Origin of the sequence: Salmonella sp. NW645 (genome assembly GCF_051703725.1) — a bacterium.
Taxonomy (GTDB): Bacteria; Pseudomonadota; Gammaproteobacteria; order Enterobacterales; family Enterobacteriaceae; genus Salmonella; species Salmonella enterica.
The window spans coordinates 57672-115342 of record NZ_JAMMKR010000002.1 but is presented as its reverse complement, the minus strand read 5'-3'; the positions used below and the strand labels follow the sequence as shown (position 1 = coordinate 115342).

Here is a 57671-nt window from a genome sequence, read left to right as displayed (position 1 = left end):
GCTCAGGAGAGCGATGAGCTGATTGTCAAAGACGCCAACGGCAACCTGCTGGCGGACGGCGATAGCGTCACCATCGTGAAAGATCTGAAAGTAAAAGGCAGCTCTTCCATGCTGAAAATCGGCACCAAAGTGAAGAATATTCGTCTGGTTGAAGGCGACCATAACATCGACTGCAAAATCGATGGTTTTGGCCCGATGAAACTGAAATCCGAGTTCGTGAAAAAGAACTGATTTACCGTGTCATTGCCCGGTAGCGCCTCGCTTACCGGGCCTGAGCGGGCCTGCCACCGACAATATTGTGCCAATTTCGAACTACACTTAACGAGCATCTCTTACCTGAGGTAACCATCATGCCGTTAAGTCCCTATCTCTCTTTTGCCGGCAACTGTGCCGACGCCATCGCGTATTATCAACAAACGTTAGGCGCAGAACTGCTTTATAAACTCAGCTTCGGTGAAATGCCCCCCTCGGCGGCGGATAACGAAGAGGGCTGCCCGTCAGGAATGCGCTTTCCCGATACTGCTATCGCCCACGCCAACATGCGCATTGCCGGCAGCGATATCATGATGAGTGATGCCAGCGCGTCGGGAACGGCGCATTATTCCGGCTTTACGCTGGTGCTTGATACCCAAGATGTAGCAGAAGGGAAGCGCTGGTTTGATAACCTTGCCGCACAAGGGCAAATCGAAATGGACTGGCAGGAGACCTTCTGGGCGCAGGGGTTCGGCAAGGTCAGCGATCGTTTCGGTGTGCCGTGGATGATTAACGTGGTTAAACATCAGCCTGCCACCTAACTCCCCGGGAGGCTCGCCCTCCCCCTTGCCATCAGAGTGATCTTTGGCTGCACGTTATCCGCCGTTTAACTGCCATAGAATAAATAATGACGGTAGTTTGTTACAGTCTGGCGAAAGATGGTTGATCCTGATGAAGCATCGGGAGGACATTATGCCAGTCTGTGAATTACGCCACGCGACAACAGAGGATACCGATTCTGTTTACGCGCTTATCTGTGAGTTACTTAAAGATGAGCTTGATTATCAGGCTTTCAGGGATGGGTTCGCCGCTAATTTACTGGACCCCAACTTTCATTATCGTTTAGCGCTGCGCAACGGAGAGGTAGTCGGCATGATCAGCCTGCATATGCAGTTTCATCTCCATCATGCCAACTGGATTGGCGAAATTCAGGAGCTGGTGGTATTACCGCAGATGCGGGGACAAAAAGTTGGCAGTCAGCTTCTGGCCTGGGCAGAAGAAGAAGCACGTCAGGCGGGCGCCGAGCTAACGGAGCTTTCCACAAATATTAAACGCCGCGATGCACACCGTTTTTATCTTCGCGAAGGTTACAAGCAAAGTCATTTTCGGTTTACGAAAGCATTGTGATCTGGCAGCCGTCATCAGGAGATAAGGCATAACGTAATCAACCGTCACCGGGTGAAGTAGCGGAGCCATCTCAATTCTACTGTCGGCAAGCCTGGATAAAGGTTAAACGGGCTGACTCGCTTCTTTAGCAAAAATGGCCCTTTTAAGTTGTAGAAATGTAAATTTATTGTCAACGAACTACACTTTTCTCTTTGGCATCACCGGGAGGGTTGCCTGAAAATCCCGGGATGAGGTTTTCTTAGAAGGACAGTGACGTTATGTTCGCAGCAATCATTATCGGTATTTTTATTATCAGCGTCATTTATGCGCATTCACGCGGGGTGGAAAAACAAAAGCTTTCCCGTCAGCTCTTTGACCACTCGACGTTTATGGCGCCGATCAATATGTTCATGACTCGCTTCTCAACGTTACCGGCAAAGCAGCCGTACTTTGATACCACGGCATTTCCAGAGCTGCAGAAGCTGACGGAAAACTGGCAGGTGATTCGTGAAGAGGCGCTACGGCTTCAGCATCACATAAAAGCCGCGCAGGCCAATAACGACGCCGGATTCAACACCTTTTTCAAGCGCGGCTGGAAACGGTTTTACCTTAAATGGTATTCCGATGCCCACCCGTCGGCGGAAACGTTATGCCCGATAACGACAAAGCTGGTCAACAGCATCCCCTCTATCAAAGCGGCGATGTTCGCCGAGTTGCCTCCCGGGGCCTATCTGGGAAAACATCGCGACCCCTATGCCGGTTCAGTACGTTACCACCTTGGATTAAGCACACCGAATGACGACCGCTGTTTTATTGAAGTTGATCGACAGCGCCATAGCTGGCGCGACGGCGAAGCCGTCATCTTCGACGAAACCTACGTTCATTGGGCGGAAAATAAAACTGAGCAGACACGTATTATCCTCTTTTGCGATATTGAGCGCCCAATGAAATGGCGCTGGGCGCAGAGCGTAAACCACTGGGTCGGCGCATCGTTGATGTCCGCCGCCAGTTCGCCAAACGACGAGAACGATCGCACCGGTGCGATTAATCGCATCTTTAAATACGTTCACGCAGCACGCGATGCCGGGCAACGGCTGAAAAAGAAAAACCGCACTCTCTATTACGCGCTGAAATATCTCGTTATTGCCGCTATTTTTGCCGCGATAATCCTTTTCAGCCTCCTCTGAAGCCGGGCCGCGGTATGGAACTGCCTGCCGCGGCCTGTTCTATCCTGGCGTTAGTCTCAACGCGTTCCCTGGCCTTGAGTCTATCCATCCGGACAATTTATTAAAAACCCCCACTTCAGGCAGAGCAGATTGCCGGATGGCGGCTCCGCCCTATCTGGCCTGCGCTCAGCGTTTCTCCCCATAATAAATGTCATGCGGCATTTTCTTTCGACACGTCAAAACTGACGATAGCCTGTTTTTCGTCAGGGTTTTGAACAAAATTCGCCCGTAATATCAGGGAAAGCCCATACTAAAAAAGTGGCATAAAACATGCATACTGAGGGCGAAAGCGCGTATGCGCGATTTGATTAACTGGAGCGAAACCGATGAAAAAAGTCGTCACGGTTTGCCCGTATTGCGCATCAGGTTGCAAAATCAATCTGGTGGTCGATAACGGCAAAATCGTCCGGGCTGAGGCGGCGCAGGGGAAAACCAACCAGGGTACCCTGTGTCTGAAGGGCTACTACGGCTGGGATTTTATTAATGATACCCAGATCCTGACCCCGCGCCTGAAAACCCCAATGATCCGTCGCCAGCGTGGCGGCAAACTGGAATCTGTTTCCTGGGATGAAGCGCTCAATTACGTCGCTGAACGTTTGAGCGCCATCAAAGCGAAGTACGGTCCGGATGCAATCCAGACAACCGGCTCCTCTCGCGGTACCGGAAATGAAACCAACTATGTAATGCAAAAATTCGCACGCGCCGTTATTGGTACCAATAACGTTGACTGCTGCGCTCGCGTCTGACACGGCCCATCGGTTGCAGGTCTGCACCAATCGGTCGGTAACGGCGCAATGAGTAATGCGATTAACGAAATTGATAACACTGATTTAGTGTTCGTCTTCGGGTATAACCCGGCGGATTCCCACCCTATCGTGGCGAATCATGTGATTAACGCTAAACGCAACGGGGCGAAAATTATCGTCTGCGATCCGCGCAAAATTGAAACCGCGCGCATTGCCGACATGCATATCGCGTTGAAAAACGGCTCGAATATCGCGCTGCTCAACGCCATGGGGCATGTCATTATTGAAGAAAACCTGTACGACAAAGCGTTTGTCGCCAGCCGTACTGAAGGTTTTGAAGAGTACAGCAAGATTGTCGAAGGCTATACGCCGGATTCCGTCGAAGAGATCACTGGCGTGAGCGCACAGGAGATTCGTCAGGCGGCGCGGATGTATGCCAGCGCGAAAAGCGCAGCGATCTTGTGGGGGATGGGCGTCACCCAGTTCTATCAGGGTGTGGAAACCGTGCGTTCACTGACCAGCCTCGCGATGCTGACCGGCAACCTCGGCAAGCCAAGCGCGGGCGTTAACCCGGTTCGCGGCCAGAACAACGTTCAGGGTGCGTGCGATATGGGCGCGCTGCCGGATACTTATCCGGGCTACCAGTACGTTAAGTTCCCGGAAAATCGCGAGAAGTTCGCTAAAGCCTGGGGTGTAGAAAGTCTGCCTGCGCATACCGGCTATCGCATCAGCGAGCTGCCGCACCGTGCGGCGCATGGCGAAGTGCGCGCGGCGTACATTATGGGTGAAGATCCGCTGCAAACCGATGCGGAACTCTCTGCAGTACGTAAAGCGTTTGAGGATCTGGAACTGGTCATCGTGCAGGATATCTTCATGACCAAAACCGCGTCGGCGGCGGATGTGATTTTACCCTCCACCTCGTGGGGCGAGCATGAAGGCGTCTTCTCTGCGGCTGACCGTGGTTTCCAGCGTTTCTTTAAAGCCGTTGAGCCGAAGTGGGACCTGAAAACCGACTGGCAGATTATCAGTGAAATCGCCACCCGGATGGGCTATCCGATGCACTACAACAACACCCAGGAGATCTGGGATGAGTTGCGTCATCTGTGCCCGGATTTCTACGGCGCCACTTACGAGAAAATGGGCGAGCTGGGCTATATCCAGTGGCCGTGCCGCGACACGTCGGATGCCGATCAGGGAACCTCGTACCTCTTTAAAGAGAAGTTCGATACCCCCAACGGTCTGGCGCAGTTCTTCACCTGCGACTGGGTAGCGCCTATCGATAAACTCACCGAAGAGTACCCGATGGTACTGTCGACGGTGCGCGAAGTCGGCCACTACTCCTGCCGCTCAATGACCGGTAACTGTGCGGCGCTGGCCGCGCTGGCCGATGAACCGGGCTATGCGCAAATCAATACCGCCGACGCCGCGCGTCTGGGCATTGAAGATGAAGCGCTGGTGTGGGTTCATTCGCGCAAAGGCAAAATCATCACCCGCGCGCAGGTCAGCGATCGCCCGAACAAAGGGGCGATTTACATGACCTACCAGTGGTGGATTGGCGCCTGTAACGAGCTGGTGACTGAAAACCTCAGCCCGATTACCAAAACGCCGGAGTACAAATACTGCGCCGTACGCGTTGAGCCGATCGCCGATCAGCGAGCCGCCGAGCAGTATGTGATTGATGAGTACAACAAACTGAAAACCCGCCTGCGCGAAAGCGCAATGGGTTGATCTGCCGGATGGCGGCATCAGAATGCTTTATTCGGCCTGCGTCTACTGTAGGCCTGATTAGATGCATTAGCATCGCCATCAGGCATTTTCCCTATAACAGCCTCCGCCCGGAGGCTGTTTTTTTATCCATACGATCTCTTTATACTGTCTTTTCCGTACCCTAAATAAAATTCAAAATGAAACCACTTCTTGCATTGATGTTGTTTATGACATTCTTTGCCCATGCCGCAGATCCTGAGCCGGGTAGCCAGTATTTGCAGGCAGCAGAGGCAGGTGACAGACGCGCGCAATATTTTCTGGCCGACAGTTGGTTGAGCTATGGCGATTTGAACAAAGCTGAATACTGGGCGCAAAAAGCCGCCGACAATGGCGACGCCGACGCCTGCGCGCTACTGGCGCAAATCAAAATCACTAATCCGGTAAGCCTGGATTATCCCGACGCGAAAAAGCTGGCTGAAAAGGCGGCTAACGCGGGCAGTAAAGCGGGCGAAATTACGCTGGCGCGGATCCTGGTCAACACCCAGGCCGGGCGTCCGGACTACCCAAAAGCCATCTCGCTGCTGCAAAAGGCCTCTGAAGATCTGGATAACGACTCCGCGGTGGATGCGCAAATGTTGCTTGGCCTGATTTACGCCAACGGCGTGGGCATTGCCGCCGATGATGAAAAAGCCGCCTGGTATTTCAAACGCAGTTCCGCCATTTCCCGTACCGGCTATTCAGAATACTGGGCGGGAATGATGTTTTTAAACGGTGAACCGGGCTTTATTGAAAAGAACAAGCAGAAGGCGTTGCACTGGTTGAATCTAAGCTGTCTGGAAGGGTTTGATACCGGTTGCGAAGAGTTCGAAACGCTAACAAATGGCTGATGTTTATTGCCTGATGAACGTAGTCGTTGTAGGCCTGATAAGCGTAGCGCCATCAGGCAACCCGGAGCAGGTTGTCGGATGGCGGCGTGAACGCCTTATCCGGCCTACATTTTCTTTCTCTGTAGGCCGGATAAGCAAAGCGCCATCCGGCAATCCGTTATTGGGCGGTCTTATCAAATTTCCCCAGTACGTCGCGCTCATAGGCCAGCGCTTTTTTACGGTCAAACTTGTGTTCCCACTTGGCAATCACCAGCACCGCCAGCGCATTCCCCACCACATTTAGCGCAGTACGCGCCATGTCGAGGATACGGTCGACACCGGCGATAAACGCCAGCCCTTCCAGCGGAATGCCCACGCTGCCCAGCGTCGCCAGTAACACCACGAAGGAAACGCCTGGCACGCCGGCAATCCCTTTCGACGTCACCATCAGCGTCAGCACCAGTACAATTTCCTGCCACAGCGACAGGTCGATACCGTATAGCTGCGCGATAAAAATGGCGGCGATGCTCTGGTATAACGTGGAGCCGTCGAGGTTAAATGAGTAACCGGTCGGTACCACGAAACTGGTGATAGAGGCTGGCGCGCCGTAAGCTTCCATCTTCTCGATAATGCGCGGCAGCACGCTCTCGGAGCTGGCGGTCGAGTACGCCAGAATCAATTCATCTTTCAGAATGCGAATCAGAATCCAGATACTTAACCCGCACAGGCGCGCCACGATGCCCAGCACCACCAGCGCAAAGAAGATAATGGCAAAGTGTACCAGCAGCACCAGTTTCGCCAGCGGCCACAGCGACGCGAAACCAAAATTCGCCACCGTGACGGCGATCAGCGCAAAAACGCCCACTGGCGCATAGCGCATCACCATATGGGTGACTTTAAACATGGTCTCAGATATGGAACGAAATACCGTCACCAGCGGTTCGCGGTGCGTTGCCGGCAGGGACGACAACCCCAGCCCAAACAGGACCGAGAAAAAGATAATTGGCAGCATATCCCCTTTGGCCATCGATGCGATGATATTGGTCGGCACCAGCGACAGTATCGTCCCCATCAGCCCATGCGCATGACTTTGTACTTCCGCCGTGGTGTTCTGGTATTTCGAAATATCGACGGTCGCCAGTTGCGACATATCAATGCCTGAGCCTGGCTGAAAGACATTCGCCAGCGTAATGCCGAGGATAATCGCCACCGTGGTGATCAGTTCAAAATAGAGAATGGTTTTGGCGCCGATACGGCCTAGCTGTTTCGCATCGCCAACGCCGGCGATGCCGACAATCAGAGTCGAGATCACGATCGGCACTACGATCATTTTAATCAGGTGGATAAAGATATCGCCAGCAGGCGACAGCAGGTTGGCAATCAGCCATTCACGACTGTCACTGTGATAATGCAGATAGCTGCCCAACAGAATGCCCAGCACCATAGCCAGCAAAATTTGCCAGGCCAGGCTGACTTTCAAATTTTTCATAACAACAGACTTCCTCGATGAAGCGTTGCTCTCCGCCGAAAGCATGAGAGCAATACATACTGAAAGGGTATGATTTGTGTTGCGTTGGTTTGTAGAGTTTTTTAACGCGCATAATCAGTATCATTTGCATAGCGTCTTGCGCAACCCTTTCATAACAGGGCTTTTGGCTGTTTTTATGCATAATAACGCGAGTTTATGGCGTTAATGATGAATAACTATTTGTTATGGAAAGTTTTTTACTTCGTCAAAAACGAATAATACACTGAGGTAATTAATTTTTACTTGTGTCTCATTCGCCGTTTTTTTAAACAGCACACATGACAAAAGTCACAAAAAAGAAAAAATTATTTCTGCCGATTTTGTAACAATTTAGCCAAATTAATGGCCTCTACCAGCTGCGCGCGGTTCACTCGCGGCGAGTTAGCGTCCAGTAAGGTTTGCCACAGCGACACGGCTTGCGCATAATCCGCCTGCATAAACGCATCCGCCGCCAGCAGCATCTGCGCGGTCACTTCTGTCGCATCCAGCGCTAACGCTTTATTAATCATTTCACGCGTCGCAGGCGTCATATGTTGCCCGGCCTGGTAATACAACACCGTTGCCAGCGCGGCGAAAAGCTGCGCGTTATCGCCTCGCAGACGCAACGCCTGACGATATGCCAGCAGCGCATTGTCATATGCATTGCGATAGAGATAATACTCGCCCAGCCGCGCCCATTGCTCGCTATCCTGCGAATTGGCGCGTATTTTTTCTTGCAGCCTGGAAAGCTGCGCCTCTGGCGTTTGCGGGTTCGTAAAGTCACGTAGCGGATCGGCCAGACGCTGTTGCTCGCTACGCACAGCCTGCCATTTCGGCGTCAACATATAGCCGCCGATACAGGCAGCCACCATCAACACCGCCGCAGCCGCCAGACGCTTTACGGGCATGGGACGTAACGGCGCAGTGGAGTGTTCAGACTGGCTCATTGTTCCCCCTCTTCTGCGTGCTGACGCTTTCTCGCCCGCCAGACCACCACGCCCACCAGCAATAACAGCAGGCACGGCAGCGCCCACAACAGCAGCGTTTGCTCATTCAACGGCGGGTTGTAGCGTACGAAATCACCATAACGGTCGGTCATCCAGGCGGTGATTTCCGCTTCGCTTTTACCTTCGGCCACCATACTGTAAACCTGATGGCGCATACTGACCGCCACGGGCGCATTGGATTCCAGCAAATTCTGGTTCTGACACTGCGGACAACGCAGTTGACTGGCAATAGACAGCGCTTTTTCCTGCTGTTGCGGATTGTCAAAGCGCCAGGTATCCACCACCTGGGCGTGGGTGGCGAAGGTGATTAAAAACAGGACGATCGTTAAGAGTAAAAACTTTCTGCCGGATGGCGCTACGCTTATCCGACCTACGGTTTGCGCATCCTGTAGGCCGGATAAGGCGTTTACGCCGCCATCCGGCAACGCTGTGAGTAATTTACGCATCACGCTTCCTCCCCCGCCATCCGCTCAGCAGCGCGCCACACACCATCAACAATCCCCCACCCCAGATCCAGCGCACGCCGGTCTGCACGTATAAGCGCATGGCGTAACGATCCGGTCCGGTTTTTTCGCCCATCACCGCGTACCAGTCATGTAGCAGGTTCCAGTGAATCCCCGGCTCCATCATCTGTTGACGACGCGCGGCATAGAAGCGCCTTTCAGGCTGCAGGCTGCCAATGCGTTTTTCATTCCGCCACAACGTGATCCGCGCTTTTTCACTGGTGTAGTTGCCTTTGGCCTCCAGATCCAGGCGCTCAAAGCGGAAAATGTAGCCCGCCAGTACCACCTGCTGCCCGGGGCTGAGGTTAAGGCTGATTTCATGCCGACTGCCGCTGGAAACCATGATCCCGGCGGCGAAGATAAATACGCCCGTATGCGCCAGCAATGCCGGAAGCTGACGATGCACAGAGACTTTGCGGCTTCTGATTGTCGCCAGTACGATAACCACCAGCATCAGCAGGCCAAACGGCAGCGTGACGCGATTAAAATAGGGCGCGCCCACCGAAAGCCTTCCCCAGCCCATCAAACCATAAATCATGGGGTAGAGCGTCCCGACCAGCACGATCAACAAGACGGCGCTAAAGAGCAGCAGCGTCGCCAGAATGAGCGTTTCGCACTTTCCGCCGCCCAAACGCGTCGCCGGATACAGCTCCCGCGCCCGCCAGCCGTACAGAACAAGCGATGCCAGACTTAACGCGGCAAAAAGGGTAAACAGCGGCACCGCGCGCACGTTATCCAGCGCAAAGGCATGTACCGAAACAAGAATGCCGGAACGCACAATCAGCGTTCCCAGCAACGAGAGGATCAGCGTCAGTATCGCCAGCAGCAACGACCAGTGACGGAAGCTCCCGCGCTGGCGGCTGACATACAGACTGTGCAGCAAGGCGCTGGCGGCAAGCCACGGCAACAACGAGGCATTTTCCACCGGGTCCCAGAACCACCAGCCGCCCCAGCCCAGTTCGCAATACGCCCACCACGATCCGAGAATGATCCCCAGCGTCAGAGCGCACCAGCCGGGTAACGCCCAGCGCCAGCACACCCAGGCGGTTGCCGCGTTAAAGCCGTCGCACAGTAGCGAAGCCAGCGCTACGCTCGCCGCGATCATCAGGCCACCATAACCCAGATAGAGCAAAGGCGGATGTAAGATCAGCCCCAGATGTTGCAGCATGGGATTAAGGTCGCGCCCTTCCATGGCGGGAGGGAAAATACGCAGGAACGGATCGGACCACAGCACAATAAATAGCAGCAGCGAGGCCATAATGAGGGACAAGATGCTCAGGGTCAGCGGAAAAAGCGCGTCAGATTCATGCCGGGAGCGCCAGGCGAATAGCGCCGTCCACCCCGAAAGAAGCAGCGCCCACAGCAGGAGCGAGCCTTCATGACCGCCCCATACCGCCGCCAGTTTCAGTCCCCATGACAATTGACTATGGCTATGCTGCGCAACATAAACGACCGAAAAATCGCTGGTCAGAAAACAGCTAACCAGAATCGCAAACGCCAGTAGCAGCAGCGTGAACGCCATCCACGCGCCGCAGGTCGTCAGGCGCATGACGCCACGCCAATGCTGACCCATCCCGCACCACGTCGCCAGCGGGGTCAACACGTTGACCCCGAGACTCAACAACAGCGCCAGAAATCCGGCTTCAGGAAGGAAGATGTCCAGATTATGCAACCGTTAGCTGTCCCGCATAAAGAATGAAAAAGCGCAGCAGCAGCACGCCGGTCAAACTGGCGCCGCAAACGGCCAGCACGCCGTGAAACGTGACGCTACGGTTAGCCCAGGGTTTCAGCAGCAGCGGGATAATCAATCCCAGCCCTACGACGCCAAGCCAGAACCACCAGCTCCAGAATCCGCCGCCCAGCGCCGCCGCCAGCGCGCGCATTTTGCCATCATCGCCCAGCGCCAGCCCGATAAAAAAGGCCGCCAGCAGGAAGATCTCCAGCCATACCACTGGGGTTTCCATGCGATGTACAAAACGCGCCTCGGTGCTGTGCGGGTTGCTACGATGGCGTAACGCCATAACGATCAGCGCCACCGCCGCGCCGGAGGAGATGCCGGAGAACAGAAACAGCGCCGGCAGGATCGGGTTATTCAGGAACGGATAGGATTTCAGCGCCGACAGCAGAAACCCGGTGTACGCCCCGAGCAGAACCGCCAGTACCAGCATTAACGTCTCCAGCACGCGATGAAACGGCGTTATTAGCGCCAACACTTTCTGCACGATCCCTAAACGCGGCAGCCAACGCTGTTGCAGGGCAATCACCTCTTTTCCAAAGATTTTTGCCAGCCACAGTACTAACACCACCATGTACAACTGGAACAGCATCACCCCCATCGACATCACCGAGGTAAAGCTGTAGTGGAACATCAGTTTCCAGAAGGTCCACGGGCGCGTCAGGTGGAAGACCAGAATCAGCAGACCAAGAATAATCGCCCCCGGCCCTAACACCAGCGTAGTGCGCAGCAGCGTGCTGTCCGAACCGCCCGCCTCCGGATGGAAGCGACGCAGCAGAATCGCCAACGTAACCAGTCCGGCGGAGATGCCAATCAGGAACAGATAGATGGCGATGGGCCAGTCCCACACCAGTGATGCAAAATGAAATGCAGAAGCGGGTGTCATTGGCTCACCTCCCCATAGTTAAAGGGAACGCGGTAGACCTTCGGTTTTGTGCCCAGCGCCAGCTTGTAACGATAGGTAGTTTTTTGCCGCAACAAACGGGAGATATCGCTGTTGGGATCGTCCAGATTACCAAACGTCAGCGCCTTCGTCGGACATGACTCAACGCAGGCGGGCTGTTTGCCCGCTTTCAGGTTGGTTTTCCGGCAGAAATCGCATTTATCCGCCGTCTTACTGACCGGATGGATAAAGCGCACGCGGTAGGGACACGCGGCAATGCAGTACTGGCAGCCGACGCAAAGGTCCGGATTCACATCGACAATACCGCTGGCGGCATCGCGGAATGATGCCCCCGTCGGGCAGACGTCAACGCAGGGGGCATGGTCGCAGTGCTGGCACGAGTGGCGGAAAAAGCGATATTTCACCTCCGGAAACGTCCCCTGCGGCTCGCTGCGAATAATCGTCAGGCGCGATACGCCTTCCGGCACGTTGTTGACTTCCCGACAGGCATCCATGCAGGCCGTGCAGCCGATGCATAATGACTCATCGTGTACCATGCCATAACGCACGCCATTAATATTCAACGTGTTCGCTACAACGCGTCCTGCCATCCCACTGACCGCCGCCAGCGCGCCGACGCGGGTAATAAATTGACGTCGGGTGCAACTCATGGCTGCTCCTTAAGCAACGGAACGGACGCCGGATTAAAGTGCGGGTTAGTACGCTGATCGCTGTGGCAATCCACGCATATTTTGATTCGCCCTTTCTCGCTTAGCGTCTGCATCGTGTCTTGCTGCGGATGCAGGGAATGGCAACTGGCGCAGGTCACTTTAGTAACATGAACATCGTGCGGCCAGAACGCTTTTTGCAGTTGTTCAGGCAAGTGGCAGGACATACAGACGCTGTTCTGCTGCTCTACCGTATACATCGGGTCGTTAAAACGCATCACATCTTTCACCCCTTCACGGTGGTGAAGCGACGGTTGACCGTGGCAGTTGGTACAGGTTATCGGCAATTTATTGTTCGGGTTGATAGCGCCCGTATGTTTACCGTGCATACCTTCGGTGTCCGGTTTGTGACAGTCCAGACAGGCAGCATCCGGATTACGCTGCTGGGTGACCGTCCAGCGTTGATCCGACCCCTGCGGCGTTGGCGTGGCAGTGATTCCACTCAGGCTCCAGAACAGGCCTGACGCCAGCACCCCAGCAGTTAATAACGAACGTAATACGCTCATATTCACTCCGTTGAGTTATCCGCCCCTTACGGGGCGGAATGGGGTTATTGGCTTAACAGACCGTTTTTACGCGCCTGATCTTCCCACTGCGGTACGACCGTTTTCAGGAAGTCCTGCTTCTCCGCGTTGATTTGTTGCATATTCAAACCAATCGCTTTCTGCGCCTTCTCTTTCGTCGAAATATCCGGCAGCGGAATTTCATGGGTAATGCCTTTGGTCGCCAGCAGTCGCGCCAGTTTAGTACGGGCATCCGCGGCTTTATCCATCGCACTGCCTAACATCCGTAGACCTTCTTCCGGGGCATGCATATGAATACCGTGTGACGCAATCGCCAGATCCCAACGCCACTGCGCGTGGCGAATATCGTTCAGAATCGGTTTCATTTCCGCGTCTGTCGCCCCCGCATCCCATGCGGCTTTCGCTTCGAAGTGCGCATGTACCAGCTGATCTTCAACCTTGATTTTCAGGTCATGAATCGCCTGTTTACGCTCGGCGACCACTTTTTGCAGGGACGCTTTATCCTGGGTGTGGCAGTTGGCGCAGGTTTGCGCGAAATTGTCGAACGGGTTGCCGATTTTATGGTCGGTGTAGAGCTTGCCTTCGGCGTTCTGTACTTTCGGCATGTGGCAGTCAATACAGGTCACGTTGTTCTTACCGTGAATGCCCGCGCTCCAGGTTTCATATTCCGGGTGCTGCGCTTTGAGCATCGGGGTTTTGGACAGAGAGTTAGTCCAGTCAGAGAAGGCGATAGTGTCGTAGTATTGCTCCATGTTCTCGACTTTCATGCCCTCATCCCACGGGAACTTAACGGCTTTGTTTTTACCGTCAAAGTAGTACTCCACGTGGCACTGGCCGCAGACCATCGATTGCTGATCAAATCGTCCCGCTTTATCAAACGGTTTGCCGATAGCCTCCATCGCCCGTTCAGCATAGGGGCGCGACAACGTTAACGCGGGCTTCCCCTGGGCGAAATCGTCCGACGCGGTGTTATGACAGTCGGCACAGCCCAAATCGTTGACAATTTCCGGGCCGCCGCGCGCCCATTTGCCATGGAAGTAGCCGTCTTCGCCTTCTTGTTGGATAAGGCGCGCGACATCGGGGCTTTTACAGCTCCAGCAGGCCATCGGCAGCGGGCCGTCTTCCGCCGTTTTTGGCGCGCCGGTACGCAGCGTTTCGCGCACGTCAGTTACCGCATACGCGTGGCCGCGTGGTTTGTTGTAATCACGGGAGAAGGGATAGCCCGCCCACAGGATCACCAGACGAGGGTCTTCCGCCAGCGCATCTTCACGGGCAGACTGTTCTGACGTCGCTTTCCATGACTGATATTGGTCGGGGTGTTGAGGCGCGAACGTTTCATTTTTCGCTTCAACAGTAACGGTTTTTGCGGATACAGGCGTTTGCTCAGCGTAAACAGAGGTAATGAAGAAAAAAGGAAATATAAGGCTGAAGAAACGGCGTGCGCGTAGTGTTTTCCTTGCCATAGAGGTCTCATCCAGATTGCGCCATTATCTTTAATGGCGATTTTTTATCGTTTTCCATAACAGCAACCGCACAAATACTGTTATTACATTGATCTCCTCTATGTGTAACAAATAACCACACTTAAAATGTTGTCTTTAATCAATTGTAAGTGTATGTAAAATACCACTTTAGAGTTAGTAACCTGGACAAAACTCCCTCTCTTTTCTGATTTCCAGACACGGATCACTTTTTTAAAAAATTTCATATAACGTCATGTTATCCCGAAAATTTATCTAATTTTGCGGGACACAATCAAAAAATAGATTGCTGCTTATTTGCACAGTTCCCTTTTTGCGTGATCTGTCGCCCAAATACTAAACAAAACTTATTAAGACCCTACATTTAACGTTTATGCGACATATTATTAACATCCTACAAGGAGAACAACAGCATGAGCCAAACACATAAACACGCCATTCCCGCCAACATTGCGGATCGTTGCCTGATAAATCCAGAGCAGTATGAGACTAAATATAAACAGTCTATTAACGACCCCGATACGTTTTGGGGCGAACAGGGAAAAATTCTCGATTGGATCACGCCGTACCAAAAAGTGAAAAACACCTCCTTTGCGCCAGGCAATGTGTCGATTAAATGGTACGAGGACGGCACGCTGAATCTGGCGGCGAACTGTCTTGACCGCCATTTGCAGGAAAATGGCGATCGCACCGCCATTATCTGGGAAGGCGATGACGCGTCGCAGAGTAAACATATCTCTTATCGCGAACTGCATCGCGATGTCTGCCGTTTCGCGAATACACTGCTGGATCTGGGCATTAAAAAAGGCGATGTGGTAGCGATTTATATGCCGATGGTGCCGGAAGCGGCGGTGGCAATGTTGGCCTGCGCCCGCATCGGCGCGGTGCATTCGGTGATCTTCGGGGGCTTCTCGCCGGAAGCCGTCGCCGGACGCATTATCGACTCCAGCTCGCGGCTGGTGATCACCGCTGACGAAGGTGTACGTGCCGGACGCAGTATCCCACTGAAAAAGAATGTCGATGACGCGCTGAAAAACCCGAATGTCACTAGCGTTGAGCATGTGATCGTCCTGAAGCGCACCGGCAGCGACATTGACTGGCAAGAAGACCGCGACCTGTGGTGGCGCGATTTGATTGAAAAAGCCAGCCCTGAGCACCAGCCTGAAGCGATGAATGCCGAAGATCCGCTGTTTATCCTTTATACCTCCGGCTCCACCGGCAAGCCGAAAGGCGTGCTGCACACCACCGGCGGCTATCTGGTCTACGCCGCGACCACCTTTAAGTATGTCTTTGATTATCACCCTGGCGATATTTACTGGTGTACCGCCGATGTGGGTTGGGTGACGGGGCACAGCTATCTGTTGTATGGCCCGCTGGCCTGCGGCGCGACCACCTTAATGTTTGAAGGCGTGCCGAATTGGCCAACGCCCGCTCGCATGTGCCAGGTGGTCGACAAACACCAGGTCAACATTCTCTATACCGCCCCAACGGCCATCCGCGCGCTGATGGCGGAAGGCGATAAAGCCATTGAAGGCACCGACCGTTCTTCACTGCGCATTCTGGGTTCCGTCGGCGAGCCGATCAATCCCGAAGCGTGGGAATGGTACTGGAAGAAGATCGGCAAGGAAAAATGTCCGGTCGTCGACACCTGGTGGCAAACTGAAACAGGCGGTTTTATGATCACGCCGCTACCAGGCGCTATCGAACTGAAAGCCGGTTCCGCCACCCGTCCTTTCTTTGGCGTACAGCCTGCGCTGGTGGATAACGAAGGCCATCCGCAAGAAGGCGCGACGGAAGGCAATCTGGTCATCACCGATTCCTGGCCGGGCCAGGCGCGCACTCTGTTCGGCGATCATGAACGTTTTGAGCAGACCTATTTCTCTACCTTTAAGAATATGTATTTCAGCGGCGACGGCGCGCGTCGCGATGAAGACGGCTATTACTGGATCACCGGTCGCGTGGATGACGTGTTAAACGTCTCCGGCCACCGTCTGGGTACGGCGGAAATCGAATCGGCGCTGGTGGCGCATCCGAAGATCGCCGAAGCGGCGGTGGTGGGTATTCCACACGCTATCAAAGGCCAGGCGATTTACGCTTATGTGACGCTCAACCACGGCGAGGAGCCGTCGCCAGAACTGTACGCGGAGGTGCGCAACTGGGTACGTAAAGAGATTGGCCCGCTGGCGACGCCGGACGTGCTGCACTGGACCGACTCACTGCCAAAAACCCGTTCCGGCAAAATTATGCGCCGCATTTTGCGCAAAATCGCGGCGGGCGATACCAGCAATCTGGGCGATACCTCGACTCTCGCCGATCCTGGCGTGGTGGAGAAACTGCTCGAAGAGAAGCAGGCCATCGCGATGCCGTCATAACCATAAATGCCGGATGGCAACGCGAATGCGTTTTATCCGGCCTACGACCCTACCCCTGCCCTCTCTCAAACCGGGAGAGGGAAATATAAAAAAACCTCCCCCAAAGGATTTCGTGTTACAGGAAGGCGGCAAGCGAGCACATCCTCAGCAGCATAGTTCACTATGTGGCTGGGGCGCGCGAGTGCGGCCAACGCGCCTGTAGCGCGAAAGACGCAGGGGGACCTCTGGAGAGCTCTGTGATGAATGACCAAATTTATCAGCGGATAGAAGACAGTGCGCGTTTCAGGGAATTAGTCGAAAAACGGCAACGGTTTGCCACGATTCTGTCGGTTATCATGCTGGCGGTTTATATCAGCTTTATTTTACTGATCGCCTTCGCGCCTGGCTGGCTGGGCACGCCTCTACATGCGGGAACCAGCGTCACCCGAGGAATTCCCATTGGCGTCGGGGTGATTGTGATTTCTTTTGTGTTGACCGGAATTTATATCTGGCGGGCGAATGGCGAATTCGATCGTCTTAATAACGCCGTACTGCATGAGGTGAAAGCATTATGAAGAGAGTTCTGACGGCGCTTGCCGCCGCACTCCCCTTCGCCGCTCATGCGGCGGATGCCATTAGCGGCGCGGTTGAACGCCAGCCCACCAACTGGCAGGCGATTATCATGTTTTTGATTTTCGTCGTGTTTACGCTCGGTATTACCTACTGGGCCTCTAAACGCGTACGTTCCCGTAGCGACTACTACACCGCAGGCGGCAATATCACCGGGTTCCAGAACGGCCTGGCGATTGCCGGCGACTATATGTCTGCCGCGTCATTTCTCGGCATTTCCGCGCTGGTGTTTACCTCCGGTTATGACGGGCTGATCTATTCGCTGGGCTTCCTTGTCGGCTGGCCAATCATCCTGTTTTTGATTGCCGAGCGCCTGCGTAATCTGGGACGTTATACTTTTGCTGACGTTGCCTCTTATCGCCTGAAACAGGGGCCAATCCGTATTCTTTCGGCCTGTGGCTCCCTGGTAGTGGTGGCGCTTTATCTCATCGCCCAAATGGTCGGCGCCGGTAAACTGATTGAACTGCTGTTCGGCCTCAACTATCACATCGCCGTGGTACTGGTCGGCGTACTGATGATGATGTACGTGCTGTTCGGCGGGATGCTGGCGACAACGTGGGTGCAAATTATCAAAGCCGTCCTGTTGCTGTTTGGCGCCAGTTTTATGGCCTTTATGGTGATGAAACACGTCGGCTTTAGCTTCAATAATCTGTTTACCGAAGCCATGGCGGTACACCCGAAAGGTTCAGCCATTATGAGTCCGGGCGGGCTGGTGAAAGATCCGATCTCCGCGTTGTCGTTGGGTCTGGGACTGATGTTCGGCACCGCCGGATTGCCGCATATTCTGATGCGTTTCTTTACGGTCAGCGATGCCCGCGAAGCGCGCAAGAGCGTGTTCTACGCTACCGGTTTTATGGGCTATTTCTACATTCTGACCTTTATTATCGGCTTCGGCGCTATCATGCTGGTGGGGGCGAATCCCGCCTATAAAGATGCCGCGGGCGCGCTGATTGGCGGCAATAACATGGCGGCGGTACATCTGGCCAACGCGGTAGGCGGCAACCTGTTCCTCGGCTTTATTTCGGCAGTGGCGTTTGCCACCATTCTGGCGGTGGTTGCTGGTTTGACGCTGGCGGGCGCATCGGCGGTGTCGCATGACTTGTACGCCAACGTGTTCCGCAAAGGCGCAACCGAACGTGAAGAGCTGAAGGTGTCGAAAATCACCGTCCTGGTGCTGGGCGTGATCGCCATTATCCTCGGCGTCCTGTTTGAAAATCAGAACATCGCCTTTATGGTGGGCCTGGCGTTTGCTATCGCCGCGAGCTGCAACTTCCCCATCATTCTGCTTTCCATGTACTGGTCAAAACTGACCACGCGCGGCGCTATGCTGGGCGGCTGGTTAGGTTTACTGACAGCGGTGGTGCTGATGATTCTTGGCCCTACCATTTGGGTGCAGATCCTCGGCCACGAAAAAGCGATCTTCCCGTATGAGTATCCGGCGCTGTTCTCTATCAGCGTGGCGTTCCTGGGAATCTGGTTCTTCTCGGCCACCGATAACTCGGCAGAAGGCAACCGTGAACGTGAGCAGTTCCGCGCTCAGTTTATCCGCTCCCAAACGGGATTCGGCGTACAACAAGGGCGTGCGCATTAATCTTACCGTTTCCTCCGGCCCTGTGGGTCGGAGGAAAATCAGAACATTACCCTCGCCACCAGCGGGGCTGCCAGCACCATCACCACGCCGGACAGCATCATTACCAGACTGGCGACGACACCCTCCTGCTGACCAAGTTCATAGGAACGCGCCGTGCCCGCCCCATGTGACGCCGCGCCGAATCCTGCCCCTTTTGCCATGCCTTCCTGGATAGAGAGACGCAAAAATAGCGCGTCGCCGACCGCCATGCCAAACACGCCAGTGACGACCACGAACAGCGCCACCAGATCCGGCTGCCCGCCCAGGGGTTCTGCCGCCGCCAGCGCAAACGGCGTAGTAACGGAACGTACCGCCAGACTACGCTGAATCTCATCCGATAACGTGAACAGACGCGCCAGCCAAACGGAACTAGTGACCGCCACCACCGTCGCCGTCACTACGCCCGCGGTGAGCGACATCCAGTGACGTTTGATAATCGCGAGGTTATCGTACACCGGCACCGCAAAGGCAATGGTCGCCGGGCCGAGCAGCCACAATAGCCAGTGCGATTCACCAATATAGTTTTGCCAGGAGATATGACCGAACACCAGCATTAACACCAGCAGTGCTGGCGTCAACACTAATGGCATCAACGGCAGTTTGCGAAAACGGCGATACAGACGCTTATTGGCGAAGTAAATCCCCAGCGTAATCACCAGACACAGTACGCTTAACTGAACGTTATTCACGGTTTAGCCTGCTCATCTCATAGCGATACACTTTATCCACCACCCACGCCGTCGCGCCGAGTACCATTAAGGTACTGATCGCTATCACCGAGAAGATGCGCCAGCCGTCCACCAGTAACAGATGGGCATAGTTCACTACCGCCACGACAGCGGGAACAAAGAATAACAGCATCTCCGCCAGCAGCCAGCGTGCGCCTGCGCGTACCCAGCTAAGCGGAATAATCCGGCAAACGATCAGCGCCAACATAAGCACCATGCCGACCAGATTCGCGGGCAACGGCAGGTGCAGCCAGGAGACAAGATATTGGGAAAAAATAAATAAACCTGCATAGAGCAGTACCTGAACCGGTACCTGGAGTCGTTGCACAACGGCAGGCGTAACGCGGCTTATCGCCACAGCCATGAGGGAATGTCCTGAAAAATAATACGGAGCGCCAGTATAGAGAACCTCCGTCACGGGCAGAAATGAATTAAAATCATTGCAGGCATAGTCGGAAGGAATAATCATGGATATCAGAACGCTGCGTTATTTTGTCGAGGTGGTGCGCCAGCAAAGTTTCACCCGCGCAGCGGAGAAGTTATTTGTCACCCAGCCAACCATTAGCAAGATGCTGAAAAATCTTGAAGATGAGCTTAACTGTACGCTACTGATCCGCGACGGACGTAAGTTATTGCTGACCGATACCGGACGCGTGGTGTTTGAACGCGGTCTGGCGATCCTCGCTGAGTTTCGCCAGTTAGAGGCCGAGTTGAGCGATATTAACCATCTCAATAAGGGCGTGCTGCGGCTGGGTATTCCCCCGATGGTCGGCATGTTGATGGCCGGGCCAATCAGTTTGTTTCGACAACGCTACCCTGGCGTTGAACTCAAAATTTCGGAGTTTGGCGGCCTGACGGTACAGCAGGCGGTAATGAATGGCGAGCTGGATGTTGCGATGACCGCGCTCCCGGTGGAAGAAGCGAGCGGGCTAACGACGTTATCGCTGTTCAGTCATCCGCTGTGCGTGCTGGTTCCCCGTTCCGGTCAGTGGACAACCTGCGACTCCATCGCGCCTGAAGCACTGGCGGAGCATCCTCTTCTTATCTACAACGAAGACTTTGCCCTGAGCCGCCAGTTGATGACCTTATTTAGCCAGCATGACGTAAAACCACGGATTGCCGTGCGCAGCGGGCAATGGGATTTTCTCGCCGCCATGGTGCAAGCGGGCGTCGGCATCGCCATTTTACCGGAGCCGATTTGTCAGCGTCTGGATAAGGCCACGCTGCGCTGGCTACCGCTGGAAAGCGATCTCCGCTGGCAGTTGGGCATGATTTGGCGAGAGGGCGTGTATCTGTCGCACAGCGCCCGGGCATGGTTAACCTGTTGCGAAGGGTTTTGGCTGAAACAACCGTAAGCCATGGGTTAAAACCCTTGCCGGATGGCGGCGCAAGCACCTTATCCGGCCTACTTGTAGGCCCGGTAAGCATGGTGCCACCGGGCCACAAGGACTACTGATTTTCTATCAGTAACGCCTCCATCAAATCCAGGTCGTGCAGCAGCTTTTGCAATGTTTCATTGCTGATTTCTCGTGTGGCGCGCAGATGATACAACTCGGCGCGTTCGGAACGCAGCGCCGCCAGACGGAAACGTCGCTCCAGGTTTTCTTCCTGTATGGAGCTTTCGACATCGTTTCGCCCATCGGCACGGCGACGCAAGTTACCAATGACACGCGAGCTTACTTCAGTAAGCAACTGATTATCGATGTTTTCTTCGGTATCCGCCGCCAGACGCTCTTCCATTTTCTGAATGGCGACAATCGCCACTTCCGCCGTCGCCGCGCGGGCGATACGCTCCTCTTTCAACTGTTGCGCATGATCGGCGACTTCCAGATGTTGCAACAGCAGCGGCAGCATGATCACGCCGACAAACAACGAGAACAGAATGACGCCAGCCGCCAGGAATACCAGTTCATAACGCGCCGGAAATCCGCTGCCATCCGGCAAAAGTAACGGTATAGAGAGCACACCAGCCAGGGTGATCGCCCCACGAACGCCAGCGAAGGAAGCAATCAGAATTTCACGCGACGTCCAGCTGGCGAACTCCATCGGTTTCTTCTTCAAAAAGCGCAGGCTGAACTTTTTCATGGTCCACAGCCAGCCGAAGCGAACCAGCATCAATGCCGCATAAATCAGCACGATATCGGTAAAGAGCATCCAGGTTTCGACATTCGGGTCAGCTTCCGCCGCCGCCAGCGAAGATTCCAGAATACCCGGCAATTGCAGTCCCAACAGCAGAAAGACCATACCATTAAAGACAAATTCCAGCATCGCCCAGGTACTGTTCGCGCGCAAACGCATTGCCAGCGGCGCGCGGCGCATTACGCCAGAACGGGTGATGGTCATCCCGGCGGCAACCGCGGCCAGGATGCCTGAGACGCCAATATGTTCGGCAATCAGGTAAGACGCGAAGGGCAGCAGAAACAGCAGGACGATTTGCGTCGCGGGTTCATCGCCGCCCCAGCGGCTCAAAAAACGCAGCGAGCGGCCATACAGCCAACTGACCACAAAACCCGCCAGAATACCGCCGATAGCGACCTTAAAAAACTCCAGCGTCGCGCCGCCGACGGTAAAGACCATCGTCCCCATCGCCACCGCGACGGCGAATTTCAGCGATACCAGACCGGAGGCGTCGTTCATTAACGCCTCTCCCTGCAGAATGCCCATGATTTTTTTCGGGATACGCCCCTCGCCCACAATTCCGGAGAGCGCTACCGCATCGGTCGGCGACAGCACGGCGGCCAGTGCAAAGGCGGGGATCAGCGGAATGCCGGGCACCAGCCAATAAATCAGGAAGCCGATTCCAACGACCGTTACCAGGACCAGCGCCAGCGCCAGCCCGAAAATCTCTCGTCCATGCTCAAGAAATTCACGGGTCGGCGTCTTCCAGCCATCCGCAAACAGCAGCGGCGGAATAAACAGCACCAGGAAGAGTTCCGGGTCGAATTCCACATGCAAACCAAACGTCGGCCACGCCAACAGCGCGCCAATGGCGATCTGCATAAGGGGTAAAGGAAGCTGGAAGGGTAATACACGCGTAAATACCCCCGACAGCGAGACCACAAGGGTCATGATGAGTATTGTGAAGAAAATTTCCATGCGTTCCCTGTTTGCGATGTTTTTTATGATGGAGAAAGGCATCATGCCTCGGTTTCACCTTCTTCAGATTAACGCAAAAGGTAACGTGATGTGTCCTGAAAATGAAAACGGGCGACCAACGCCGCCCGTTTTTCAGAATGAAGGCAGAACTAGATAGCCCAGCCGCCGGCATAAAAAGCGACCAGCGCGACCGCAATGACGACAGTTCCGATATTCAGCTTACGCCATTCGCCGGAAACCAGACGCCCGACGACCAGCGTGGCAAAGCCGATCATAATCCCGGTGACAATGTTACAGGTCAGTACAATAAATACAGCCGTTACCAGCCCCGCCATCGCATCGACGAAATCAGCAAAATCGATTTTCGCCACGTTACTCAGCATCAGCAGACCGACATACATGAGCGCCGGGGCGGTTGCGTAGACGGGAACGAGATAAGAGAGCGGCGAAAGAAACAGGATCAGCAAAAACAGCACGCCCACGGTAATCGCCGTCAGGCCCGTTTTACCACCCGCCGCCGTACCGGCCGCAGACTCGATATACACCGCCGCAGGCGCCGCCCCGACCAGGCCGGAGAAAACGCTACTCAGGGAGTCGGTGGTTAGCGCTTTACCGCCATCGATAATTTGTCCATCTTTGTCCAGCAGATTAGCCTGCCCTGCGACCGCACGGATCGTTCCGGTCGCATCAAACACCGCCGTCATCACCAGCGCCAGTACGCTTGGCAGAACGACAGGGTTTAACGCGCCCATAATATCCAGGCTGCCGATCAGCGAGTTGCCGTTTTCATCGCTCAACGAAGGCATGGCGAAAATGCCGGAAAAATGGACGTTAGGATCGAAGAGCAAACCCACAATAGAAATGCCAATAATGGTCAACAGAATGCCGCCGGGGACTTTCAGCTTTTCCAGACCGAGAATAACAGCCAGCCCCACAAGCGACATAATCACCGGGAAGGTGTCGAAATCGCCCAGCGCGACCGGCAGGCCATCCAGCGGGTTTTTAATGACCAGGCCGACGCCGTTGGCGGCAATCAGCAACAAAAACAGGCCAATACCGATACCGGTTCCGTGGGCCACGCCCTGTGGCAAGTTACGCAAAATCCAGCTACGAATGCCGGTGGCGGAGATAACGGTAAACAGTACGCCCATCAGGAATACGGCGCCAAGCGCGACCGGGACGCTAATATGCTGCCCCAGGACCAGGCTAAACGCGGTAAACGCTGTCAACGAGATAGCGCAACCGATAGCCAGCGGCAGATTCGCCCAAAGCCCCATAACGATAGAGCCGACGCCGGCGACCAGGCAGGTCGCTACAAAGACGGCGGCAGGCGGGAACCCGGCTTTACCCAGCATCCCTGGCACCACGATGACGGAGTAAACCATCGCAAGAAACGTGGTTAAGCCAGCAACGACTTCCTGGCGAACGGTGCTCCCGCGTTGTGAAATTTTAAACCAGGCGTCGAGTGAACCGCCGGTACGCGCTGAAGGCGTAGACATAGAAAACATCCCCTGAGAATTTATTATTCGTCGGTATACGCGGGAGGTAATCCACTAACAGCGCAACGTTATCTCCTTGTGCTACATTTACGACAACCGGGGCGCCGCAAAAAAGCAAACGTTTAGCTCCACGTATACAAAACGGGTGGCAAAAAAAAGCAAACGATTATCCAGCGATCATCAACGCTTTTTCAACTGAACTTTGCCGCTTTTTATGCTTTTCTGCTTAGTATGCTCAATAAATCGCCAGACGGTGCGCAAACGTTATCGTCCCTGCGCAATCCAGCAACAATTTTTCGCATCGCTGTTAGCAAATACGTTGCGCAATCTGCTCACAAAAACGCCATTATCCGCCAGGAATGGTAAACGGACCGCCCTGCTGAATCGCTCGTTGCCAGGCTGGACGCATTTCTACCCGCGCTTTCCATGCGTTGATATGGTCGAGATGAGCGATCCCGCCTCGGGCAAGCAGCGCAAATAGCGGGAAGCTCATCTGGATATCCGCCATACTTAACTGCTCTCCGGCAAACCAGGGGTGATTTGCCAGATGCCCGTCAATAAAGCGCGCATGGGTTTCCAGTTGCGGATTGAGGTACGCTTTTTGCGCGCCCTTACCGATAACGCCGCCCAACGTTCGCAGGCCCAATGGTACCGGCGGTTTACCCAGAGAGGTAAAGAGCAGTCTCATCAATAGCAAGGGCATGAGCGAACCTTCAGCGTAATGTAGCCAGAATCGATAGTGTTGTTTCCCCTGCGCATCCGCAGGTTTAAAGCGTCCGATACTGTCGTAAGTGTCCTGCAAATATTCCAGGATGGCGCCCGATTCCGCAATAACCATACCGTGATCTTCGATAACCGGAGACTTGCCCAGCGGATGCACTTTTTTCAATGCCGGCGGCGCCAGCATGGTCTTTTCACGCTGGTAACGCACAATCCGGTAAGGCAACGCCAGCTCTTCCAGCGCCCAGAGGATGCGCTGCGAACGAGACTGATTTAAATGGTGCACCGTCAGCATGGCTGTCTCCTGTAAGGTATGCCAACTAACTATAGAAAATTATGGCAGTTGCCGTAAAAATTTCGGCTAAAAAATCAGCATTTCGCTGGCGAACAGGGCGTCATCGCTTACACTTACAGTATCAACACAAACCGGAACCTCCACCACGTGCTCGATATGAGGGGTGTTGACGTCGGGGGAAACCCTCCTGTAATCAGCGGGATAGAGCGAAAGACAAAGACCGGAAACAAACTAAAGCGCCCTTAGCGGCGCTTTAGTTTTAGGTGAACTCAGCCCGATGGCCGAGTGCATGTTAATCATCTTCAAGTAGCCGGGCGCCCGTCCCGTGTTCGCCAAGCCTGTCGCCTGGATTTCGCAGCGGACAGTCGCTACGCGATAAACAGCCGCAGCCGATACAACCGTCCAGCTCATCGCGCAACGCCACCAGCGTATGAATACGTCGGTCTAACTCTTCGCGCCACTGCGAGGAGAGCTGCTTCCACTCTTTCGCGCTTAACGTATGTCCTTCCGGCAAGATACCAAACGCGTCGCCGATAGTTGCCAGCGGGATGCCGATACGCTGGGCGATCTTGATAATCGCGACATAACGCAACACGTCACGCTTGTATCGCCGTTGGTTACCGCTATTACGGATACTGGTAATTAGCCCTTTGCTTTCATAGAAGTGCAGGGCGGACACAGCAACACCGCTACGTTTCGCAACTTCCCCCGGCGTCAGTAAGGCTTTTAAACGGGGAGATTTTTTTTCCATAAATCGCTTTACCTCAAGTTAACTTGAGGAATTATACTCGCCCGCAGACAAAACGACGAATCGAATACTGTTTAAGAGGCAACAATATGTCGCATCAGCAGATAATTCAGACCCTTATCGAATGGATTGATGAACATATCGACCAACCGCTAAACATTGATGTGGTGGCAAAAAAATCGGGCTACTCCAAGTGGTATTTGCAGCGGATGTTTCGTACGGTAACGCATCAAACATTAGGCGAGTATATTCGCCAGCGCCGTCTCCTGTTGGCGGCCGTTGAGCTACGAACGACCGAGCGCCCGATTTTTGATATCGCGATGGACCTGGGCTATGTATCGCAGCAAACCTTCTCGCGTGTATTCCGCCGCGAGTTCGATCGCACTCCCAGCGATTACCGTCACCGCCTGTAGGGCGTCTGTCCGCGTATCGTCAGAGGCGCGGGCGTTTGTTGTAGCCAGGAGATGAATTCCTGCGGTGGTAACGCCTTCGCAAAGTGCCATCCCTGACAATACTGAACGCCGCGTTTTAGCAACCAGCTAACCTGTTCAGCCGTTTCAACCCCCTCCGCAATGATTTTTAGCCGCAAACTTTGCGCCATTTCAATAATATGTTCCACAATCAAATGGCTGGCGCTATTAGTGGTTAGCGTGTCGACAAAAGATTTATCAATTTTTAAAAGGTCGACATTTAATGAGTACAGGTTATGCAAGTTCGAATAGCCGGTACCAAAGTCATCAATTGCCACCTCGTATCCCGCCTGGCGAAACGCCTGAATAATCGGCGTCATTTTAGGCACATCAATAAATCCGCGCTCGGTCACTTCAACCTTTATCTGTTGCGCAAGCACTGAATGCTGACGCGTTTTTTCATGAATCATCACAATTAGTCGGGAAGAGAGAAAATCGGCGGCAGAGAGATTGATAGAGACATAAAGATGCGGGTGCGCGGCCAGAAAACCACCTAAATCATTAAATACCTCTTCGACGACATAATCGGTGATCTGCTCAATCATCCCCTCTTTTTCCGCCAGCGGAATAAATTCGCACGGGCTCATCACCGGACCGTGATAGCCCGGCCAACGCAATAGCGCTTCGGCACCTACACATGTCCCGTTTCGGATATCAATGATCGGCTGATAATGAAGGCAAAGCTGGTGCCTGGTAATGGCCCGTTGCAGCAATCGACGCGGTGAGTAATATGCCTGCCGGGATCGTGACCACATAAATAAGACGATAATGCTACAGATGATCCCTAACGGTAGCGTTAACGTAAGCTGATGAAAGAGGTTCTGGTAAAAGCGTTGCTTTGAGGTTGACACAATCGCGGCAACCGGTCGTTTTGCTGATTTAACCAGAGCATAAAAACGCTCACCCTGTTGGAACACAGGTTCACTCCGTCGTACCAAAGGTAATAGGTGATCAGCCTGCGCCTGTTCACTCAGAGAGAAAAAGGTGTTGGTCACCGTATCATACATTCCCCAGGCCAACGCCGGATCGTCTGACATCACCTCGCTATAAGATAAGGGATTGATAACCGCGACATAGTTTCCCCGCTGCATATATGTCATTTTATAACCGTTGAAAAAAGGCGTATCACGATAGTAATAAATAGCGATGTCAGGCTTTCGTTTATAGTCAGCGCGGGGAATAAAATAAGGACTTGTTGGCGTCATAACCGTAGAGCATAGAAAACGCTGGCCCTTAGCATAAATCAACTCATTAATGTACAAACGACCGCGGATAATATTCAGCATTCGCTGTTGATGGGCTGGCGTACAGGCTTGCCCCTGATATTGTTCAGCAGCATCGCGGGCTAAATCTGCTTGTAGGATAACCCGCTCCGTTTTATCTAATACCAACTGCGCAAATGAATGTAACTGATTTCTGGTTTCAGAGACTGCCCGGATATGAGCAAACCAGATCGCCAGCAATACAGGAAGTAACACCACAATGATCGTTCCGAGAAATCTCAACACCTTGCGTTGTGTGCTTTGACTCATTTTCAGCCTATTTCCCTGCATTATTTGTGACTATTGTTGGCAAAATAAGACGTGAACCAAACGGAGGTTTACGGTGCATGAATATATCAATATTAGCAACAGACTTTTACCGATCAACATTTACCATTAATAACTACGCGCAATCTCTCTCGCATACCAGGCAGGACGCTAAATATTTTTGATAACATCAGATTTATACCTAAGTAAACGATGGGGTATACATCTTTACTCCTTTCTTTTGATAAATAACTTGATATTTTTATCAGGTCTGAATTTCACGAAAAAAAAATAAAAGAGTAGTAATAATACATCTTTGCTTTCCGGCTGTTTCTCTACGGACGCGCAGAAGTCACACAAAAAATAAGGGTATAAAACGCACAAAAAATACATTGCCGATCTGGCGAATAAGTCTGTTTTTGTGATATAGTTCACAAAAACAATGAAACAGAAACAATGTTTCATTCGATGTTGATGTGACGTCCGTTGATAGCCAGAATGTCCCACGTTTCCCGGGAACAACGCCGTGCTGTCCTGGACAAAGGTCTATTCAGAGGAAATGTTTCATGGCTGCCATAACCACTGGTGTCGTTCTTCTCCGCTGGCAACTGTTGAGCGCCGTGCTCATGTTTTTAGCCAGCACGCTCAATATCCGTTTCCGTAAATCAGATTATATTGGTCTGGCGGTGATCAGTAGCGGTCTGGGCGTGGTATCCGCCTGCTGGTTTGCCACCGGTTTACTCGGTATTACCATGATGGATCTCGCTGCGATCTGGCATAACATTGAAGCCGTAATGGTCGAAACGATGAGCCAGACCCCGCCAGAATGGCCGATGGTGCTGACCTGATACGCTATCGCTGCCGATGAAGCCGCCCACCGGTTATCTCAACGCGGAATCGCGCGCCAGGGGTAGCCTTGCGCACAATTACGTCCCTCGCATAGCCGTTGATGAGGGCCGCCAGGTGTGGTTATCCAAAAATGGCAAGCGGAATAGCCCTAACAGAATCGAGCGAAGCTTATTGAAGACGTTGCCGACTCGTTAAATGACAAAAAGACCCGTTTGTGCAACGGGTCTTTTTTATTAAGTAGTACCGCCTGATAACAGCGACAAGCGCTGCTTATTTTACGTTAATAATTTATCCGGAGAACAATCACGGATTATTTTTCCACCTTTCATTACCAGGACCCGGTCAAAATACTTTATCAGGTATCGACGATGCGTCACCATGATCAACGTTTTCCCATGAATAAACTCATCTAAGTTATCAAAAATTTGCTTCTCGGTATTTTCATCCAGATTTGATGTTGGTTCATCCCATAAAAAGACGCTGGCGTTACTGCTCAGACTACGTGCTAATAATAACTGCTGTTGCTGTCCGGATGACAGGTTTTTAGCCATAAAATTCACCGGAAACTTCAGCCCCATAGGATGTTGCAAGATAAAACCACAGTTCGCCAGATGGAGCGCCTTGAGTACCCGGCCCCTGTCGTTTTGCGGTTTTAACGCGAAATTACTTTCAATGGTTCCGGTGAATAAAACATCATGTGTCGTCACCACGCTTAAATGCTGAGAAAAAAAGTTCTGCGATAAATGCCCTAAGTTATATCCATCATATAAGATGGCGCCGTCTGTTGGCGAAAGGTAGCCAGATAGCATTCCCAGTAATGAGCTTTTTCCTGCACCGCATTCGCCTATCACTGCGACACGCTGCCCCGCAGGTATGTCTATAGACAGTCGGTTAATAATCATCGGAGATTGAGCGTCATACTGATAACTCACACCCCGAATAGAGATATCGCCATTGCACTTTGATATAGACTGTAATGCCGGTGTTTTTTCTGCCTGATCTTCATCAAAAAAAGAAAGCAGATCCTTACCGGTTTTTTCTGCTGATAAAATAGAGATTAATGTAGAAGAAAAATTCGAAATGATCCCGGAAATACGACCAGAGACAATGACAGATGAAACAATTGCGCCAGTAGTAACATCACCCTTGATTACCATAAAAAAGGCTATTACCATAATAGTTATTTGGGTAATAGATGACATACTCCCCAATATAGATTGATAGATAAGATTTAATTTCCTTATCTTCAGGTTAAGATACGACTGTTCATTTGATGTGTTGACCCAATCAAAAAGTAAACCTTGATTATTTAAGGTATGGATCATTTTAATAGATAAGAAAACCTCTGAGATGAAGATATTCCTGTTCTTCTGTCCTTCTTTTTGTTTGTTCATTAACTCATTAGTATAATGGTGGTTAACGAGGGAAATAATAATAGAGAAGATAAACATGGTAACAGGGACAATAACGACCAGACCTAAATTTACATATATAACAATGAGAAATATAATAAATATTGGAATATCGGCTATACGTTGAAAGATCGAGTTTAATAAAACGGGTTTAATTTTCTGAAACTCATTCCATAGCACAAATGCTGATGACATGGATCTGCCATTTTTCTTTTTACTATAAAGGACCGCTTCAAGAAATGCGATATCAATATCGACGTCATCCTGCCTTGCTGTGATAGACTGATAAATATCTTTCGAAGTACGAAGAATAAACTCAAAAACAATAAATACAGCAACAATTATAGCCACGCCAAATAAAGATGAAACCGAAGCACTTGGAACAAGCTTATCATAGAATAGATTACTAAATACTGGGATAGTTAACGCAAAAATTGCCATAAAAAGAGATGAAAAGAAGTATTTAGTATAAAAAATCTTGTTCATCGATAAAGAGTTTTTTATGATATTTTTTACTCTTATACTATCAACAACTTTATTTAAAGGTAGTATACTAAATGCAGATAACTCTTTTAAATATTCATCTTCAATTTCAACATAACAGAGTTCACCGCGCGCGTTTACCAACTTTATTTTTTGCCCGCCACTCACACACACCATCCACTTCATTTCTGGTGTTAATAGTAAAATCGGCATAGGCTCATTTAGTAAATCCTCACCATTATTAAATAATATATCCTGTAGAGAAAGCCCTAACGACAAAAAGAAATTCTTCATTTGTATAGAGTCGTCAGTGTTATTTCTGTCGTACTTTTTAAATCTTAAATTTATATCATCCTCTTTGATGTCAATTTTTATGTTGAATTTTTTAGACACTATAGATAATGCCGTTTCCGCACTTAAATAATAAGGTTCTAGTTTTTTATCCATAAGTAAACCCCCTCACCCAAAGGTGAGGGGTCTCCGTTATTATGCGTGTTCTTCTTGATTATCTACAGGTAACGTAACTTCATTAACGGCGAAAACTTCAATAGCGCCGTTATTGTTGTGCCCTACAGAACTCGTTGAAGGGGAATCATTAATATCATCCTCGGTCTTTCCTCTTGCATTCATTGCGTTCACAATATCCGCCGAGGAGTGATCGACTGAGAATGTTTTCTCCTTAATCAGGAAATCATCGTCCTTATCAAGGAATTTCACGTCCATAGTATATTCACCATCTTCCAAAGATAGCGGAACTTCGAATATTGCTTTCTGGTTAGTTATCGGCAGAGTAAACTCTTCTCCTTCAAACATAACACTGACATTAACAATATTCTCAGGTACTGATATTTCAAAAGAAGGTGTCTGACTAATTGAACGATCTATTTCATCCCCAGAGTCAGCGTTTAACAATGTAATACTATAGGCTGTCTCCTTCACCACGCTTTCTTCCGCCGCAGACGGCACTGTACGAAGATGCGTAGCGCTTTCGGCATTCACTGTTTCAGACTCCGGTGGAGTAACCGCTGTTGGCGTGGCGTCATCGCTCGCATCGTCATGCTGGCTATCCGCTGTTACCGTCACCGTTGAGTCAACCGTCACCTCCAGCGAAGCAGATTGCAGTGAGTTCCCCGCGCGATCCACCACCGTCACGCTCAGCGTGTAGGTACCATCATTCCAGGCGGCTGGCGGCGTGAAGGTCCAGCCATCCGCGCCTTGCGTCGCCTGATAGATGTCTGTCACGCCATTATGCGTCACGTTTACGGTCACCCCGGTCACGTCAGCATCAATATGCTGCAGCGTGAACTTAGGCTGGGTGTGATTGTGATTCGTCACGTTATCGCTGTCTGAAGCGCCATTGCCTTCACCTGCTGCCAGCGCAATCTCCGGCACGGTCAGCGTACTGTCGATCGTAACGGTAATGGGTAACGAGTTTTTCTGATTACCCGCGGCATCGCTTGCGATTACCGATATCGTATAGGAACCATCAGCTAACGGTGTACCTGGCGTAAAGAACCAAACGCCATCGGCATTTTTTTCAGCATTATATACGGTCCCATTGATATCGACCTGAACGACCACAACATCGCTTTCCAGATTCCCGATAATAAAGGTAGGCTGATTATCTCGCGTAATATTATCGCCCACCGTACCACTGTCTGAGTCTGGAGATAATGAAATAACGGGAGTCTCTTTCATGATATCGAGAGGGACATCATCACTCCGGTTACCAATCGCATCCACACTCGTAATGGTAAACTTCCCTTCCGATGGATACGGGATCGCCATACTCCATTTACCATTATCAGGAACGGTTAACGTATAAGTATTCCCATTACTATCGGTTATTATTAGCTGAGATTTGGCTTCCGCCGTCCCCTGCATAATAATTAGATCGTTGACAATATCTGAATAAGTTACGACCGGAGCGTTTGGCGGCGTTCGATCAATAAATATTTCATGTACCTCTTCCTTACGGTTGCCTGCGTTATCCTCAATACTCAAAGTGATATCGTATTTCCCTTCCGGAAGTTGATCGGTCGATAACTCCCACTGCCCATTAGCCGCAACGACAGCGGTTGCCAGCGTGACCCCTGCCACGATTAATGATACCGTAGCGCCAATTTCCCCCATACCTCTCATGGTAATAGTGGAGCTATTACTCCACCAGTCCGTTTTCGATGATGATTTATTGTCATCAAGCTCGCTGGTAAATACCTGGATATGCGTATCGACCCAAATGGAATACTTTTCCTGATTTACGTTACCAGCACGGTCCGTAGATTTAACAGTGATATCCAGCTGGCCTTCTGTGAAATAAAGCGGGTTCACCGGCATCTGCCAGTGGCCTTTGTCATTAACCCAAACTTCCCCCACATTTAAGCCATTAATGATGATTTCTATTTTGCTATTGGGCTCGGCACTGCCACTAAACAATAAGTTACGTGTCGTGTCCGTTATATATATTTTGCCATCACTGCCGGTCATCTCTGCTAACGTTTGTCCACCGATAGAATCAATGGCGACAGGCGTCGTATTAAAGGTATCGATAGTAAAGTTTAGCGTTTTCGAGGTAGCCGTGTTGCCTGCTTTATCGGTGATAACATAATAAATGCTATGGGAACCATCGCCCAACGGTGACTCAGGTCGATAAACTTGATTTCTGTCGGTCACCGTGATCGTATCGACTAACACCCCATCAATGAAAATCTGAACACTCTGGTTCATTTCTCCATAAATACTAAACGCAGGCCGGGTTTGACTCGTTATACTATCATTACTGAAAATACCGTTATCAGAACCTGCCATCATAACAGGATTATCGATAAACGTACTGGTATCTATCGTGACGAGTAAGCGAGGCGATTCTGCCGTATTACCTGCCGGGTCTTCGGCAACCACTCGGATAGAATATTCACCATCTTTTAACGCATTATCAAACTGATAGGACCAGGTTCCATCTTCAAGCACAAGAACATTTGCCACGATCTTTTCATCCACATAAATATGGATTGTGGCTCCCGCTTCTGCGGTGCCAACTAACACAGGCTTGTTGTGACTAGTAATCAGATCGTCAAGTGAACCAGAGTTGCTCGCATCTTCAAGGTTGAGCGTTGGGAAGTCGGTTGATGAATCGACATCCACGCTATAATCCTTGCTCACTTCAGTGTTGCCAGCAACGTCAGTAATGCTGAAATGAATATTAAACGTACCATCATCTTGCAGCAGTATCGGCGCGCGCCATGTGCCATCAGCCTCAACCATAACAACGTTGACTAATTTACCATCGACAAAGATGCTGACCTGAGAACCTGCCTCCCCGACACCTGAGACTGACAACGCCCGGTTATTAGAGAGGGCCGGTAATGAATCTTCATCAATGTCAAAGACAGCAATTTGAGAATCGATTGTCACGGTTGTAATCGCAGACTCAACCCGGTTACCAGCAGTATCCGTAGCAACAAATTGCACCTGATACTCGCCGTCGGCGCTATTTGCCGGCATGGTATAGCTAATATTACCTGACGAACTCGCCTCTACTGTGCCTTGTAACACACCATTAATATAAACCTGTACCGTCGCGCCGGGATCGGTCATGGCAACCAGTACCGGAGACTTATTATTGGTAATCAGATCATATTTATCACCGCTATTAGTATCCCGACTTAATGAAATATCGCTGATTTCAATCTGCGTATCATGTTCTATCAGGATATCTTTTTGTTGGCTGTTGCCCGCTTTATCTTCCGATACCACGACAAAGGCATTACTACCTTCACGCAGATCTAATTCTGCGCTCCATCGACCATCATTGCCTACCACCAGGGTAGCAATAACCACCCCCTGCGGATTCCTGATGGTTAAAGTACTTCCGGCTTCGGCAGTACCATCGATGGTGACATGAGATTTATTGGTGATCCAGTCGCCAACTTTGCCACTGTCATCAGCTTCGCGTAATACCACGGTTAACGGCGAAATTACCGTATCCAGTATCACATTCTGCGGACCAAACTCTCTGATATTGCCGGCAACATCTTCAACTTTAAACGTTAATACATAATTACCGTCATTACCCAAAGCAGGTAATACTACGCCCCAGTGTCCTGCGCCTGTCGTATAAGCAATCGCTTTTTCAACGCCATTCACAAAGATAGTGATTTTGCTGTTTGGCTCACTGGTGCCGCCAATCTCCGGCGTCACCGTATTGATATATCCGCCCTCATGCATTCCAGATATATTCCATACCAGTTCAGCAACCTCGGTATCGATAGTGACATCAACGGCGGTGGAACGCAGTTCGCTATTATCGCGAGGGTTGACGATACCCACCTGGACGACATAATGGCCATCTTTCATTTCCGATAACTGGAAAGTATATCGACCCGCTGTATCCGCTGTCGCCTCGCCGACCTTCACGCCATCCACATAAATACTCACAATCGCATTAGGTAACGTGTTCCCAACCAGGGTCGGCGTTTTATTATTCGTGGTAAAGTCTCCTAAGGCACCACTATCGCTCTCCTCGCTGAGCTTTATGGTTGGAGGCGTGACATCAATAACAGGTATTACGACAGGAAAGTCGACCTGCGACGATTCATTACCCGCTTTATCTTTGGCAACAATGCTCACAACATAGGAGCCTGGCGCTAATACTGATGGCGGCGTCCAACTCCATTCGCCATTCGCATTGGCGTTTGCCGAGCCGACCACTTTCCCATCCCACTGAATCATAATCGTCGAGAACGCTTCGGCTAGCCCTTTGAACTCAGGACGCAGGCTGGTTGCTTCATACTGATCATCAATAGATGGATCCGAAAGGCGAATGGTAGGATCGATCGTAACCGTATCGATAGTGAATCTTTCCTGCGTTTGCGCAGTATTTCCCGCGACATCTGTTGCGACGACGTTGATGGTATACATGCCATCCGGCAGTATATTCGGCGTCACACTCCAGTTGCCATCGGCGCCAACCGTAATCGTGTGTTTTAGAACCTCCCGACCTGACTTATCATCAACAATGGTAATCACCAGTTTCGCATTGGGCTCTGCAGTACCTTCGAATTTGGGATTTTGCTTATTCGTAAGGTTATCGCTATTGGAGCTGCCGGTATCAGATGCTGGCTCCATTCTGACACTGACGCTTGTCGTGGTATCAATGGTAAAGGGCAGCTTAGTTTCAGAAGTATTTCCGGCAATATCTCTGAAGACAACAACGGCTTCATATACGCCATCGTTTAACGCAACGGGAACCTGAAATTCCCAGAGGTTATTGCCATTTGCCGTAACCGGATAAGAAACGCCGTTAATTCTGATTACAACAGTATCAATATCGGCGGGTACATTGCCAATAACGAAACGTGGTTTAGTGACACTCGTAATATTATCAACAGCGCTTTCGCCAGTATCATCCGCATCCAGCAAATCAATACTGGGATCAGAAACAATAGTGTCTATTGTGAATGATACCTCTTTGCTAATTTTATTACCTGCGATATCTTCAGCCACTATTTCTATTTTGTAAGTTCCATCCACTAACGGTGTATCAGGGGTAAACAGCCATTTATTACCTGCCCCCTGAGTCAGTGTGCTGGATTTCCCGTTTAAAATTACCGTCACGCTCTGCAGCGGTTCTCTGGCTGAAATTTCAAAACGTGGAGAGGTAATATTCGTAATACCATCCGTAGAATCCTTTCCGGCGTCATCCAGCATCACGACGCTCAGGCCGTCAATCTGCGTATCCACGGTGAAGCCCAGCGTGGAATTTGCCGTATTTCCTGCCCGATCCGTCGCCTGGACATGGAGAGTATAATGACCATCAGGCAATGCGCTACCTGCAGTAAATTCCCACTGCCCGGCCGCATTTTTACTGATAGGCGTCCAGTTTACGCCATCGAAAGAAACCAGCACCGATGTCACATCATCAGGCGTTGCAATTTCAAAAGAGGGACGGGTAGCATTGGTGACATTATCGTGATCGTTGACGCCGCTATCTGTTGTTAACGTAACACTGTCAATCTGAACCTGCGTGTCGATTTCAATCTGCAGTTCGGCCGATGTTTTGGTATTACCAGCAATATCCGTTACGGTAACAGAGATCGTATGCTGACCGTCAGACAGCGGTTGATCCGGCGTAAAGGTTAAATTCCCCCCTGTGTTTTCAATGGTGTAATCCCGACCATCAATATGAACCACAATGTGTGATACATCATTATCGACATTACCGATAATAAACACCGGTTTGTTAATCCTGGTAAGATTATCATTAGTATCATCACCAGTATCATGGGTGGGATCGAGTACAATTGTCGGCTCTCGCAGAGTCGTATCAATCGTAAACTGCAGCGTTTCTTGCGCAACGTTGCCAGCGATATCAGTCACATCAACCAAGAGAGTGTGTTTCCCATCAGGTAATGCCGAACCGACATTAAATATCCAGCGGCCATCCCCTCCTTTTGTGAGTTCAATCCAATTAGCGGCGTTATCGATTTTAACGCGCACATGGGTAATATCATCAGCGGTAACAATACTAAACTGCGGCTTGTCGACTTTGGTAATGTTATCTACATCGCTATCACCGCTATCTGTAACCAACGTGACGCTTTCAATTTCAGCCGTCGTATCTATCACAACAGGTAATGGTTTCGATGTCGCGGTATTTCCGGCCTTATCTTCAACCGTAACGGTAATATTATAAGAACCATCCGGAATGGCATTGCCTGGTGTAAATTGCCAACCAGCCCCAACCTTAGTCGCGTTATAATCATGACCATCAATCGTCACCACGACTTTAATAACATCGGGGTCAACATTACCAATCGTAAAGGTGGGTCGTGAAATATTAGTGATATTATCGGCTGTATTCGCTCCGGTATCTTGTCCTGCGTCTAAAGCAATAGTCGGAACCTGTATATTAGTATCGATATTAAATACTAAATCTTTATTCGCAATATTACCTGCCTCATCCGTGGCCTCTACGCGAAGGGTATATGTGCCGTCAACCAGAGTATTCGGACTGTCAAAAATCCACTGTCCGTCGGCATTTTTGCGTATCACATTCCAGTTAGCGCCACCATCCAGGGTTACGCGTACCTGGATGACATCACCGGGAACGTCAATTCTGAATGACGGTTTGGCAACATTCGTTAATTGATCATTCTGCACGCCAGTATCATTAAGCAATACGATATTGTTAATGGTTGTCGTGGTATCAATACGCACCTCTAACGGCGCAGATTCTTTTACATTCCCCGCCAGATCTTCCACCACAACGGCTAACTGATATGAGCCATCAGCCCAGCTCGCAGAAGGCGTAAAGCGCCATTGACCATTGGTGAATACCGCCGCTTCCTCGTGCGTTTTACCGTTGTAAGTTACTTTGACCATCACGCGCGTAACGTCAGAATCAACCTGGCGTATGTCGAACACAGGCCGATCGTGATTGGTGAGGCGATCGCCAACAGTACCGCTATCTTCGCCAGCTGCCAGTTCAATCACCGGCGTAGTCAACGTACCGTCTATCGTCACCTTTAAAGGCGCTGATGTTTGCTGGTTGCCTGCCACATCTGTTACCGTCACGGTGAATGTGTAGCTACCGTCCGCCAAAGCAGAATCCGGTCGATAGCGCCAGCCGTCGGCTGATTCGGTGAGTACCACCGTTTTAAACGTGCCGTTATGCTCAATACTCAATTCCACGTGTCGAACATCTTTATCGATACTCCCCAACACAAATACCGGCTGAGTGACACTGGTCAGATTATCGTTCTTATTCTGTCCGGTATCCTGATCGGGCGCTAGCTCAATGGTTGGCGTCAACAACGTGATGTCGATAGTGAAATCGAGCGTCCCCGTCATCTTATTACCCGCACCGTCAGTCACTTCCACGATCAGGGTATGCTGTCCCTCTGGCATATCCGTCGGCCAGGTGTAATCCCAAATGCCAGCCGTCGAACTCTTGATTGCAGTAACCCAGGTCGTGCCGCCGTCAATACTCAGAAGAACCTTTTCCACATCATCCGGTACCGAGATCTGGAACTGCGGACGCACATGTTTTGTGATATTATCGCCAGGGACGCCGCTATCGTTGACTAATTCAATATGATCAATGGCTATTTGCGTATCCACTGTCACCGTCAGCGGCGTAGACGGACGCGTATTTCCCGCCCGATCCTCCACTGTCACCGTCAGCGTATAATCACCGTCGCCCCACGGTGCTGGCGGTGTAAAGCTCCATCCTCCAGCCCCCTGTGTCGCAGTAAACGAGGTTGTCGTTCCATTATGCGTGACGCTGACTGTAACGTTGATAACATCCGAATCGATATTCTGCAGAATAAAGGTCGGTCGGGTGCGATTGGTCATATCATCGCCAGGCGTACCGGTATCATCCGTGCTATCCAGCGCAATGGTCGGCGTCGACAACCGGGTGTCGATGAAAAATTCAAGCGTTTGCGTCGCCGTATTGCCCGCTCTGTCGGTGACCATGACGGTTAGGGTGTGTTTTCCATCGCCCATATCCGTTGGCCAGGTATAGCCCCAGACGCCTTCGATACCCTGCGCCGCGCTCACCCAGTTTGCGCCGCCATCAATGCTCAGTTGCACAGAATTCACATCCGCCGGCACCGTGATCTCAAACTGCGGACGGGTGCTGTTAGTTAGATTGTCATCCGGCACGCCATGATCATTGACCAATGTAATATCAGTAATGCTGGTTTGCGTATCTACCGTCACTATCAGCGGCGTGGACTGACGAACGTTTCCTGCGTTATCCGTTACCTCTACCGTCAGTGTATAGCTACCGTCCGCCCAGTCAGCATCTGGCGTAAAGCGCCACTGTCCTCCAACCTGGGTTAGTGTCACTTCCTGGCTATTGCCGCCCTGTGTGATCCGCAAAATGACCGATTGCGCATCGGAGTCAATATTGCCAATGGTAAAGCCCGGTCTTTTGACGCTCGTAATATGATCGCCAATGGCACCTGTATCGTCCCTGCTATCCATAGTGATGGTAGGCGTTGACAGCCGGGTATCAATGGTAAAATCGAGCGTCTGCGTCGTCTTATTTCCCGCCTTATCGGTCGCTTCTACCGTCAGGGTATGTAGCCCGTCGGTCACATCTTTCGGCCAGGTGTAATCCCAGATCCCTGCCGTGCCCTGTGTTGCACGAACCCACGTATTACCGCCGTCGATACTCAGACGTACCTCGTTGACATCCCCTGGCACCGTGACACGGAAGTGTGGACGAACGTCATTGGTCAGGTTGTCGCCGGGAATACCGTTATCATTAACCAGTTCAATAACATCGATGGTGATTTGGGTATCAACCGTGACCGTCAGCGGCGCCGAGTATTTTACGTTACCCGCTTCATCCTCCACCCTCACCGTCAGCGTATAGTCGCCATCTGCCCATGTGCCGGTCGGTGTCACGCTCCAGATGCCGGTCGCGCCTTTGGTGGCCGTCAGCACTTCTTTCGTGCCGCCATGCTGCACCTCAACCGTGACATACCGCGCGTCTGCGTCAATATTGCCCAGTAAAAACGTCGGCTTATTCGCGTTGGTCAGGTTATCGCCTTTTATTCCGCTATCGTCCGTGTTGTCCAGCACGATAGTCGGTTCTGACAGTAGGGTATCGATGATGAAGTCCAGTTTCTGCGTCGTCTGGTTTCCCGCCTTGTCGGTCGCCTCCACTGTCAGGGTATGCTTCCCCTCTCCCACATCAGCCAGCCAGGTATAATCCCAGACGCCCGGCGTCGCGCTCTGGGTAGCGTTGAACCATGTCTTGCCGCCGTCAATGCTCAGGCGCACCTCGTTAACATCCGTCGGTACCTTCACCTGGAACTGCGGACGCACGTTATTAGTCAGATTATCGTCGGGAATACCGCTGTCATTGACCAGTTCAATGTTATTAATGGCGATTTGCGTGTCCACCGTCACCGTCAGCGATGCCGAATGGCTGGTGTTCCCCGCTTTATCTTCGACTGACACACTCAGGGTATAATCGCCCGCCCCCCATGATGTCGGCGGCGTAAAGGTCCATCCGCCTACACCTTTCGTGGCGTCAAATGTGGTGGTGACGCCGCCATGCTCCACGCTGACCGTAACGCGAACGGCATCATCATCAATATGTTGCAGGTTAAATGTCGGCTGGGTGCGATTGGTCATGTTATCGCCCTGGATGCCGGTGTCGTCCGCGCTATCCAGTACGATGACCGGCGTCGACAGCGCGGTATCAATAGTGAAGTGGAGTGTCTCCGTCACCGTATTACCCGCATTGTCAGTCGCTTTCACATTCAGCGTATAGTCGCCATCCGGCACGGTGCCCGGCCAGGTATAATTCCAGACGCCCGGCGTCGCGCTCTGTGTCGCCTTAACCCAGGTCACGCCACCGTCAATGCTCAGACTGACTTCGTTAATGTCCCCCGGTACCGTCACGCGGAACTGCGGATGGGCGTCGTTAGTCATATTGTCGCCGGGAATACCGTTATCATTAACCAGTTCAATAGCATCAATGGTGATTTGGGTATCAACCGTGACCGTCAGCGACGCTGAGTGTTTTTCGTTCCCCGCCTCATCTTCCACCCTCACCGTCAGCGTATAGTCGCCATCTGCCCATGTGCCGGTCGGTGTCACGCTCCAGTTGCCGGTCGCGTCTTTGGTGGCCGTCAGCACTTCTTTCGTGCCGCCATGCTGCACCTCAACCGTGACATACCGCGCGTCTGCGTCAATATTGCCCAGTAAAAACGTCGGCTTATTTACGTTGGTCAGGTTATCGCCTTTTGTTCCGCTGTCGTCCGTGTTGTCCAGCACGATAGTCGGTTCTGACAGTAGGGTATCGATGATGAAGTCCAGTTGCTGCGTCGTTTTGTTTCCCGCCTTGTCGGTCGCCTCCACTGTCAGGGTATGCTTCCCCTCTCCTACATCAGCCAGCCAGGTATAATCCCAGACGCCCGGCGTCGCGCTCTGGGTAGCGTTGAACCACGTCTTGCCGCCGTCAATGCTCAGACGCACCACGTTGACATCCGTCGGTACCGTCACCTGGAAGTGCGGACGCACGTTATTAGTCAGATTATCGTCGGGAATACCGCTGTCATTGACCAGTTCAATATGGTCAATGGCGATTTGCGTATCGATGGTCACCGTCAACGGCGCTGAGTGGCGAATATTACCCGCCTCATCTTTCACCGTTACCGTCAGCGTATAGTCGCCATCAGTCCACGCGCTGCCGGGTACAAAACGCCACTGCCCGTTAGTCTGCGTCAGCTCCACCTCCTCGCTGTGACCATCGCGCATCACCTGCACGACGACCTGAGTCACGTCAGAATCAATACCGCCGATAATAAAACCCGGTGTTTTAACGTTAGTCTTATTATCGTTGGCGGTGCCGCTATCATCTGCGCTATCCAGCGTGATGGTCGGTGTCGACAATGTGGTATCAATGATAAAATTGAGCGTTTCCGTCGCCGTGTTGCCTGCAACATCGGTTGCTTTCACTGTCAGGGTATACGTATTTTCGACCAGATCTGTCGGCCATATATACTCCCAAACGCCGTCGGGCGTCAGCGTTGCGTTAACCCAGTTGATGCCGCCATCAAGACTCAGTTGCACAGAGTTCACGTCCGTCGGTACCGTAATATGAAACTGTGGACGTGCTTCATTGGTCAGGTTATCCCCGACAATACCCGTGTCATTAAGAAGTTCAATGCGATCAATAGACGTTTGCGTATCGATAGTCACCGTCAGCGGCGCAGAATAATTTGTATTACCCGCCTTATCTTCTACCTTTACCGTCAACGTATAGTCGCCATCGGTCCAGGCTGCGCCCGGCGTAAAGCGCCACACACCGCCGTTCTTAATCAACTCTATCTGTTGGTTCTTACCATCATGCGCCACCGTCACCACCACTTTGGTCACGTCGGCGTCGATATTACCGAGGGTAAAGCCTGGCATCTTAACGTTGGTGATGTTATCGCCAGCGGCGCTGTCATCCGCACTGTCCAGGGTAATCGTCGGTTCTGACAGCATGGTATCGATGATGAAGTCCAGTTTCTGCGTCGTTTTGTTTCCCGCCTTGTCGGACGCTTCCACCATCAGGGTGTGAGGGCCGTTAGCCACATTCGTCAGCCAGGTATAATCCCAGACGCCCGACGTCGCGCTCTGCGTGGCGTCAAACCACGTTTTGCCGCCATCAATACTCAGTCTTACACCGTTAACATCCGCCGGTACTGTCACCTGAAAGTGCGGGCGCGCTTCATTGGTCAGATTATCGCCGGGGATACCGCTGTCGTTAACCAGTTCAATACGGTCAATGGCGATATGCGTGTCCACTGTCACCGTCAACGGCGCGGACTGCTTCACATTTCCGGCCCTATCTTCTACCTTCACCGTCAGGATATAGTCGCCGTCCGCCCAGTCGCTGGTCGGCGCAAAGCGCCACTGTCCGCCGGTCTGAACCAGTGGCACCTCCTGTTTAATGCCATTGTGCATTACCTCCACTGTTACCCGGCTGACATCGGTATCAATATTGTTGAGGGTAAAGCCCGGCGTTTTAACATTGGTGATATTATCGCCCGCGATGCCGCTGTCATCTGCGCTGTCCAGCGAGAGGGTCGGCACAGACAGAGTGGTATCGATGGTGAAATCGAGCGTCTGTGTTGTCTTATTTCCCGCCTCATCGGTCGCTTCTACCGTCAGGGTATAGCCTCCGTCGGCCACATCATCCGGCCAGATATAATCCCAGCCGCCCGGCGTCGCGTTCTGGGTAGCGTTGAACCACGTCTTGCCGCCGTCAATGCTCAGGCGCACCACGTTGACATCCGTCGGTACCGTCACCTGGAAGTGCGGACGCACGTTATTAGTCAGATTATCGTCGGGAATACCGCTGTCATTGACCAGTTCAATGTTATTAATGGCGATTTGCGTGTCCACCGTCACCGTCAGCGATGCCGAATGGCTGGTGTTCCCCGCTTTATCTTCGACTGACACACTCAGGGTATAATCGCCCGCCCCCCATGATGTCGGCGGCGTAAAGGTCCATCCGCCTACACCTTTCGTGGCGTCAAATGTGGTGGTGACGCCGCCATGCTCCACGCTGACCGTAACGCGAACGGCATCATCATCAATATGCTGCAGGGCGAATGTCGGCTGGGTGCTATTCGTCATGTTATCGCCCTGGACACCGGTATCGTCCGCGCTATTCAGTACGATGACCGGCACTGACAGCGTGGTATCCACCGCGAAATCGATGGTCTTCGTCACTGTATTGCCTGCTTTATCAGTAGCTTCCACCGTTAGCGTGTATTGACCATCTGCCAGGTCTGTCGGCCAGATATACTCCCAGCTTCCTGCCACGCCCGGAGTTGCCTGAACCCACGAATTACCACCGTCAATACTCAGACGGACTTCATTGACATCCGTCGGTACCGTCACACGAAAGTGGGGACGGTCGTCATTGGTCATATTATCGCCTTTCACGCCGCTATCGTTGACCAGTTCCACCCCATCAATGGCGATTTGGGTATCGATAACGACCGTCAGCGGCGCTGAGTAGTTGGTATTTCCTGCCTTATCTTCTACTTTCACCGTTAACGTGTAGCTGCCATCCGCCCACGTATTCCCTGGTGTAAATAACCAGCTACCATTGAGGTGGGAAAGTTCGATCTCTTCGCTCACGCCATTGTGCATCACCTGTACGACGACCCGATGCGCATCGGCATCAACACCGGAAATAGCAAAACCTGGCTTATTGATGTTGGTCAGGTTATCGCCTGTAACCCCCGTATCATCCTTAGAAAGCAGGGAAATCACCGGCGTTGATACTGTGGTATCGATAGTAAAATCGAATACCGCGCTGTTCGCTTTATTACCCGCAATGTCCTCAACCTTGACATAAACCTGATGCAAGCCTTCCGTTAAATCTGAAGTAAAGGTATAGGCCCATGAACCATCAGGTTGTTGCGTGGCAACACCGATCTGCGTATCAGACGCGGCATCCCATACCTGAACACTGATAATGTCCGGATCAATATCTTTTAGGTGCAAGGTAGGTTTAACGATATTCGTTAAATTATCATCTGAAATTCCCGAATCTGAATCCGGGCTCAATGAAACTATCGGTATTGAAATAGCAGTATCGACGCTAATTAAGAAAGGATCCGAATGGGCAATGTTGCCAGCGATATCTTCAACTGAAGCAGTTATTCTATGATCGCCATCAACCAAACCTTGATCGGCTTTCAGAGTATACTCCCATCTGCCATCTTTATTTGTTCTGACCTCAGCGATCAGCGCACCATCAATATAGAGTTTAACCGTTGAATAGGGTGCAGCGGTTCCTGTCAGTGCAGGATTCTTTTCATTAATAATATGGTCTGTATTATCAACCCCCGTATCGTTGACCAACTCTATTGTTGGTTTTTGCGTTTGCGTTACGATTTGGAAATTATACGCTGATGAGGAGGCAGTATTACCGGCAATATCTTCTACCTTTACCGTTACGTCATGCGAGCCATCGGATAACGCTGTGGTAAATTGAAAATTCCATACACCATCATCGCCAGCAATAGCCTCGCCACTTAACACACCGTCAACATAGATGGAAACCTTAGCATTAGCTTCAGCCATCCCGGTAAACAACGGCGTATTAATTTTAGTAATCATATCGCCTTTAACGCCAGAATCAGCGCTATCATGCAACATAACAGTAGGGATCGGCGTAAAGCTATCAATGGTAAGCTGATAATCTACAGATGACGTTCTTCCTAAAGGATCGATGGATTCAACCGTAATCTTATAAACATTGTCAGACAGATTTCGGGAAATATCAAAATTCCAGTTACCGTCTGCATCCGCAGTCGTCACGCCTATCGTTTTACCATCAATAAGGATATTTACGGTAGCAAACCTATCCGCTGTTCCCAGTAACGTCAGAGCATTATGTTTATTGGTAATCCAGTCGCCTTTTGCACCGGAATCATCACTGGCATCGAGTTCCGCTTTTGGAGGTACAACTTCAGTTTGAATAGTAAAAGAATATTTAACAGTAGAGGATTTATTACCGGCGGCATCCTGAGAAATGATTTCAATATCATAGGCACCCTGAAGAAATTTATTACTAAACTGATAATTCCAGGTCCCGTTTGAGTCAACCTCAATGCTGTCATATAATTTACCATCTCGCATCAATAAGATGGTAGACTTTGGCTCTGCCGTACCGACTAAAGCCGGTAAATCATTCCCTGATAAAATTATACCATTCGGTAAAACAACAAAATCCTCCAAAGAAACTGTCGGAGGTACAGGGGCAACAGTATCGATAACGTAACTAAAGGAAAAATCCTTTTTGTTGCCAGCGACATCTTCAACAGTGAACGTAAGATTGTTAACCCCTTCCACTGAGTCGGAAGTGAAATTGAACGTCCATTCGCCCTTGTCATTCGCTTTAAAAATAACCTCTTCGCCAGTCTCACTATTTATGACACTGATAATAGCATTTGGCTCAGTTTTACCTGTAAAGGTTGGGCGAGTATTGTTAGTAACGTTATCTCCAACAATACCGCTATCATCAGTAGTTTCAATCTCAGCGCTGAAATAGCTGATACGGGTATCAATAGTAAAAGGCAGATTTGCCGTCGCTGAGGTATGCCCGGCAATATCAGTAGCTGTTGCTGTTATATTGTATTCGCCATCCTTGAGCGGCGTAGTAAGCGTATAGCTCCATGTCCCATCTTTAGCAACAATGACCTCACCAAGATGTTTAAGTCCAAGATAAATAGAGACTGTAGAACCGGGTTCCGCCACACCAATAAATGTTGGCAGGGTGCTATTTGTAATGCTGTCATTTTTAATGCCGGAATCACTACTATCATCCAGCTCAATCGTCGGCTTTTCCGGAGCAATGGTGTCGGTTATGATACTATCCGTCGTTTCGTTTTTATTACCTGCTTTATCTACGGCAACGACTTTTATACTATTTTCGCCCTCAGATAATTCATTATCTTTAAATTCATAACTCCAGTTTCCATCTTTATCGACATCAACGCTGGCAACCAGTTTATTATCTACATAAATGTCAACCTTGGCATTCTCTTCCGCCGTACCAACAATTGAAGGCGTCAAGGTCGGCGTTAAGCCCTTATGACCAGACACACTACTTTCAGGCGAAAGTTCAAATGTTGGCTTATCGGTAACGGAATCGATAGTAATGACAAGTTTGGCGCTACCGCTCCCATCAGCAGTCTTGGCCTCTGCCTCCAGATTGTATGTTCCATCAGTCAATGTTTCAGGCGCAGTGAAGGTGAAGTTACCCAAACTATCCGCTACAGCCTGACCGACAGCAATACCATTAATTTTAATAATGACCGTGGCATTGGGAGCAGTGCTACCTACAAACTGAGGTTTGGTAAAATTAGTTATACTATCATCTTTGCTACCGCTGTTACTCTCGGCCGCAAGCGCTAATGTGACTTTAAGCGGCTCTTTAACAGACTCGGCATCGAGCTTATTTTCCTCATTTTTACTGCTATTACTTTTGCCAGTGCTGGTATTTTTATTAATAGGTTGAGGAAGAACTTTTTCAGCATCGTTCTGTTTAGAAGCCTGCGTTGCTTTAGCCTGTGTATTTTGCTGGGAAGCATCGCTTTGCTGAGCCAGATTGTCTTTTGCTACATTGTCAGCCAAAAAGTTCTGCAGCATTTCTTCAATTTGCTTTGACGAGTTCTGTACTTCAAACGCTTCATTGAGCGCTTTTTCTGCAGCCTCCTTAGCTTTCTCAGCTTCTTCCTTCGCCTTATCAGCTTCTTTCTTTGCGTTTTCAGCCTCGTCAAGCTGCTTTTTTAATTCCTCTTCTTCCTTCTTATTTCGTCGTTTGCCATTACCTTTCTTTTCTACCTGAGCAGAATCAACCAATGAGCTGTCAATTCTCTCTAGTTGAATATCTTTTAAATCTACGCTGCCCAGAATTTTAGCGCCGGTAATAGTCTTATCTTTAAATTTAACAGCGAGGTTATTGCCTTTGATACTTGAATAAAGAGCGCCATTGACAATGATCACTGACCCATGCGGCGTCGTAATGTTCATGTCTGGCCCGGAAAGAGAAACTTTTGCGCCTTTGGCATTACCCAAAGAAGATAAATCAATTACAGAATTTTGATCGGCAAAAAACTTTTGTATGCTTTTATTTCCCATAATATTATATTCACTCTCAAGGTGTATCTAATCGTTTAGTATTAACTGGTTCTGAAAAGGCTTTGTCCACGCCTTTCATCAAGGGAGATAACAGGTATTCCATAATGCTGTGTTTTCCGGTAATTACACTGGCGTCAACAGTCATACCTGGTTTTAACCACCGTAAATCATCTTCATTAACATCGAATGCAATAATTACTTTATAATAACGCTGAATTGTTCCTCCGGTATTTTCCTCATAGGAATCAGGGCTAATATTATCGATAGTCGCATTATACGATTTTATCTTTGGTTGGATAATTGACTGCACATCCAGCTTAACGGCTTCATCTACATATATTTGGTCACGGTATTTGGGTAGTACTTTCACATCGGCCAGCATAGTCCTTACTTTTGGTTTTATTTCAAAAAGTAAGTCCGCCGCCTGAATCACACCACCATGAGTAGTGGCACTTTTATTGATTTTATAAATTACACCGTCAACCGGTGAATAGATATCCTCCTCATTTATCTGCTTCTCTATTACTTTTAATGTAGAGTTAACAACCTCAAGTTCCTGAAGATTTTTAGAAATTATTTTAGATAAAGATAGTCGCAATTCATTATTAAGCGCCTCAATATCATTAACAACCAGCTCAATATCATCTTTTTTTAAAGTGATACTACTTTCAATATCATTAATTTCAGACTTAACTTTTATATACGCCTGTTTCTTGTTAAGAAAATTGGTATATGGGCTAATTCCTTTTTTTACCAGTGGGGAAAGAATATTTATTTCTTCGGCAAGCAATGCTAGTTCTTTTTCTTTCGAACTTAGCTTCTCTTGTAATCCGCTAATCTCAGAATCAAGAGAGGTTTTTTTTAACTCTTTAGCTCTTATCTGACTATGCACTAATTCAATATTCGCTTTTACCTCTTTATTGCTTAAAGAACGGGTGCCATCCAGGGTAATCAACCCACTCTCATTTTCTTTATCAAGAATGAAAGATATTTCGTTAACATCTTTATCCAGATACCCTTTTTGAGTTCTATACCTTTGATATTCTTTTTGCAGATCAAGGTTAACGACCTTTGCAAGGAGTTCTCCTTTTTTTACAGTATCACCCTCGGCCACATAAATATCTTGTATCGTCCCTCCTTTAGAAAGAGATATTAACTGAGCATTATCTTTAGTGGTGATAACGCCCTGACCATGAACCACTGAATTAATTTCTATAAAGTAGGTAAGGATAATAATTAAGATCGTCAAAGAAATAATTATCATCATGAGATGATCGCTTTGTCTTCTATTCATTTCATTACATTTAACTCACTTTCAGTATTTCCTTTTAAATAATCCATTAAATGAAAAATCAATGAGAGTTGCTGTAACTTTAAAATATACAGGCTATATTTGCTGTCGATCATGCTTACATATGCCTGAAATGCTTCATTACGGCTTGAAATTAAATCAAGCAAACTTTTTTGCCCTAACTGAAACTCCTGCTCATATAATTCAGTAAGCTGTAACGCGTTTGTATGTGAACGTTCCGCCACTGAGTAAGTCTCTTTTGCAGCGGCGTATCTTGAAAGTTGTGAATCAATGTTATAACGCGTTTTAATCAAAAAATCGTCAATTTGCAGCTTAGCCTGCGAGTAACTTGCCACCATTTTTCTTTCCTGGGCTGAATTTCTGAACCCATTAAAAATGTTGAAACTGACATTGATACCCGTTTTGAATTCATCTTCATAATCACTTTTTTTGGCACTACCGCTCGGGTTATTCTGTACATAGCTGGAAACGAGATCTACAGTCGGAAAATAGGATGATTTTGCGGCATTAATATCTTCGGTCGCGGCTTTTCGGGTATTGACAAGCATCTTATAGTCATCATTGTATTTCATCACCATGTCCATAATTTTTTCAGGACTTTCGACAAAGATATATTTTTTGAAGAGGTTGAATTTTTCATCGCTTTGAATCTGAACTGGTGATAAATTCAGACCAGTCATATTCTGCATTTTATACATTTCATCATCCAACATCGACTGATACATAATGCTTCTGGTATTTAATGCATCGATAGATACTTGTACTTTACGCATATCAGATTGCATCGCTACACCGGAAGATACCAGCAGCGAAAAAGTTTCCAGCATCTTTTTATAAAACTCTTTCTCAAGATTTACGCCATCAATCATTTCACGATATTTACTGATGTTGTAATAGGTTGTCACAACCTCCTGAGACACTATATTCTTTGTTTTTTCATAGTCAGTTTTACTATTATCTCTTTCGTATTCAGATTTCCTGATATTAGCCCCCCTCACTCCAAAATCCGTTATTCGGTATGATAAAGACACCTTATTTTCAACGTTTCTCTCGGTACCTGATGACTCTTTCCTGTTATTATTAAGGCCAGATGTTAGATCCAGGGTAGGATAAAGTGCTGCCCGTGAAAGATCTAAGTCACTGTTTTTCTTTTCAGTCTCATAATATGAAACAGCAACAGAGGGCTGATGCGTTAATGCGGCATTAACTAAATCTCTTAGAGGAATGACCGGAAGCTCGCTGGCGTATGTGCTTTGTGTAATAAAAGCAGTCGTCAGAAAAAACATCTTAATCTTCATTTTTTTCCTCCTTGTTTAACAAACGTTGCTTTACTATTTCCTGATGCATAGATGTTATTTTTTCCATTAATGGCATATAGGTATCACGGTAGCTAACCATTTCAGCACTAATCTCTTTAGTATTGGCAATAATCTTTTTATCAGTAGCCGATAGATCGGATAGCGCTAAATGAACATTGTTCATATCCTCATCCATTTCTTTTCTCAGCCCATCGAGAGTATGAGAAATATCGGCACTGCCAGCGGCAATATCGTTTATGGTCTTACCATGTGAAAGAGATTCCTGATAACATTTATCAACTGATACCATTATTGAATCATTCTTTTTATCTATAATATTTTGTATTGTACTCATTGCCTCCAGTCGTGCATTATTATCAGCAAGCAGGATATTACCTTCAGATAAACGAGAGGTAATTGTTATTACACCGTCAGATAATTTTTTGAGATTTTCGTTACTGCTTACCAGATAACCATCAATCAGCGTAGAAATTTGTTCCAGTTTTGCTGAGTTATCCAATAGTCGGTTTTGCAAAGTGACAAAGCTATCTGATAGCATCTCTCGTTTCTTTTCTTCATCCTGCGTCCGTAAGTTTTCAACTGTCAGGTAGTTATCAAAAAACGCTTTAAACAACTCTTTAAATTCTACAAGCGTCTCTGATTCAACCCGCAGGCTTCGCTGTTTATTATTGGATCTGTTGCTTATGATTTTTAATTTTTTGATTTCCGTAGAAACAAGGGAATAGGAGCTGCGAACAAAAACACTTTGTGAGGTCAGGAGTATGGCGCAAACAACACCATAGATAGAAGATACAAATGCGGTATTCATCCCTTTCAATGGTTCAGAAAGCGACGCTACCATTGTCACGATCATATTGAGTGTATTACTTGCATTATCACCGCCAACATCTGATGGCGAGCTCAATAAGTTCCCGATTGAACCAATCGTAATAGACAGACCCGCAAACGTCCCCAACAGGCCAACAAGCGTCGACACATTGCTACAGCTCATAATAAATGACAATCGTTGATTACGGGCGGTAGACACATTGTCATCTAATTCCATCAGCAAATTGAAATCACACTGTTTGGGTTCTCCGGAAAACAAAATCTGATTGAGGTTAGAAAGAATACTATTTTTTCTGCTGGCGTCCTGAGCTATTAATATGTCTTTTGCTGAAATATTTTTAAAAATAGTGAATAATGCACACAAAGAGCCTGTAATATAAATGGCAATAATGACTCCATTGTAAATTGCAGAAACCATAAAGTTATCAAAAACATACTCTCTTATACCGGGAAAAGATAAAGCGGAAAAAGGGAGTATGGCAAGGAAAAAACAGACAAACAAATAGCGGTAATGATTTATATATTTCACTCTGACACCTTTTTATTAATAGTCGTGATAATAGCTTTACTCGTTGTACTTGATGCTGCGGAGTTAACACTCATGTCAATAACTACATCAGGATATATCTTCTTAATCTCTTTCATTAAAATAATTCCCCGTTCATATCCCAGTCGTAAAGAGTCAGAGAAAGAGATGTCTGCCTGAGGAATAACCATTTCTATCAATAAATTACTATTGATTTTGTCTTCTAACCAAGCCTTTATTTTATGCGTGTCCTCTTCTGAAAAGCTTCTCAGCCTGCCATGATACGTAATAACAAGCTCATTTTTTGTAGATGTTATATCAATTTTCTGACCATCGGCGATATCGTATACTCCAACCTCCTTACCTGACATTGTAGTCATTCCGTCCGACACATCTTGAGTATTCACTTCCTTATTAACTATTTCATTAGGATTTGAATTGTCATTGGCTCCGCTATTTTGAGCAGTAGATTTAGTCTTATTCTCTATATTTGCTTTATAAACTTTAATTGAGTTGTCATACATAATAATCATATTATTAAGTGCAAACACCAACATAAGAAATATAAAAATGCACAATACCGTAGAGAATGTATCAACAAAACTAGGCCACGGATTACTTTCGTCTTCCATGTTGTCTCCTGATATTACATTGTGAATAAAATGTTTTTGTGGATTAGAAAGGATAAAGGATGCTCAACTTATTCAGAAAGTGAACGCTACCGCCCTTGGCTTCCTGCTACCAATACGCTTTATAGATTTCAGTTTTCCTACATCTCGTAATCAGAAAAATAAAAACAATGACGCCATTTTTATGCGCCCACAACAAAGATGAGTGCTTTAATTAAAAACACTCTTTATTTTTTAATTAGGTAGACATCAATTATTGCACTAACTATATCTTCCCCAATAATAGGTATCGCATAAGCTCTCAGCTCATAAATAAAAAATAGTCATCAGCAAATTAAAACCACTCGCCGATAAATAGATTTGTTAGCTAATCATTGAAACTCTAAATCATTTTAAGGACATATTTCTTTTTAATACGCGTTATAATCATACGTATTTAATAAATTTGCCTCCAGAGGATAAAATGAATTTTCACAATTAAAACATAGGGTCATAGGGACTTCAATATAACTTAAATCATTAAAAATATAATAAGCGGGGAGTAAAAAATCAGAATTGCGTAAAAAAATACATAAATAAAACCATTTTTTATATAAAGCCAGCTATAAGTAACAAGTTTATCTTCAGCAATTAAAAATAAAGCAAGATGAACATATCATATTTGACCTCATCACAAGCTAAAGCAAACATTTAATTAACTATTGATAATACCGACCATTCTCTAACGTTATTTTATAATATCTTTTTGTTGTCAAAAAATGGCTATAAATTATATATTTTGCAGATGAGATTTCTCTTTCATATTTAAGACAATCCGGGTTATTGCAGTACATTTATGAACTTCGGCTGGATAATGATGTGCCGAGGCGAGTCGGCCAGAGGCGATAAGCGACATTTTTCCGTAAGATATGCGCTTCTCTTTTTTGAAAGGGAGACAAAGACAATAATACTAGGTAAGAAAATGCCTGGTTTACACCAGGCATTTCAGCAGACGAGAACTATAGCGAAAATGCAAATAACGCTTTGAGTTTTTTACCAAAAATCAGAACGGAATGTCGTCGTCAAAATCCATTGGCGGTTCGTTAGACGGCGCTGGCGCGGATTGCTGTGGACGCGACTGCGCGCCGCCGCTGAACTGGTTGCCGCCCTGTGGCTGCTGAGGTTGTTGCGGTTGACCCCAACCCCCCTGCTGCTGACCGCCTGCCGGTGCGCCGCCGCCCTGACGACCACCCAGCATCTGCATCACGCCGCCGATCTGCGGAACGTTAATTTCAGTCGTATAGCGTTCCTGGCCACTCTGATCGGTCCACTTGCGGGTACGCAATTGACCTTCGATATACACCTGAGAACCTTTACGCAGATATTCGCCGGCCACTTCCGCCAGTTTGCCGAACATCACCACCCGGTGCCATTCAGTCTGCTCTTTCATTTCGCCGGTCTGCTTATCGCGCCAGGATTCAGAAGTAGCCAGCGTTAAGTTGGCGACAGCGCCGCCACTCGGCATATAGCGTACTTCCGGGTCCTGGCCCAGATTACCAACGAGAATCACCTTGTTTACGCCTCTGCTGGCCATAATTGAGTCTCCTGAATACGTTTCATAAATAGTGTAAACGCGTGAGTGTACCATTTCCACGTAGCATTTTAATAGCTGCGATGCAGGTTCCAGGTCACTCGCGCGAACCTCATATTGTTGCATACTTTAGCTGAAGATGCATTCCAATACTGTATATTCAAACAGGTTAAATTGTGTCATAATTAGCCGTTTCTGCCGTTTGTCCTTCAAACAAACCAGGCATCCGAGTCTCTACCGGGAAAGGTGAATGGATAAGATCGAAGTTCGGGGCGCCCGCACCCATAATCTCAAAAATATTAACCTCGTCATCCCACGCGACAAACTGATTGTCGTGACCGGGCTTTCGGGTTCAGGCAAATCCTCACTGGCTTTCGACACTCTGTATGCCGAAGGGCAGCGTCGTTACGTTGAATCGCTCTCCGCTTACGCGCGGCAGTTTTTGTCGCTCATGGAAAAACCGGATGTCGACCATATTGAGGGGCTATCGCCCGCGATCTCAATTGAACAGAAATCGACATCGCACAACCCGCGCTCTACGGTGGGTACTATTACCGAGATCCACGACTACCTGCGCCTGCTGTTTGCCCGCGTGGGCGAACCGCGTTGTCCGGATCATGACGTGCCGCTGGCGGCGCAAACCGTTAGCCAGATGGTCGATAACGTGCTGTCACAGCCGGAAGGCAAACGTCTGATGCTGCTGGCGCCGATTATTAAAGAGCGTAAAGGCGAACACACCAAAACGCTGGAAAATCTGGCAAGCCAGGGTTACATTCGCGCCCGTATTGACGGCGAAGTCTGCGATCTCTCCGATCCGCCGAAGCTGGAGCTGCAAAAGAAACATACCATTGAGGTGGTGATCGATCGCTTCAAAGTTCGCAACGATCTTTCCCAACGCCTGGCGGAGTCGTTCGAAACGGCGCTGGAATTATCCGGCGGCACGGCGGTTGTTGCCGATATGGACGATGAGAAAGCGGAGGAGCTTCTGTTCTCCGCCAATTTTGCCTGTCCGATTTGCGGCTACAGTATGCGCGAGCTGGAACCGCGTCTGTTCTCGTTCAACAACCCGGCAGGCGCCTGCCCGACCTGTGACGGCCTCGGCGTTCAGCAATATTTCGATCCGGACCGCGTGATCCAGAATCCCGACCTGTCGCTGGCAGGCGGCGCGATTCGTGGTTGGGATCGTCGCAATTTTTACTACTTTCAAATGCTCAAGTCGCTGGCGGAACACTATAAGTTCGACGTGGATGCGCCGTGGGCAAGCCTCAGCGCCAACGTACACAAAGTCGTGCTGTACGGTTCCGGCAAAGAGAACATCGAATTTAAATATATGAACGATCGCGGCGATACCTCCGTGCGCCGCCATCCGTTCGAAGGCGTGCTGCATAATATGGAGCGCCGTTATAAAGAGACGGAATCCAGCGCGGTGCGCGAAGAGCTAGCGAAATTCATCAGTAATCGCCCCTGCGCCAGCTGTGAAGGAACGCGACTGAATCGCGAAGCGCGCCATGTATTTGTGGAAAATACGCCGCTGCCTGCTATTTCCGATATGAGCATTGGCCATGCGATGGATTTTTTCACTAATCTCAAGCTTTCCGGGCAACGGGCGAAAATCGCCGAAAAAGTGCTAAAAGAGATCGGCGATCGCCTCAAGTTTCTGGTGAACGTCGGCCTGAACTATCTCACGCTCTCCCGCTCGGCAGAAACGCTTTCCGGCGGCGAAGCCCAGCGTATTCGTCTGGCGAGCCAGATAGGCGCCGGGTTAGTCGGCGTGATGTATGTGCTGGATGAACCGTCCATCGGTCTGCACCAGCGCGATAACGAACGGCTGCTGGGTACGCTGATTCATCTGCGCAATCTTGGCAATACCGTGATTGTGGTGGAACACGATGAAGACGCCATCCGTGCCGCCGACCATGTGATTGATATTGGCCCCGGCGCGGGCGTTCACGGCGGCGAGGTGGTGGCGGAAGGCCCGCTGGAAGCCATTATGGCGGTACCGGAATCGCTGACCGGCCAGTACATGAGCGGTAAACGCAAAATTGAAGTGCCGAAACAACGCGTGCCGGCAAATCCAGAAAAAGTGCTCAAACTCACCGGCGCGCGCGGCAATAACCTGAAAGATGTGACCCTTACGCTACCGGTAGGGCTGTTTACCTGTATCACCGGCGTCTCGGGTTCCGGTAAATCAACGCTGATTAACGATACGCTGTTCCCCATCGCCCAGCGTCAGTTAAACGGGGCGACTATCGCCGAACCGGCGCCGTATCGGGATATTCAGGGGCTGGAACATTTCGATAAAGTGATCGATATCGACCAGAGCCCGATCGGGCGCACCCCGCGTTCCAACCCGGCGACCTATACGGGCGTCTTTACCCCGGTTCGCGAGCTTTTTGCTGGCGTGCCGGAGTCTCGCGCGCGCGGCTATACGCCAGGGCGATTCAGCTTCAACGTGCGCGGCGGTCGCTGCGAAGCGTGCCAGGGCGATGGCGTCATTAAAGTCGAAATGCACTTTCTGCCGGATATTTACGTGCCGTGCGACCAGTGCAAAGGCAAGCGCTATAACCGGGAAACGCTGGAGATTAAGTACAAAGGCAAGACCATCCACGAAGTGCTGGATATGACCATTGAAGAAGCGCGTGAGTTCTTTGATGCGGTTCCGGCGCTGGCGCGTAAGCTGCAGACGCTGATGGACGTGGGGCTGACCTATATCCGTCTTGGTCAGTCGGCGACGACGCTTTCCGGCGGCGAGGCCCAGCGCGTGAAGCTGGCGCGCGAACTGTCGAAGCGCGGCACCGGGCAGACGCTGTATATTCTCGACGAGCCGACCACCGGCCTGCACTTTGCTGATATTCAGCAGTTGCTTGACGTTCTGCATCAGTTGCGCGATCAGGGCAACACCATCGTGGTGATCGAACACAACCTGGACGTCATTAAAACGGCGGACTGGATTGTCGACCTCGGCCCGGAAGGCGGCAGCGGCGGCGGCGAAATTCTCGTCTCCGGTACGCCGGAAACCGTGGCGGAGTGCGAGGCGTCGCATACCGCCCGCTTCCTTAAACCTATGCTCAAATAACCTTCACGCCGCTTTCCGATTCGCCGGGAAGCGGCATCATTTTTCCTCATCCCACCTCATTGTATCCGTGTTGAGCATTTGTGATTTGCGTGCCGCCTCGCTCTGACATGTGATAGCGCAAACGGTCTGTTATGGAAAACACCATGAAGTTGCCCTACGCAATCACACTACTGCTGTGCCTGTTTTTATCCGCCTGTACGCTGCCTGACCGCTTTAGCGCCGTGGCTTTTCAACAACTGACGCTATTACAAGCGCGCTCAACCCGCTTCCTGCAGGACGCGGCGCGAATACCGTGGCAAAAAGAGACACTGCTCAAGGATGACCGCGATATCCGCCAGACATTTTTTCAGGCTGAGCGGGTCGCCCGTCAAGGTGGGGATAAACATCGACTCGATAATCTGGCGCTGCTGAAAAATCACTATTTGCGTCTTTATGCGCGGGTTATGCAACGTAAGCAACCACTTACTTACATCCAGGCTGAGAGATACCAACAGCAAAATAATCAGGTCTGGAAATTAGCCATACAG

The 57671-nt window shown here is 49.8% G+C and carries 35 protein-coding genes and 2 pseudogenes (2 of these 37 cut by a window edge); 14 read left to right on the top strand and 23 right to left on the bottom strand.

Features of this window, described 5'->3' with window-relative positions; all coding sequences use genetic code 11:
* The 6 genes from NA389_RS04310 to yjcO form a co-directional block, all read left to right on the top strand.
* Positions 1–231, top strand: the 3' portion of a protein-coding gene (locus tag NA389_RS04310; protein ID WP_000056482.1) for a zinc ribbon domain-containing protein YjdM. 105 nt of this gene lie to the left of the window's left edge; only the last 231 of its 336 coding nucleotides appear in the window; its start codon lies off the left edge, out of view; its stop codon occupies positions 229–231.
* 119 nt (positions 232–350) lie between these two features.
* A complete protein-coding gene (gene yjdN / locus NA389_RS04305) occupies positions 351–794 on the top strand; it encodes a VOC family metalloprotein YjdN (RefSeq protein ID WP_001131301.1) in 444 nt (147 codons plus the stop codon).
* A 151-nt stretch (positions 795–945) separates the two neighbouring features.
* Positions 946–1380 (top strand): aminoalkylphosphonate N-acetyltransferase, encoded by a 435-nt coding sequence (gene phnO, locus NA389_RS04300; protein ID WP_001527229.1) that lies wholly within the window; start codon positions 946–948, stop codon positions 1378–1380.
* Between the two features lie 257 nt (positions 1381–1637).
* Positions 1638–2546: a lipid A hydroxylase LpxO gene (gene lpxO, locus NA389_RS04295; protein ID WP_000457029.1), complete on the top strand. Its 909-nt coding sequence runs from the start codon at positions 1638–1640 to the stop codon at positions 2544–2546.
* Positions 2547–2911: 365 nt separating this feature from the next.
* A complete protein-coding gene (gene fdhF / locus NA389_RS04290; RefSeq protein WP_077905985.1) occupies positions 2912–5059 on the top strand; it encodes a formate dehydrogenase subunit alpha in 2148 nt (715 codons plus the stop codon).
* Positions 5060–5235: 176 nt separating this feature from the next.
* The gene (gene yjcO / locus NA389_RS04285) at positions 5236–5925 is read left to right on the top strand and encodes a Sel1 family TPR-like repeat protein YjcO (RefSeq protein ID WP_000803307.1); all 690 of its coding nucleotides are present in this window, start codon (positions 5236–5238) and stop codon (positions 5923–5925) included.
* Positions 5926–6001: 76 nt separating this feature from the next.
* On the opposite strand, the pseudogene NA389_RS04280 reads toward yjcO, so the two are convergent.
* The 9 genes and pseudogenes from NA389_RS04280 to nrfA all read right to left on the bottom strand — a co-directional run.
* Positions 6002–6078: pseudogene (locus tag NA389_RS04280) on the bottom strand (hypothetical protein); the annotation flags it as partial.
* Between the two features lie 4 nt (positions 6079–6082).
* Complete coding sequence (gene gltP / locus NA389_RS04275) at positions 6083–7393, bottom strand: glutamate/aspartate:proton symporter GltP (RefSeq protein ID WP_000793278.1); 1311 nt, start codon at positions 7391–7393, stop codon at positions 6083–6085.
* A gap of 344 nt (positions 7394–7737) precedes the next feature.
* A complete protein-coding gene (nrfG, locus tag NA389_RS04270) occupies positions 7738–8358 on the bottom strand; it encodes a heme lyase NrfEFG subunit NrfG (RefSeq protein ID WP_000083227.1) in 621 nt (206 codons plus the stop codon).
* Positions 8355–8774 (bottom strand): annotated as a pseudogene (gene nrfF, locus NA389_RS04265) (heme lyase NrfEFG subunit NrfF); the annotation flags it as partial. The gene nrfG and the pseudogene nrfF, both read right to left, overlap by 4 nt.
* A gap of 82 nt (positions 8775–8856) precedes the next feature.
* Positions 8857–10593 (bottom strand): heme lyase CcmF/NrfE family subunit, encoded by a 1737-nt coding sequence (locus NA389_RS04260; RefSeq protein WP_000551705.1) that lies wholly within the window; start codon positions 10591–10593, stop codon positions 8857–8859.
* Entirely contained in the window at positions 10586–11542 is a 957-nt protein-coding gene (gene nrfD / locus NA389_RS04255) for a cytochrome c nitrite reductase subunit NrfD (protein ID WP_000186606.1), read from the bottom strand. Before nrfD ends, NA389_RS04260 begins: the two co-directional genes overlap by 8 nt.
* Positions 11539–12210 carry a cytochrome c nitrite reductase Fe-S protein gene (gene nrfC / locus NA389_RS04250; RefSeq protein ID WP_001278026.1) on the bottom strand — a complete coding sequence of 224 codons (672 nt, stop codon included), beginning with the start codon at positions 12208–12210 and terminating at the stop codon, positions 11539–11541. Before nrfC ends, nrfD begins: the two co-directional genes overlap by 4 nt.
* Positions 12207–12773, bottom strand: coding sequence for a cytochrome c nitrite reductase pentaheme subunit (gene nrfB / locus NA389_RS04245; protein ID WP_000115067.1), 567 nt, complete (start codon positions 12771–12773; stop codon positions 12207–12209). The genes nrfC and nrfB overlap by 4 nt, the downstream gene beginning before the upstream one ends.
* Before the next feature lie 44 nt (positions 12774–12817).
* On the bottom strand, positions 12818–14254 hold the full coding sequence (gene nrfA / locus NA389_RS04240) for an ammonia-forming nitrite reductase cytochrome c552 subunit (protein ID WP_000101786.1): 1437 nt from the start codon (positions 14252–14254) through the stop codon (positions 12818–12820).
* Positions 14255–14685: 431 nt separating this feature from the next.
* On the opposite strand from nrfA, the gene acs reads away from it, so the two are divergent.
* From acs to actP, 3 genes are all read left to right on the top strand, one after another.
* Positions 14686–16644, top strand: a complete 1959-nt coding sequence (acs, locus tag NA389_RS04235; protein WP_000083874.1) for an acetate--CoA ligase — start codon at positions 14686–14688, stop codon at positions 16642–16644.
* A 239-nt stretch (positions 16645–16883) separates the two neighbouring features.
* Positions 16884–17198: a DUF485 domain-containing protein gene (locus tag NA389_RS04230; RefSeq protein ID WP_000999620.1), complete on the top strand. Its 315-nt coding sequence runs from the start codon at positions 16884–16886 to the stop codon at positions 17196–17198.
* Positions 17195–18844: a cation/acetate symporter ActP gene (actP, locus tag NA389_RS04225; RefSeq protein ID WP_000832526.1), complete on the top strand. Its 1650-nt coding sequence runs from the start codon at positions 17195–17197 to the stop codon at positions 18842–18844. Before NA389_RS04230 ends, actP begins: the two co-directional genes overlap by 4 nt.
* 38 nt (positions 18845–18882) lie before the next feature.
* Here the strand turns inward: actP and NA389_RS04220 are convergent, their stop codons facing one another.
* Both NA389_RS04220 and NA389_RS04215 read right to left on the bottom strand, forming a co-directional pair.
* Complete coding sequence (locus NA389_RS04220) at positions 18883–19572, bottom strand: LrgB family protein (RefSeq protein WP_001067094.1); 690 nt, start codon at positions 19570–19572, stop codon at positions 18883–18885.
* Positions 19565–19975 carry a CidA/LrgA family protein gene (locus tag NA389_RS04215; protein WP_000257347.1) on the bottom strand — a complete coding sequence of 137 codons (411 nt, stop codon included), beginning with the start codon at positions 19973–19975 and terminating at the stop codon, positions 19565–19567. Before NA389_RS04215 ends, NA389_RS04220 begins: the two co-directional genes overlap by 8 nt.
* A 103-nt stretch (positions 19976–20078) precedes the next feature.
* Between NA389_RS04215 and NA389_RS04210 the strand changes: the two genes are divergently transcribed.
* Positions 20079–20966: a LysR family transcriptional regulator gene (locus NA389_RS04210; protein ID WP_000354962.1), complete on the top strand. Its 888-nt coding sequence runs from the start codon at positions 20079–20081 to the stop codon at positions 20964–20966.
* A 94-nt stretch (positions 20967–21060) separates the two neighbouring features.
* Here NA389_RS04210 and NA389_RS04205 read toward each other — a convergent pair whose 3' ends face one another.
* The 4 genes from NA389_RS04205 to soxR form a co-directional block, all read right to left on the bottom strand.
* Complete coding sequence (locus NA389_RS04205; protein WP_000402189.1) at positions 21061–22707, bottom strand: Na+/H+ antiporter; 1647 nt, start codon at positions 22705–22707, stop codon at positions 21061–21063.
* A 149-nt stretch (positions 22708–22856) separates the two neighbouring features.
* Positions 22857–24206, bottom strand: coding sequence for a guanine/hypoxanthine transporter GhxP (gene ghxP / locus NA389_RS04200; RefSeq protein ID WP_000106907.1), 1350 nt, complete (start codon positions 24204–24206; stop codon positions 22857–22859).
* Positions 24207–24552: 346 nt separating this feature from the next.
* Positions 24553–25221, bottom strand: a complete 669-nt coding sequence (locus tag NA389_RS04195) for a glutathione S-transferase family protein (protein ID WP_000958582.1) — start codon at positions 25219–25221, stop codon at positions 24553–24555.
* A gap of 292 nt (positions 25222–25513) precedes the next feature.
* Positions 25514–25972: a redox-sensitive transcriptional activator SoxR gene (gene soxR / locus NA389_RS04190; RefSeq protein WP_000412686.1), complete on the bottom strand. Its 459-nt coding sequence runs from the start codon at positions 25970–25972 to the stop codon at positions 25514–25516.
* An 86-nt stretch (positions 25973–26058) separates the two neighbouring features.
* On the opposite strand from soxR, the gene soxS reads away from it, so the two are divergent.
* A complete protein-coding gene (gene soxS / locus NA389_RS04185) occupies positions 26059–26382 on the top strand; it encodes a superoxide response transcriptional regulator SoxS (protein WP_000019483.1) in 324 nt (107 codons plus the stop codon).
* On the opposite strand, the gene NA389_RS04180 is transcribed toward soxS, so the two are convergent.
* Complete coding sequence (locus tag NA389_RS04180; protein WP_000083636.1) at positions 26370–27971, bottom strand: EAL domain-containing protein; 1602 nt, start codon at positions 27969–27971, stop codon at positions 26370–26372. The genes soxS and NA389_RS04180 overlap by 13 nt on opposite strands.
* A 563-nt stretch (positions 27972–28534) precedes the next feature.
* Here NA389_RS04180 and NA389_RS04175 point away from each other — a divergent pair.
* Entirely contained in the window at positions 28535–28816 is a 282-nt protein-coding gene (locus tag NA389_RS04175; protein WP_000719058.1) for a YjcB family protein, read from the top strand.
* Between the two features lie 276 nt (positions 28817–29092).
* Here NA389_RS04175 and siiF read toward each other — a convergent pair whose 3' ends face one another.
* The 7 genes from siiF to ssb1 form a co-directional block, all read right to left on the bottom strand.
* The gene (gene siiF, locus NA389_RS04170; protein WP_079917077.1) at positions 29093–31159 is read right to left on the bottom strand and encodes an SPI-4 type I secretion system protein SiiF; all 2067 of its coding nucleotides are present in this window, start codon (positions 31157–31159) and stop codon (positions 29093–29095) included.
* A 39-nt stretch (positions 31160–31198) separates the two neighbouring features.
* Positions 31199–47884, bottom strand: a complete 16686-nt coding sequence (gene siiE, locus NA389_RS04165; RefSeq protein ID WP_438795983.1) for a non-fimbrial adhesin SiiE — start codon at positions 47882–47884, stop codon at positions 31199–31201.
* A 16-nt stretch (positions 47885–47900) separates the two neighbouring features.
* Complete coding sequence (gene siiD, locus NA389_RS04160) at positions 47901–49178, bottom strand: SPI-4 type I secretion system protein SiiD (protein ID WP_079917116.1); 1278 nt, start codon at positions 49176–49178, stop codon at positions 47901–47903.
* Entirely contained in the window at positions 49175–50494 is a 1320-nt protein-coding gene (gene siiC / locus NA389_RS04155; protein ID WP_049793608.1) for an SPI-4 type I secretion system protein SiiC, read from the bottom strand. The genes siiD and siiC overlap by 4 nt, the downstream gene beginning before the upstream one ends.
* Entirely contained in the window at positions 50484–51872 is a 1389-nt protein-coding gene (locus tag NA389_RS04150) for a MotA/TolQ/ExbB proton channel family protein (RefSeq protein ID WP_000875196.1), read from the bottom strand. Before NA389_RS04150 ends, siiC begins: the two co-directional genes overlap by 11 nt.
* Entirely contained in the window at positions 51869–52501 is a 633-nt protein-coding gene (gene siiA, locus NA389_RS04145) for an SPI-4 type I secretion system auxiliary protein SiiA (protein ID WP_000389240.1), read from the bottom strand. The genes NA389_RS04150 and siiA overlap by 4 nt, the downstream gene beginning before the upstream one ends.
* Positions 52502–53540: 1039 nt before the next feature.
* The gene (gene ssb1, locus NA389_RS04140) at positions 53541–54071 is read right to left on the bottom strand and encodes a single-stranded DNA-binding protein SSB1 (RefSeq protein ID WP_000168322.1); all 531 of its coding nucleotides are present in this window, start codon (positions 54069–54071) and stop codon (positions 53541–53543) included.
* A gap of 247 nt (positions 54072–54318) precedes the next feature.
* On the opposite strand from ssb1, the gene uvrA reads away from it, so the two are divergent.
* Both uvrA and NA389_RS04130 read left to right on the top strand, forming a co-directional pair.
* On the top strand, positions 54319–57144 hold the full coding sequence (gene uvrA / locus NA389_RS04135) for an excinuclease ABC subunit UvrA (RefSeq protein ID WP_000357722.1): 2826 nt from the start codon (positions 54319–54321) through the stop codon (positions 57142–57144).
* A 131-nt stretch (positions 57145–57275) separates the two neighbouring features.
* Positions 57276–57671, top strand: partial view of a hypothetical protein gene (locus NA389_RS04130; protein ID WP_000432213.1) — the 5' portion only. The gene runs 60 nt beyond the window's last position; only the first 396 of its 456 coding nucleotides appear in the window; it begins with the start codon at positions 57276–57278; its stop codon lies off the right edge, out of view.

Bases quoted from the DNA above. Each gene is read 5' to 3' on its own strand.
- yjdN (WP_001131301.1), top strand. From the start codon at position 351: ATGCCGTTAAGTCCCTATCTCTCTTTTGCCGGCAACTGTGCCGACGCC.
- phnO (WP_001527229.1), top strand. From the start codon at position 946: ATGCCAGTCTGTGAATTACGCCACGCGACAACAGAGGATACCGATTCT.
- lpxO (WP_000457029.1), top strand. From the start codon at position 1,638: ATGTTCGCAGCAATCATTATCGGTATTTTTATTATCAGCGTCATTTAT.
- yjcO (WP_000803307.1), top strand. From the start codon at position 5,236: ATGAAACCACTTCTTGCATTGATGTTGTTTATGACATTCTTTGCCCAT.
- gltP (WP_000793278.1), bottom strand. From the start codon at position 7,393: ATGAAAAATTTGAAAGTCAGCCTGGCCTGGCAAATTTTGCTGGCTATG.
- nrfG (WP_000083227.1), bottom strand. From the start codon at position 8,358: ATGAGCCAGTCTGAACACTCCACTGCGCCGTTACGTCCCATGCCCGTA.
- nrfD (WP_000186606.1), bottom strand. From the start codon at position 11,542: ATGACACCCGCTTCTGCATTTCATTTTGCATCACTGGTGTGGGACTGG.
- nrfC (WP_001278026.1), bottom strand. From the start codon at position 12,210: ATGAGTTGCACCCGACGTCAATTTATTACCCGCGTCGGCGCGCTGGCG.
- nrfB (WP_000115067.1), bottom strand. From the start codon at position 12,773: ATGAGCGTATTACGTTCGTTATTAACTGCTGGGGTGCTGGCGTCAGGC.
- nrfA (WP_000101786.1), bottom strand. From the start codon at position 14,254: ATGGCAAGGAAAACACTACGCGCACGCCGTTTCTTCAGCCTTATATTT.
- acs (WP_000083874.1), top strand. From the start codon at position 14,686: ATGAGCCAAACACATAAACACGCCATTCCCGCCAACATTGCGGATCGT.
- NA389_RS04230 (WP_000999620.1), top strand. From the start codon at position 16,884: ATGAATGACCAAATTTATCAGCGGATAGAAGACAGTGCGCGTTTCAGG.
- actP (WP_000832526.1), top strand. From the start codon at position 17,195: ATGAAGAGAGTTCTGACGGCGCTTGCCGCCGCACTCCCCTTCGCCGCT.
- NA389_RS04215 (WP_000257347.1), bottom strand. From the start codon at position 19,975: ATGGCTGTGGCGATAAGCCGCGTTACGCCTGCCGTTGTGCAACGACTC.
- NA389_RS04210 (WP_000354962.1), top strand. From the start codon at position 20,079: ATGGATATCAGAACGCTGCGTTATTTTGTCGAGGTGGTGCGCCAGCAA.
- NA389_RS04205 (WP_000402189.1), bottom strand. From the start codon at position 22,707: ATGGAAATTTTCTTCACAATACTCATCATGACCCTTGTGGTCTCGCTG.
- ghxP (WP_000106907.1), bottom strand. From the start codon at position 24,206: ATGTCTACGCCTTCAGCGCGTACCGGCGGTTCACTCGACGCCTGGTTT.
- NA389_RS04195 (WP_000958582.1), bottom strand. From the start codon at position 25,221: ATGCTGACGGTGCACCATTTAAATCAGTCTCGTTCGCAGCGCATCCTC.
- soxR (WP_000412686.1), bottom strand. From the start codon at position 25,972: ATGGAAAAAAAATCTCCCCGTTTAAAAGCCTTACTGACGCCGGGGGAA.
- soxS (WP_000019483.1), top strand. From the start codon at position 26,059: ATGTCGCATCAGCAGATAATTCAGACCCTTATCGAATGGATTGATGAA.
- NA389_RS04180 (WP_000083636.1), bottom strand. From the start codon at position 27,971: ATGAGTCAAAGCACACAACGCAAGGTGTTGAGATTTCTCGGAACGATC.
- NA389_RS04175 (WP_000719058.1), top strand. From the start codon at position 28,535: ATGGCTGCCATAACCACTGGTGTCGTTCTTCTCCGCTGGCAACTGTTG.
- siiF (WP_079917077.1), bottom strand. From the start codon at position 31,159: ATGGATAAAAAACTAGAACCTTATTATTTAAGTGCGGAAACGGCATTA.
- siiE (WP_438795983.1), bottom strand. From the start codon at position 47,884: ATGGGAAATAAAAGCATACAAAAGTTTTTTGCCGATCAAAATTCTGTA.
- siiD (WP_079917116.1), bottom strand. From the start codon at position 49,178: ATGAATAGAAGACAAAGCGATCATCTCATGATGATAATTATTTCTTTG.
- siiC (WP_049793608.1), bottom strand. From the start codon at position 50,494: ATGAAGATTAAGATGTTTTTTCTGACGACTGCTTTTATTACACAAAGC.
- siiA (WP_000389240.1), bottom strand. From the start codon at position 52,501: ATGGAAGACGAAAGTAATCCGTGGCCTAGTTTTGTTGATACATTCTCT.
- ssb1 (WP_000168322.1), bottom strand. From the start codon at position 54,071: ATGGCCAGCAGAGGCGTAAACAAGGTGATTCTCGTTGGTAATCTGGGC.
- uvrA (WP_000357722.1), top strand. From the start codon at position 54,319: ATGGATAAGATCGAAGTTCGGGGCGCCCGCACCCATAATCTCAAAAAT.